At 64.8% G+C, this 57,671-nt stretch carries 49 protein-coding genes (1 of these 49 running past the window's edge); 17 read left to right on the top strand and 32 right to left on the bottom strand.

What is annotated here, in order from left to right; translation table 11 throughout:
- Positions 1-175: 175 nt before the first annotated feature.
- On the bottom strand, positions 176-1,051 hold the full coding sequence (locus SLW56_RS14805) for a DMT family transporter (RefSeq protein ID WP_295910112.1): 876 nt from the start codon (positions 1,049-1,051) through the stop codon (positions 176-178).
- A gap of 236 nt (positions 1,052-1,287) precedes the next feature.
- On the opposite strand from SLW56_RS14805, the gene SLW56_RS14800 reads away from it, so the two are divergent.
- A complete protein-coding gene (locus tag SLW56_RS14800) occupies positions 1,288-2,154 on the top strand; it encodes an SAM-dependent methyltransferase (protein ID WP_295910111.1) in 867 nt (288 codons plus the stop codon).
- A 19-nt stretch (positions 2,155-2,173) separates the two neighbouring features.
- Here the strand turns inward: SLW56_RS14800 and SLW56_RS14795 are convergent, their stop codons facing one another.
- Complete coding sequence (locus tag SLW56_RS14795; RefSeq protein ID WP_267083815.1) at positions 2,174-3,067, bottom strand: LysR family transcriptional regulator; 894 nt, start codon at positions 3,065-3,067, stop codon at positions 2,174-2,176.
- A gap of 84 nt (positions 3,068-3,151) precedes the next feature.
- Between SLW56_RS14795 and SLW56_RS14790 the strand changes: the two genes are divergently transcribed.
- The gene (locus SLW56_RS14790; RefSeq protein WP_320695051.1) at positions 3,152-3,985 is read left to right on the top strand and encodes an NAD(P)H-dependent oxidoreductase; all 834 of its coding nucleotides are present in this window, start codon (positions 3,152-3,154) and stop codon (positions 3,983-3,985) included.
- 65 nt (positions 3,986-4,050) lie between these two features.
- Positions 4,051-5,142 (top strand): DUF1615 domain-containing protein, encoded by a 1,092-nt coding sequence (locus tag SLW56_RS14785; RefSeq protein WP_320695050.1) that lies wholly within the window; start codon positions 4,051-4,053, stop codon positions 5,140-5,142.
- A 27-nt stretch (positions 5,143-5,169) separates the two neighbouring features.
- Here SLW56_RS14785 and SLW56_RS14780 read toward each other — a convergent pair whose 3' ends face one another.
- From SLW56_RS14780 to SLW56_RS14770, 3 genes are all read right to left on the bottom strand, one after another.
- Entirely contained in the window at positions 5,170-5,502 is a 333-nt protein-coding gene (locus tag SLW56_RS14780) for a hypothetical protein (RefSeq protein WP_244149935.1), read from the bottom strand.
- A 122-nt stretch (positions 5,503-5,624) separates the two neighbouring features.
- Positions 5,625-5,945 (bottom strand): DUF3817 domain-containing protein, encoded by a 321-nt coding sequence (locus SLW56_RS14775; protein ID WP_148827972.1) that lies wholly within the window; start codon positions 5,943-5,945, stop codon positions 5,625-5,627.
- A gap of 219 nt (positions 5,946-6,164) precedes the next feature.
- Positions 6,165-8,252 carry a beta-galactosidase gene (locus SLW56_RS14770; RefSeq protein ID WP_320695049.1) on the bottom strand — a complete coding sequence of 696 codons (2,088 nt, stop codon included), beginning with the start codon at positions 8,250-8,252 and terminating at the stop codon, positions 6,165-6,167.
- Between the two features lie 332 nt (positions 8,253-8,584).
- Between SLW56_RS14770 and SLW56_RS14765 the strand changes: the two genes are divergently transcribed.
- Positions 8,585-9,802 (top strand): glycoside hydrolase family 30 beta sandwich domain-containing protein, encoded by a 1,218-nt coding sequence (locus tag SLW56_RS14765; RefSeq protein WP_320695048.1) that lies wholly within the window; start codon positions 8,585-8,587, stop codon positions 9,800-9,802.
- Between the two features lie 135 nt (positions 9,803-9,937).
- On the opposite strand, the gene SLW56_RS14760 is transcribed toward SLW56_RS14765, so the two are convergent.
- From SLW56_RS14760 to SLW56_RS14735, 6 genes are all read right to left on the bottom strand, one after another.
- Positions 9,938-10,762 (bottom strand): alpha/beta hydrolase, encoded by an 825-nt coding sequence (locus SLW56_RS14760; protein ID WP_320695047.1) that lies wholly within the window; start codon positions 10,760-10,762, stop codon positions 9,938-9,940.
- 101 nt (positions 10,763-10,863) lie between these two features.
- Complete coding sequence (gene yjjJ / locus SLW56_RS14755; RefSeq protein ID WP_320695046.1) at positions 10,864-12,240, bottom strand: type II toxin-antitoxin system HipA family toxin YjjJ; 1,377 nt, start codon at positions 12,238-12,240, stop codon at positions 10,864-10,866.
- A 209-nt stretch (positions 12,241-12,449) separates the two neighbouring features.
- On the bottom strand, positions 12,450-13,085 hold the full coding sequence (locus SLW56_RS14750; protein ID WP_295910101.1) for a DUF2076 family protein: 636 nt from the start codon (positions 13,083-13,085) through the stop codon (positions 12,450-12,452).
- 340 nt (positions 13,086-13,425) lie between these two features.
- Positions 13,426-13,626, bottom strand: a complete 201-nt coding sequence (locus SLW56_RS14745; protein ID WP_082028787.1) for a hypothetical protein — start codon at positions 13,624-13,626, stop codon at positions 13,426-13,428.
- Positions 13,627-13,723: 97 nt separating this feature from the next.
- Positions 13,724-14,692, bottom strand: coding sequence for a polysaccharide deacetylase family protein (locus tag SLW56_RS14740; RefSeq protein WP_267123026.1), 969 nt, complete (start codon positions 14,690-14,692; stop codon positions 13,724-13,726).
- A 124-nt stretch (positions 14,693-14,816) separates the two neighbouring features.
- The gene (locus tag SLW56_RS14735) at positions 14,817-15,626 is read right to left on the bottom strand and encodes a hypothetical protein (protein ID WP_267121477.1); all 810 of its coding nucleotides are present in this window, start codon (positions 15,624-15,626) and stop codon (positions 14,817-14,819) included.
- 222 nt (positions 15,627-15,848) lie between these two features.
- Here SLW56_RS14735 and SLW56_RS14730 point away from each other — a divergent pair, with 222 nt between their 5' ends.
- Positions 15,849-16,817, top strand: coding sequence for an alpha/beta hydrolase-fold protein (locus tag SLW56_RS14730; protein WP_320695045.1), 969 nt, complete (start codon positions 15,849-15,851; stop codon positions 16,815-16,817).
- Between the two features lie 174 nt (positions 16,818-16,991).
- Here the strand turns inward: SLW56_RS14730 and SLW56_RS14725 are convergent, their stop codons facing one another.
- Complete coding sequence (locus tag SLW56_RS14725) at positions 16,992-17,912, bottom strand: hypothetical protein (RefSeq protein WP_320695044.1); 921 nt, start codon at positions 17,910-17,912, stop codon at positions 16,992-16,994.
- 224 nt (positions 17,913-18,136) lie between these two features.
- Here SLW56_RS14725 and SLW56_RS14720 point away from each other — a divergent pair, with 224 nt between their 5' ends.
- Positions 18,137-18,754, top strand: a complete 618-nt coding sequence (locus SLW56_RS14720) for a hypothetical protein (protein ID WP_043093488.1) — start codon at positions 18,137-18,139, stop codon at positions 18,752-18,754.
- 131 nt (positions 18,755-18,885) lie between these two features.
- Here SLW56_RS14720 and SLW56_RS14715 read toward each other — a convergent pair whose 3' ends face one another.
- From SLW56_RS14715 to SLW56_RS14685, 7 genes are all read right to left on the bottom strand, one after another.
- Positions 18,886-19,665: an SPFH domain-containing protein gene (locus SLW56_RS14715; protein ID WP_017907998.1), complete on the bottom strand. Its 780-nt coding sequence runs from the start codon at positions 19,663-19,665 to the stop codon at positions 18,886-18,888.
- Between the two features lie 219 nt (positions 19,666-19,884).
- Positions 19,885-20,757 carry a hypothetical protein gene (locus SLW56_RS14710; RefSeq protein WP_156117236.1) on the bottom strand — a complete coding sequence of 291 codons (873 nt, stop codon included), beginning with the start codon at positions 20,755-20,757 and terminating at the stop codon, positions 19,885-19,887.
- 50 nt (positions 20,758-20,807) lie between these two features.
- A complete protein-coding gene (locus SLW56_RS14705; protein ID WP_156117237.1) occupies positions 20,808-21,428 on the bottom strand; it encodes a hypothetical protein in 621 nt (206 codons plus the stop codon).
- A gap of 72 nt (positions 21,429-21,500) precedes the next feature.
- On the bottom strand, positions 21,501-22,088 hold the full coding sequence (locus tag SLW56_RS14700) for a hypothetical protein (protein ID WP_267121480.1): 588 nt from the start codon (positions 22,086-22,088) through the stop codon (positions 21,501-21,503).
- Positions 22,089-22,388: 300 nt separating this feature from the next.
- Complete coding sequence (locus tag SLW56_RS14695; RefSeq protein WP_052250799.1) at positions 22,389-22,958, bottom strand: hypothetical protein; 570 nt, start codon at positions 22,956-22,958, stop codon at positions 22,389-22,391.
- 159 nt (positions 22,959-23,117) lie between these two features.
- A complete protein-coding gene (locus tag SLW56_RS14690) occupies positions 23,118-23,993 on the bottom strand; it encodes a hypothetical protein (protein WP_043093490.1) in 876 nt (291 codons plus the stop codon).
- Positions 23,994-24,085: 92 nt separating this feature from the next.
- Positions 24,086-24,628, bottom strand: a complete 543-nt coding sequence (locus SLW56_RS14685) for a hypothetical protein (protein ID WP_267122579.1) — start codon at positions 24,626-24,628, stop codon at positions 24,086-24,088.
- 346 nt (positions 24,629-24,974) lie between these two features.
- Between SLW56_RS14685 and SLW56_RS14680 the strand changes: the two genes are divergently transcribed.
- Positions 24,975-25,790 (top strand): hypothetical protein, encoded by an 816-nt coding sequence (locus tag SLW56_RS14680; RefSeq protein WP_244149936.1) that lies wholly within the window; start codon positions 24,975-24,977, stop codon positions 25,788-25,790.
- A gap of 208 nt (positions 25,791-25,998) precedes the next feature.
- Here the strand turns inward: SLW56_RS14680 and SLW56_RS14675 are convergent, their stop codons facing one another.
- The 9 genes from SLW56_RS14675 to aceE form a co-directional block, all read right to left on the bottom strand.
- Entirely contained in the window at positions 25,999-27,735 is a 1,737-nt protein-coding gene (locus SLW56_RS14675) for a S41 family peptidase (RefSeq protein WP_167336251.1), read from the bottom strand.
- Between the two features lie 381 nt (positions 27,736-28,116).
- The gene (locus tag SLW56_RS14670; protein ID WP_320695043.1) at positions 28,117-29,112 is read right to left on the bottom strand and encodes an XVIPCD domain-containing protein; all 996 of its coding nucleotides are present in this window, start codon (positions 29,110-29,112) and stop codon (positions 28,117-28,119) included.
- Positions 29,113-29,124: 12 nt separating this feature from the next.
- On the bottom strand, positions 29,125-29,646 hold the full coding sequence (locus tag SLW56_RS14665) for a hypothetical protein (protein WP_320695042.1): 522 nt from the start codon (positions 29,644-29,646) through the stop codon (positions 29,125-29,127).
- A gap of 270 nt (positions 29,647-29,916) precedes the next feature.
- Positions 29,917-30,570, bottom strand: a complete 654-nt coding sequence (locus SLW56_RS14660; protein WP_320695041.1) for a hypothetical protein — start codon at positions 30,568-30,570, stop codon at positions 29,917-29,919.
- Positions 30,571-30,734: 164 nt separating this feature from the next.
- A complete protein-coding gene (locus tag SLW56_RS14655) occupies positions 30,735-31,334 on the bottom strand; it encodes a hypothetical protein (RefSeq protein ID WP_320695040.1) in 600 nt (199 codons plus the stop codon).
- A gap of 1,038 nt (positions 31,335-32,372) precedes the next feature.
- Positions 32,373-33,515 carry a hypothetical protein gene (locus SLW56_RS14650; protein ID WP_320695039.1) on the bottom strand — a complete coding sequence of 381 codons (1,143 nt, stop codon included), beginning with the start codon at positions 33,513-33,515 and terminating at the stop codon, positions 32,373-32,375.
- Entirely contained in the window at positions 33,502-35,799 is a 2,298-nt protein-coding gene (locus SLW56_RS14645; RefSeq protein WP_320695038.1) for a sensor histidine kinase, read from the bottom strand. Before SLW56_RS14645 ends, SLW56_RS14650 begins: the two co-directional genes overlap by 14 nt.
- A complete protein-coding gene (locus SLW56_RS14640) occupies positions 35,792-37,495 on the bottom strand; it encodes an N-6 DNA methylase (protein ID WP_320695037.1) in 1,704 nt (567 codons plus the stop codon). The genes SLW56_RS14645 and SLW56_RS14640 overlap by 8 nt, the downstream gene beginning before the upstream one ends.
- Before the next feature lie 429 nt (positions 37,496-37,924).
- On the bottom strand, positions 37,925-40,615 hold the full coding sequence (gene aceE, locus SLW56_RS14635) for a pyruvate dehydrogenase (acetyl-transferring), homodimeric type (protein ID WP_029561694.1): 2,691 nt from the start codon (positions 40,613-40,615) through the stop codon (positions 37,925-37,927).
- Positions 40,616-40,831: 216 nt separating this feature from the next.
- On the opposite strand from aceE, the gene SLW56_RS14630 reads away from it, so the two are divergent.
- The 5 genes from SLW56_RS14630 (at position 40,832) to SLW56_RS14610 (ending at position 45,483) form a co-directional block, all read left to right on the top strand.
- Entirely contained in the window at positions 40,832-42,808 is a 1,977-nt protein-coding gene (locus SLW56_RS14630; RefSeq protein WP_320695055.1) for a SpoIIE family protein phosphatase, read from the top strand.
- On the top strand, positions 42,805-43,245 hold the full coding sequence (locus SLW56_RS14625) for an ATP-binding protein (RefSeq protein ID WP_152244075.1): 441 nt from the start codon (positions 42,805-42,807) through the stop codon (positions 43,243-43,245). Before SLW56_RS14630 ends, SLW56_RS14625 begins: the two co-directional genes overlap by 4 nt.
- Positions 43,242-43,634, top strand: a complete 393-nt coding sequence (locus tag SLW56_RS14620) for an STAS domain-containing protein (RefSeq protein ID WP_152244073.1) — start codon at positions 43,242-43,244, stop codon at positions 43,632-43,634. Before SLW56_RS14625 ends, SLW56_RS14620 begins: the two co-directional genes overlap by 4 nt.
- 423 nt (positions 43,635-44,057) lie before the next feature.
- Positions 44,058-44,603, top strand: a complete 546-nt coding sequence (locus tag SLW56_RS14615) for a PadR family transcriptional regulator (protein WP_320695036.1) — start codon at positions 44,058-44,060, stop codon at positions 44,601-44,603.
- Positions 44,604-44,688: 85 nt separating this feature from the next.
- Complete coding sequence (locus SLW56_RS14610; protein WP_320695035.1) at positions 44,689-45,483, top strand: siderophore-interacting protein; 795 nt, start codon at positions 44,689-44,691, stop codon at positions 45,481-45,483.
- A gap of 342 nt (positions 45,484-45,825) precedes the next feature.
- Here SLW56_RS14610 and SLW56_RS14605 read toward each other — a convergent pair whose 3' ends face one another.
- The gene (locus SLW56_RS14605) at positions 45,826-46,464 is read right to left on the bottom strand and encodes a YceI family protein (protein WP_320695034.1); all 639 of its coding nucleotides are present in this window, start codon (positions 46,462-46,464) and stop codon (positions 45,826-45,828) included.
- Positions 46,465-46,547: 83 nt separating this feature from the next.
- Positions 46,548-47,138 carry a malonic semialdehyde reductase gene (locus SLW56_RS14600; RefSeq protein ID WP_017915369.1) on the bottom strand — a complete coding sequence of 197 codons (591 nt, stop codon included), beginning with the start codon at positions 47,136-47,138 and terminating at the stop codon, positions 46,548-46,550.
- A gap of 126 nt (positions 47,139-47,264) precedes the next feature.
- On the opposite strand from SLW56_RS14600, the gene SLW56_RS14595 reads away from it, so the two are divergent.
- Complete coding sequence (locus tag SLW56_RS14595; RefSeq protein WP_267083845.1) at positions 47,265-48,236, top strand: mitochondrial fission ELM1 family protein; 972 nt, start codon at positions 47,265-47,267, stop codon at positions 48,234-48,236.
- 73 nt (positions 48,237-48,309) lie between these two features.
- Here SLW56_RS14595 and SLW56_RS14590 read toward each other — a convergent pair whose 3' ends face one another.
- A complete protein-coding gene (locus SLW56_RS14590) occupies positions 48,310-50,184 on the bottom strand; it encodes a S53 family peptidase (RefSeq protein ID WP_267121492.1) in 1,875 nt (624 codons plus the stop codon).
- Between the two features lie 723 nt (positions 50,185-50,907).
- Here SLW56_RS14590 and SLW56_RS14585 point away from each other — a divergent pair.
- The 4 genes from SLW56_RS14585 (at position 50,908) to SLW56_RS14570 (ending at position 56,225) form a co-directional block, all read left to right on the top strand.
- Positions 50,908-53,205 carry a TonB-dependent receptor gene (locus tag SLW56_RS14585; RefSeq protein WP_320695033.1) on the top strand — a complete coding sequence of 766 codons (2,298 nt, stop codon included), beginning with the start codon at positions 50,908-50,910 and terminating at the stop codon, positions 53,203-53,205.
- Between the two features lie 80 nt (positions 53,206-53,285).
- Positions 53,286-54,356: a glycerophosphodiester phosphodiesterase gene (locus SLW56_RS14580; protein WP_295935250.1), complete on the top strand. Its 1,071-nt coding sequence runs from the start codon at positions 53,286-53,288 to the stop codon at positions 54,354-54,356.
- Between the two features lie 671 nt (positions 54,357-55,027).
- Entirely contained in the window at positions 55,028-55,585 is a 558-nt protein-coding gene (locus SLW56_RS14575; protein WP_017914641.1) for a queuosine precursor transporter, read from the top strand.
- A 112-nt stretch (positions 55,586-55,697) separates the two neighbouring features.
- The gene (locus tag SLW56_RS14570; protein WP_320695032.1) at positions 55,698-56,225 is read left to right on the top strand and encodes a hypothetical protein; all 528 of its coding nucleotides are present in this window, start codon (positions 55,698-55,700) and stop codon (positions 56,223-56,225) included.
- Positions 56,226-56,449: 224 nt separating this feature from the next.
- Here the strand turns inward: SLW56_RS14570 and glnE are convergent, their stop codons facing one another.
- On the bottom strand, positions 56,450-57,671 hold the final stretch of the coding sequence (gene glnE / locus SLW56_RS14565; RefSeq protein ID WP_320695031.1) for a bifunctional [glutamate--ammonia ligase]-adenylyl-L-tyrosine phosphorylase/[glutamate--ammonia-ligase] adenylyltransferase. The gene runs 1,619 nt beyond the window's last position; only the last 1,222 of its 2,841 coding nucleotides appear in the window; its start codon lies off the right edge, out of view — the gene reads right to left on this strand; the stop codon is at positions 56,450-56,452.

The raw sequence follows: 57,671 nt of genomic DNA, 5'->3' as shown, positions 1-57,671 counted from the left end.
TCCGATCTTGATAAGGAAAGTCCGATGGCGCGGCGACCGCAGCATCCTCGCGGCCACGGCGCCTGCATTGCCTCGTCCGTGAACGGGCAGCATCGCCGCGCTGCGTGCGCGGCCGTATCGGCGATTTCCTGATCGGCGCCGGTGCGGCGACCGAGATCGGCTCAGGCGGCCGCGCTCACACCAATTTGGTGCGCCGCCACCACCGCGTGACCTTCTCCTCGCGCACCAGGGTGAACAGCCCGGCGCCCAGGATCAGCGCGATGCCTACCGCCATCGGCCAGTCCAGGTGATCGTGGAACAGCCAGTAGCCGAAGCCGATCGCCCACAGCATCTGGCTGTACTGGGTCGGCGCCACCGCGCTGATCGGCGCCGACCGCGAGGCGTACATCATGAAGATCGCGGCCAGGCCGGCGAGCAGGCCGTAGCCGGCCAACAGGATCCATTGCTGCCAGGTGGGCCAGACGAAGGTCGGCAGCATCAGCAGGCCGCCCATCAGCAGCGGGCCGAGCACGCCGGCGCCGTACAGGGTCAGGCGCTTCTCGCCGGGCCCGGCCATGCGCAGGCTGATCACCGACACCGCGCCGACCAGGCCGCAGACGATCGCCGCGACATGGCCCTGGCCCAGGTGCCGGAACCCCGGCCGCAGCACCACCAGCACGCCGATGAAGCCGACGATCACCGCCAGCCAACGCCGCCAGCGCACCTCCTCCTTGAGCAGCAGCACCGACAGCACGGTGACGAAGATCGGCATCAGGAAGATCAGCGCAAACGCCTCGGCCATCGGCAACAGGGTGAAGGCGGTGACCGCGGACAGATTGCCGGCCGCGCCGGTGAACGCGCGCAGCAGCCAGATGCTGGGCCGCTGCGCCACCACCACCTCGCGCCAGCGATCACCCGGCTTCTTCAGGAACGGCAGCGCGGCGAGCATCAGCAGCGCCCCGAAGAACACCACCTCGTAGGACGGCAGCGACCCCTCCAGCCCCTTCACGAAGGCGTCGCTGATCGAGTAGGCGGCGTAACAGGCGAAACCGAGCAGCACACCCTTGAGCATGGACGATCCTGGCCGGCAGCGGCGCTGCGACGGCGTACGTGGGGGGGGATGGTCAGTATCCCTCTTTTGTCGTGGCGCTGCCGCCGCGCTGGCAATGAAAATGACGAACTTTCGATCGCTGCAGCTTGCCGCCACGCGGCACGTACTTTCCTTCGGGAACAGGCACGCGGCAATGCGCGCCGGCGATGCGGGTGCATGGAGCCATCGGTTACGATGCGCTCCCGCATCCGAGCCCCATGCCGCGCCCTGCCGCCGGCAGATCCCACGTGACCCGCTATTCCGGCCCCCTGCTCACCCGTCCGCTCGGCGCGGCACTGCTCGCCGCACGCGATGCCGGCGCCGCCACCTGGTCCGGGTCGCTCGACCTGGAGCGCAGCCAAGGCCAGGCGTTACTTGGCGCTGAAAGCTGGCAATGGCAGGGACACGACTATCCCTATCCGGGCAAGCTCAAGGACCGCACGCTGTACTACTGGGACGGCGAGGACTTCGCCGCGGTGTCTCGCTTCGGCGGTGCGCTGATCAAGCTGGTGCCGACCGAGTGGGGCGCGCCGACCTTCGAGATCGATGGCATCAAGATGTTGCCCAGCGCGCAGCTGTCGCCGTTCGAGGACGCGCGGCGCAAGGTGGCGCTGGTGGAACCGCGCGGCAAGCAGGTGCTGGATACCTGCGGCGGCCTGGGCTATTTCGCCGCGTGCGCACTGGAAGCCGGCGTGGCGCAGTTGCACTCGTTCGAGAAGAACGCCGACGTGCTGTGGCTGCGCACGCTCAATCCGTGGTCGCCGGATCCGGCCGCCAGCGACGGCCGCCTGCAGCTGACCCATGGCGATGTCGGCGCCGCCATCGGCGGCATCGCCGACGCATCGATGGACGCGATCCTGCACGACCCGCCGCGCTTCGGCATCGCCGGCGAACTCTACGCGCAAACCTTCTACGACCAACTCGCACGGGTGCTGCGCCGCGGCGGCCGGCTGTTCCACTACACCGGCAGTCCGAACAAGCTCACCAGCGGCCGCGACGTGCCGCGCGAGGTGGCCAAACGCCTGGAGAAGGCCGGCTTCACCACGCAGCTGGCCCTGGACGGGGTACTGGGCACGCGCCGCTGAGGCGATCGCCTCCGCAGCGTCAGATCGACGCGAGAATGTGCTCGCGCAACCAGCGATGCGCCGGATCGCGGTGAACGCGCTCGTGCCAGAGCATGGCCATTTCGTAGCCGGGCAGCTCCAGCGGTGGCGCGCACACCCGTAGACCGGGCTGGTCGCGCACCAGGCGCTCGGGCAGCATCGCCACCAGGTCGCTGCGCTGTAGCGCGGCAACGACGAACTGGAAGTGCGGCACCGACAGCACCACCCGGCGCTGCAGGCCGCGCGTCCGCAACGCCGCATCGGTAGCGCCGCTGAAGCCGCCGCCGTCGGGCGAGACGATGACATGCTCGAGCGCGCAGAACTGCGCCAGGCTCGGTCGACGTCGCAACCGCGGATGGCCGGCCCGACCGACCAGCACGTAGTGTTCGGCGAACAGCGTGCGCCGGCGCAGGCCCGGCGGCGCGTCGGCGACGGTGTGCAGGGCCATGTCGATCTGGCCCTGTTCGGCCTGCTGCGCGATCGTCGGCGGCGCCAACTGCAGCACCGCCAACGTTGTACCCGGCGCCACCCGGCGCAAGGCGTCGATCGCCGGCAGCAACACGGTGGAGGCGCCGTAGTCGCTGGCCGCCACTCGCCACAGCGTCTGCGCGCGCGCCGGATCGAACGGCGCGTCCGGCGCCACCGCCTGCTGCAGCGCCTGCAAAGCCTCGCGCAACGGGGCGCGCAGCGCTTCGGCGCGGGCGGTGGGGCGCATGCCGCGCGGCCCCGGCAGCAGCAACGGATCGCCCAGCGCTTCGCGCAACTTGGCCAGGTGCACGCTGACCGAGGGCTGCGACAGATGCAGGCGCGCCGCGGCGCGGGTCACGTTGTGCGTGTCGAGCAACGTGTCCAGGGTCAGCAGCAGATTGAGGTCCAGGCGCCGCAGATCAACCATGGCAATAGCGACTATCAAGGCAATTCATTTCCACTATAGCGAAGCGCGGCCTAGCGTGGAGACCTTCCCTCATCGAGCACCCGCATGAACGTGCTGCTGGTCTATGCCCATCCCGAACCCGCCTCGCTCAATGGCGCCCTCAAGCAGGTCGCGGTACACCGCCTGCAGGCCGCCGGCCATCGCGTGCAGGTGTCGGACCTGTATGCAATGGACTGGAAAACCACCGTCGACGCGCAGGGCAGCCTGGACGGCGCCGCGGACGCGCGCTTCGATCCTTCGCGCGACTCGCAGCGCGCCTTCGCCAGCGGCCGTCAGCGCGCGGACATCGCCGCCGAGCAGGACAAGCTGCGCTGGGCCGATGCGCTGCTGCTGCAGTTCCCGCTGTGGTGGTTCTCGATGCCGGCCATCCTCAAAGGTTGGGTGGACCGGGTGTATGCCTGCGGCTTCGCCTACGGCGTCGGCGAACACTCCGACACGCACTGGGGCGACCGCTACGGCGAAGGCACGCTGGCCGGCAAGCGCGCGATGCTGATCGTCACCGCCGGCGGCTGGGAATCGCACTACTCACCGCGCGGCATCAACGGGCCGATCGACGACCTGCTGTTCCCGATCCAGCACGGCATCCTGCATTACCCCGGGTTCGACGTGCTGCCGCCGTTCTTGGTGTACCGCAGCGGACGCATGGATGCGGCGCGTTTCGCGCAGACCAGCGCGGCGCTGGGCGAACGCCTGGACACGCTGTTCAGCACCACGCCGATCGCGTTCCGCAAGCAGAACGCAGGCGACTACGCGATCCCGGCACTGACGCTGCGGGAGGAATTCGCACCCGGCCGCAGCGGCTTCGGCATCCATGTGCTCGACACGGACACGCAAGCGGCGGCGACCTCCGACCGCACAGCGTCGACGCCGACGACGTAGGCGCGGCGCCGACAGCGCACCTGTAGGATGCAGGCGACCGCCACTCCGTTGGAGCCGCCGCGCCGATGTCCACCGCCGTCTTCGTCCGTCTGCTCGCCGTGTGCAGCGCCGCCTTGCTCGGCGCCTGCGCCACACAGGCGCCGCGTATGCCCGAGCGCACGCCCAGCGAGGTCAAGGCCGACATCGCCCGGCGCATCCCGGCGACGGTGCCCGATCGCCGCGGCTGGGCCGACGACGTCTACGTGGCCCTGGCCTCGCAGAGTCTGGGCACCAACGCCGAGAACATCTGTGCGGTCCTGGCGGTGATCGAACAGGAATCGACCTACCAGACCAATCCACCGGTGCCGGGGCTGGGCAAGATCGCCCGGGCGGAACTGCAGCGGCGCGCGGCGGCGGTGCATGTGCCGGCATTCGCGCTGGATGCGGCGCTGCAATTACGCGGGCCGGATGGACGCAGCTATGCCGAGCGCCTGGCCGCCGCGCGCACCGAGCAGGATCTCAGCAGCATCTTCGAGGACATCGCCGGCAGTGTGCCGCTGGGCCAGCGCCTGTTCGGCGACCTCAACCCGGTGCACACCGCCGGGCCGATGCAGGTGAGCATCGCCTTCGCGCAGGCGCACACCGACGGCTATCCGTATCCGCTGAGCGACGGCGTGCGCCACGCGGTGTTCACTCGCCGAGGCGGCATCTGGTTCGGCACCCGCCACCTGCTCGGCTACCCGAACGCGGCGGCGATGCTGTACCGCTTCGCCGACTTCAATGCCGGCTGGTACGCCAGCCGCAATGCCGCGTTCCAGGCTGCGCTGGCGCGTGCCAGCGGCCTCTCGCTCGCCCTCGATGGCGATCTGCTGACGCCCGGCGCCGACCTCGACGCCCCCGGCGCCACCGAGCGCGCCGCGCGCAGCCTGGGCACGCAACTGGGCATGGACACGCGCACCATCCGCCGCGAACTGCAGCGCGGCAACGAGGCGGACTTTGCCGACAGCGCGCTGTATCGCCAGATCTTCGCGCTGGCCGACCGCGATGCCGGCAAGCCGCTGCCGCGCGCGGTGCTGCCGGGCATCGCTCTGGAAAGCCCGAAGATCACCCGCAAGCTCACCACCGCCTGGTTCGCGCAGCGCGTGACCGAGCGCTGGCAGCGCTGCCTGGCCAAGTGATGGCCGCGGCGATCCGCCGACCCAACGCTACTTCGGCTTGCGCAACGCCATCAGCGCCCAGCCCGTGGCGATGGCCAGCGCCAGCAACACGAGGCAGACCACGCTGTCCCACGCGATCGAGAACCAGTAGTGGCCTGGATCGGTCGCCAGCTGATAGATCCGTTTCGGCCCGGCTCTCGGTACGCCGATGTACACGCCGCTCTGCAGCGCTTTCGCCAGCAGGTACAGCTTCATCGCGGCGACCGCCACCATGACCGCCGCCATCAACATCAACACCGGCCGTTCCAGACGCGCGACCAGCCGTTGCAGGCGCGTGGGTGTCGGCATTGGCGGGGGCGGTCGTCGTTTGCGTTTGCCCATGGCCTCCTCGCCTGCATTGGGGACGGCATTCTAGAGCGCTGCCGGAGAATGCAGTCACAACGCACTACCCATGCAGCGCAGTGCACAGGGCAAGATGTCTCGCCTGCGCCGCAGCGCCTGCACTATTCCACGGCACGCTGCCCTGGCGCGCCCAGCAGGCCGATCCGGCGGAACCACAGTTCCAGCGGCACCGTGACCAGCGGCGGCAGCGCCGCCAGCAGGCTCAACGCCCACGCCCACCAGGGCCAGCGCAACCGCAACGCCGCGAGCAGGCTGGCGACCACATACAGCAGGAACGCCACGCCATGCAGACGGCCGAACAGCCACACGCCCAGCTCGGTGGTCTGGGTGCCGTACTTGAGCAGCATGCCGAGCAAGAGGCCGGCCCAGGTCAGGCCTTCGAACACGGCGGCAGCGGCGAACAGCCGGCCCACCGGCGACAACGGACGGGAAGAAGACAAGGACACACGCAACTCCAGTGAGGAAACGAGGCCGCGACGCGATGGCGGCGGCGACGCCCGCTGGCACCTGCATTGTAGAGCGTGTCCTTGCGCGTGGCGCACGGACGCGACGCGGCCACGGCAAGCGCGGCACAGGTGAGCCCACCGCACCGATCCGTCATCGCAGGGCCAGTGGTGCGCGGCAGCGCACCGCCGCAGTCGTCAGCGACGCTGTTCCAGCACCGCCACGTCGTCGGGCGCCAGCTGCACTGTGTCGCCGCTCGGCGTCGGCCCCAGCAGCGCGCGCATCGACGCCGGCAGCCGCACGGTGTGTGCGGTGGCGCCGTGGTTGATCAGCACCACGATGCGGCGCGCGCCGTCGCTACGCACGCCCACTTCCACATCCTCCGGCACATCGGCCAGCGGCGCCTGCACCCCGGCGTCGCGCAACCAGTCGCCGGTGAGGCGATCCAGCGTGGCGTCGTCGAACCAGCCGCCGACATAGCTGATGCGGCCCTTGCCGACGCGCCGGGTCAGCAGCGCCGGCGCGCCGTCCAGCCATCCATTGGCTGCGCCGTACTGCAGCGGTGCGGTGGTGTCGGCGGCGGTGGCCTGCAACTGTTCGGCCCAGATTTTGGCGCTGCCGTCGGCGCCCGCGCCGACCAGCGGGATCGGCTTGTCCAGCGCATAGAACTGCTCCACGCGGCCGCCAAGCAAGGTCGCGAGCGGGCCGGGCTGGCGCTGCGGATGCAGGCCGTTGTCGACGTTCTTCATGCCGCTGCGCGGCCCCAGCACCAGGTGCCCGCCGTGTTCGACATAGGCCTTCAGCCGCTGCGCCTGCGCCTCGGTCAGCACGTTCAGCGCCGGCGCCACCACCAGCTTGTAGCGCTCCAACGGCGCCATCGCCGAGACCACGTCGACCACCTGCGCCTGCTGCCGCAGCGGCCGGTAGAAGCTCTTCATCTGCACGACCGGATCGAAGTCGGCCGCGTGCTTCTGGAAGCCGATCGCCCAGCGGCTGTCGAAGTCGTTGATCAGCGCCACCTGCGCCTGCGGCGTGGTGCCGGCCAACGCCGGACCGGCCTTGGCGAACTCGGCACCGACCTGCTGGATCTCCGCATACACCGGCACCGGCGTGCCGTCGGCGCCGACCAGGGTGCCGTGGTATTCCTCCTGCCCGTTGGGCGCAGCACGCCACTGCCAGTACGACACCGCATCGGCGCCATGCGCCACCGCCTGCCACGCCATCGCGCGTACCTGGCCCTTGCGCAGCGCCACGTTGGTCGCGCGCCAGTTGACGAAGCCCGGCTGGGTTTCCATCACCCAGTAGTTGCGCTGCTTGTAGCCGCGGGTCAGATCGTGGCGCGCGGCGTTGTCGACCCAGTCATAGCGCTCGCCGGCGACGTAGTCGTCCCAGGCGGCGATGTCGAGCACGTCGTGCACGGTGTAGGCGTCGAAACCAGCGAACCAGCCCATGGTGTTGGTGGTGATGAACTGGCGCGGATCGGCATGCGGGCGGATCGCGTCGATCTGGTTGCGCGAATAGTCGGCCCAGGTGTCGCTGACGAAGCGCTTCCACTCCAACAGCAGCGCCGGATTTTCCTCGTCCTCGCGCACCGGGATCTGCGCGAAGTCGTTGTAGGTCTGGCTCCAGTAGGCGGTGGCCCAACGCTGGTTGAGCGCCTCGATGCTGCCGTACTTGCGCTGCAGCCACGCGTGGAACTGCGCCTTGGCCTCGGGATCGAACGAGGACTGCGCGTACTCGTTGTCCAGTTGCCAGCCGACCACGTGCGGGTTGTGCCCGTAGCGCTGCGCCATCTGCTCGGCGATGGCATGCGCGAAGCGCCGGTAGCGTGTACTGGCGAAGGAGAACTGCTGGCGGTTGCCGTGCTCGTCGCGCACGCCGTCCTGGCTGACCCGCAAGGTGTCCGGATAGGTCTGGGTCAACCAGGCCGGTGGCGCCGCGGTCGGCGTGCCCAGCACCACCACCATGCCGTGCCGCGCGGCCGCGGCGATGGCGCGGTCCATCCAGTCGAAGTCGTACTGCCCCTCGCGCGGCTCCATCCGGCTCCAGGCGAACTCGCCGATCCGCACCACGCGCACGTGCGCCGCCTGCATCAGCGCCAGATCGCGCTCCCATTGCGCCTCCGGCCACTGCTCCGGATACCAGGCCACGCCCAGCAACAGCGGCGCGACGTCGCGATAACGGGTGGCCTGCGCCTGCGCCAGCATCGGCAGGCAGAGCAGGATCGACAGCATCGCAGCGAACAGGGCAACGCCGCAGCGTTGCGGAACACGGAACAATGGCATGCGCAACACCTTCGCAAGAGGAAACGCCAGCACGCCCCCTGCGCTGTGCCAGCGCCTGCATTGTGCGCAGTTTTGCCATGCGCGCACTTGTGCATCTTGCGGCGTTTGCGCGCGCAACTGCGCACAATCCGCATGCGTCTCCTCGCTGCACAGCAACGCAAGCACCCACGCTGCATCGCGCCATCCAGCGCGGCATCCGCGCCATGCGGACTGAGGACACGGTTGCGCTCGCCTTGCGCCTCCGGTCTCACTTGCCCGCTTTGGACGACCGCGACATTGAAATGGTCATCTGCGCTGGCTAGCGTCACGCCTCCCCCACTGCTGGACACGCCATGAAGACCCCTCGTTTGCTCGGCACCTTGCTCGCCGCAGCCGCCACGTTGTTCTCGGCCGGCACCGCCCTGGCGCAGACCGTCACCGTCAATCCGTCCGAAGTTCACCAGACCATCCAGGGCTTCGGCGGCATGAACGGCGCCGGCTGGGTCGCCGACCTCACCCCGGCCCAGGTCGACCTGGCGTTCGGCAGCGACACCGGGCAGATCGGCCTGTCGATCATGCGCATGCGCATCGATCCGTCCAGCTCCGGCTGGAGCCAGCAGGTGCCGTCGGCGGTGCGGGCCCGCGCGCACGGCGCAGTGCTGCTGGCCACGCCGTGGTCGGCGCCGGCCTACATGAAGTCCAACAACAGCCTTAACAACGGCGGCAAGCTGCTGCCGCAGTACTACGACGCGTACGCCAAGCACCTGCTGGATTTCACCGCCTACATGGACAGCAAAGGCGCGCCGATCTACGCCCTGTCGCTGCAGAACGAGCCAGACTGGCATCCGGACTACGAGTCGGGCGACTGGAACGGCACCGACTTCCTCAACTTCATCAGCGCGCAGGGCGCGAAGTTCGGCAAGTTCAAGCTGCTCGCCGCCGAGTCGCTGGGCTTCAACCCCGCGCTGACCGACCCGGTGCTCAACAGCAGCGCCGCCCAGTACCTGTCCATCGTCGGCGGGCACCTGTATGGCGTGCAGCCCAAGGACTACCCGCTGGCGCGCAGCAAGGGCAAGCAGCTGTGGATGACCGAGCACTACACCGACAACACCGACGGCAACGCCTGGCCGTCGGCGCTCGGCGTGGGCAGCGAACTGCACAACAGCATGCTGGCCAACTACAGCGGCTACATCTGGTGGTACATCCGCCGCAGCTACGGGCTGATCGCCGAGAACGGCACAGTGAGCAAGCGCGGCTACGTGATGTCGCAATACGCACGCTTCGTGCGTCCGGGGTCCGTGCGCATCGGCGCCACCGCCGCGCCGTATAACGACGTCGCCGTCAGCGCCTACAAGACCCCGAGCGGCAAGCTGGTTCTGGTGGCGGTCAACACCGGCACCCAGCATCGGCAGATCACCGTGCGCGTGCCCGCCGGCAGCGCCACCGCGTTCACCAAGTACAGCACCTCCTCCAGCCTCAACGTCGGCTACGGCGGCAAGTACAGCGTCGCTTCGGGCCAGACCGTGGTCTACGTCGACCCGCAGAGCGTGGCGACGCTGGTCGGCGAGTGATCTGCGCGATAGTTTGATTCGGTCGGATCGACCCGCCGCAGCCGAGCGCTGCCGCGGGTTGGTTTCTACCTACTGCCTAGTCGCGTTGTCGCGGTGCCACGCCGTGAGCGTCGGCACCGCGTTACGCTCCAGCGATCAGCCCAGCTTGGCCAGGAACCCCAGCAGCGCCTGATTGAACTCCTCGGCATGACTGGTGTTGCAGCCATGCGGCGCATCCTTCAGCAGCACCACGTCGCTGCCGGCGATGGCGCGATGGGTGCGCTGGCCGGAGCCTTCGTACGGCACCGTGGCGTCGGCATCGCCGTGCAGCACCAGGGTCGGCACGTCGACCTTCTTGAGGTCCTCGCGGAAATCGGTGGTGCCGAAGGCCTGCATGCAACCGAGCGCCGCGGTCTGGTCGCTCTGCAGGCACAGCGCGATCGCCTCCTGGCGCTGCGCCTCGCTGACCTTCAGCGTGCCGTGGGCGCTGAAGAAGCCGCGGGTGAAGTCATCGAAGAAAGTCTCGCGCGAGGCCTTCAGGCCCTGCTCCATCTCCTGCGCCTGCTCCTTGCTCAGCGGCCCTTCCGGGTTGTCGTCGGTCTTGAGCATGTACGGCGGCACCGCGGAAGCGAACACCACGCCGGCGAGCTTCCCGGTGCCATGCCGCGCCACGTAGCGCGCCACCTCGCCACCGCCCATCGAGAACCCGACCAGCACCGCGTCGCGCAACTTCTTGTCTTCGATGATGCCGGCCAGGTCGTCGGCCAGGGTGTCGTACTCGTAGCCGTCGGCCGGCTTCTCGGAACGGCCGAAGCCGCGACGATCGTAGGCGATGACCCGATAGCCGGCCTGCTGCAGCGGCCCGACCTGGTCCTTCCACGCCTCGGCCGACAGCGGCCAACCGTGGATCAGGATCACCGGACGACCGGCACCGCCGGTATCTTCGACATGCAGACGGACACGTGTGCTGGTTGCAGCCATGGGCAGGACCTCGTGGTGGGGAGTCGCGGCAGCTTCCACTGCCGCATGTCCGGCCCGCGTGAGGGCGATGTGTCGGGTGATTTAACGCTGTGCGAAAGCGCTCAACCGATCCGCGATACGGCGCGCGTCAACTGCGCCAGCGCGTCCCGCGCAATGCTGTGGAATGCCGCGGACACATGCACGTCCTCGATGACACGCTCCCAGAACGTCACCGCCATGCCGGCCGCTGCGCGCCAGTCGTCGCGCTGGTCCGGTGTCGGCAACGGCAACACATAGGCGCGCTCTACCACCTCGCCGCTGGCCGCAGGACGGAACGCCATCGGCAACATGTCGTAGATCGGTGCCAAGGCCAGCGGCAAGACATCGCCCAGCATCAGGCCCGCGTTGCCCAGATGTATGTCGTTGTTGCCGATCAGTGCGCCGAACCAGCCGCACACACGCAGGCGCTGCGCATCTGCGTCGCTCAGCCAGCCTTCGCGCTGCAGTTGCGGTGCGAACGACCACCAGTCGATGCGCCCATGGCCGAAGTAAGCCGCATCCACCGCGGCCAGCGAGACGAAGCCGCGCCGTCCCAGCACAGACGTGCGGTCGAACCGCGTCGACTGCAGGAACACGCGACCGTCGCTCTCAAGCAGTTCGCTCTCGGCGGCGGCGATGCCATGCGCACGCAGGATGTCGCTGGCCAGGTGCTCACACCGCAATAGCTCGCTCCAACGCTGCGCGGCCGGCGTGCCGGCCCGCTCGCTGAACTTGACGATGACTGCGGTGTAGCCGCCTTCCGTGTGCAGGATTGCGGTGAACTTCGGTTGTTCGCCTCCTGCCGACGAGCCCACCGCCTCGCCACGCAAGACGGCGTTGGCGCGCTGCGGATAATGCTGAGATCGCTGCGCCTTCTCCAGCGCATCAGCCGGCTGCAGGGCGGCCTGTTGCGCACGCTGCAAGGCGAACTCGCCCAGGACCAGGTCGCCGGGCTGATCGTCGCCATGCCGCAGCAACGACAGGACGACATCGTCAGGCTGCCAGCGCTGCAGATCCTGCGGCGCGCCGATGTCTTCGGCGACGCGCCGTGCGAAGGCACGGCCGAGGAAGCCTTGCGGGCGCTGATCGTCCAGGAACCACGGCAGCCCTGGGAACACGCCATCGGCGAATTCACCATGCACCAGAACCGGTCGCGCGTTCTGCGGAACGAACAGAAATCCATCGCCGTGCATGGCATGGAGATCGCCAAGCGTCTCGGCGCGCCCGTCAGGACGCAGACGGAACAGGGGCCAGTGTCGGCCTGCCCGGCCCAACGTGCGGCTGAGCGCGTAGCGCGTGGCGCGCGCCTTGCCGATCCGCAGCACCTGATCGCCGGCAGCGCTGAGCAGACGCGAGACCGTCGGCTGGCTGACGCCGAACGCCGCTGCGATACCAGGCGCCGTCGCTGCCCCCTCATGGCGCAGAAAAGCAATCAGATCGCGTAGCCGGGCCTCGTTCATTCCCGGATTGAATAGATTTATGAATAGATAGTCAAGAGAACTATACTTGTAAGCAGCTGGATTATTTGGCTATTACCTCGAAATCGGTCTACTGGTGACTGCTTTTTTGAATAGATACTTGAAGCGACGGATGGCCAGCCTGCCGAACCTAAGGCGAGCGCCCTGCAGGCGCTCGCCTGACCGATCCGGCAGAAGTGCAAGCGACGAGGTTACGTCCAGTTGTCGTTGCCGAAGTCGCCGTCGTCCTGGAAGTCCTGGCCCATGTCCTGCTGCGGCGTGTCGTCGTAGTAGTTGTTGGTGATGTTCTCGACCACGGTTTCCTGCGGCGCGCCGCCGCCGAACAGGCCGCCGCCGTGGTGACCGCCCAGCAGGCTTTCCACGCCCTCGAACAGGAACATGCCGCCGGCCACGCCTGCCGCCGTGGTGGCCGCCGTGCTGAGGAAGCTGGGGCCACGCGCGGCGGCCGGTGCCGGCGTCGGCTCCGCGGCCGCAGCGCCACCGCCGAACCAGCGCTCGCGCCAGCCGGGCGCACCGGCGCCCGCGACGCCTGCGGCGGCGGGTGCCGGGGGCAACGGCGGCGGCGCCGCATTGAAGCCCTGGCCCAGGAAGCTGGCCGGCGGCGGCGGGGGCGTGGCCGCCTGCTGCAACTGCGCGATCTGCGCCTTGGCCGCCTCCAGCGCGTGTTCCAGCAGCAAGGTGCGCTGCACCAACAGATACGCGGCATCGGGTTGATCGGCCAGGCGCGCATGGATCAGCGCGTCGGCCTGCGGATCTTTGGCCACCCCGCCGGCGCCGCGCAGGCGCGCCAGGAAGTCTTCGAGAAGCTGCTGTTCTTGCGGAGTCATACCCGTACCTGGATGCGATGACCGGCCCAGTGCCGGCACGGCACGGTATGGGCATGGCCCGCGCGGCGCCAAGGGCATGGCCTCCGCGCCAGTGCGCCGGCATTCATCCAGGCGCGACCTCTCGCAGCCACCGACGTGTGGGCGGCCCATGACTTGCGACGGGGCCGGCCTAAGCATGACGATCGTTGCAGTCAAACAGGGCGCAGAACCACGAGAGACGGCCACACCAAGCGGCGGGATCCTACAGGCGGCATCGGCACCACTGGCGGTTCTTTCCGAAGCGAGGCGGCTGCGCGATACGTCTGCCAGGGCGCGGCGCTCCGCACCTGCAGGTTCGGCGCTACTCCGACTTGGCCGTCCCGGAGGACGACGCATCCCGCGGCAGGCGCGCCGCCCACATGTTGTCGACCAGGTTCGGATACGGCCGGCCGTTCTCCTCGGCGCGCTGCTTCGCCGCCGCCTTCTGCGACGACGACAACGGCTGGCTGCGCTGACCGCGCGGATTCGGCTTCTTCCACGGAGGCGTTTTGGACGAGGGCATGGGCGTCGGGGCAAACGGAGACGGGCCATCGTGATCCCACCGCGCGTACGCAAGCAGTGAAGGCCTGCCGGTAGCGCCGATAAGCTGCATGCGCTACCTACTCCGAATCCACCCCCGCCAGCGCGAACACCCACCGCGGCACCACCGGTTCGCCGGCATAGAAGTCCTTCGGCTTGTCCTCAGCCATCGCCCAACGGTGCAGCCAACTAATCCCGCCGGGGCCAGTGTAGCCCTCGGCATGGGTGTAGGCAGGGTCGCGCAACGCTTCATCCAGGGAAATGAAGGCGTAGCCGCGACGGCGCGTGGCCGCGATCAGATCCTGGAAGGCGGCGGCGTTGAGCGCGTTGGCGTGCATCAACCACACCTGCGGGATACGACGGCCGAACAGCGCCTGCGATTCGCGCTCGAAGAAATCCAGCTTGTTGAGCATGTACGGCACGTAGCCCTTGCGCAGGCGCAGCAGCATGGCGTCGCGCGCCGGGCCTGGCGGCTCGTCCAGCACATGCGCGTAGGCGAACGCCCAGACCCACTCGCCGCTGTCCACGGTGACCGGCGCGATGCGGTAGCCGTGTGCGGCCAGGAAGGCATTGACGGCCTCACGGTCGGCGACGCTGCGGCCGGTCGCCAAATAGGGATGGCGAAACCACTGCAGCGGCTGGCCACGCTCGGCGAGCAACGGCCGCAAGGTGCGCTCGCCGCGCACGATCGCGTCCTCGTACGCCGGCACGCCCACCCGGTGCAGGTTCACATGGCCGTAAGTGTGGTTGCCAAGCGCATAGCCGGCATCCAGCCAGTCGCGCAGCATCGCCACGCGTTGCGGCTGCACCTGTCCGTCCTGCTCCAGCTTGTCTTCGTTGACGAAGCCAACGATGGGTACCTGCGCCTGCCGCAGCGAGGCCATCAACTGCGCATGCAGTGCCGGCAATTGCGCCGGCGGCGTCTGCTCGATGCGCTGCCACGGCAGGTCGTCGATGGTCACCGCGATGCGGCGCGTATCGTCCTGGGCCTGGGCGAATGCGGTGATGCACAGCAGGGCTGGCAGCAGCAGGCAGCGAAGTACTCTCATCGGACGTCCCCGGTATGGAGCTGCCAGTCTATACGCCCACCTACTGACGACACCAAGGAGCATCTTTCATCTAGTCGCGCGCCCTGCCTGGCCGACTCACCTGCAAGAGCCAGGCACCGAAGATTCAACTCCCTGCGTGCGCGTTGCCACGATCCTGCGAGCAGGATAAAGGAGAGCGACGCTCCAGGTTCCGAGCCAATACCCTCACCAGTTGCTCGCGCGCCAAGCGCTTTCGTGCAGGCGACAGGGCCGGCAGGATCTCCACAAGCGCATCGCTAAGCGGCATCGACCAGGTCGCCTCTGGGCCATCCATCGCCTCATCTCTTCGGATCCCAGGCACACCGTGGATCCACGCCAGCATGAACGGCTTCTGCGACTGCGAATGGAACACCAGCGGCGCACCACGTTCGGGCACGATGCGGATCGTCATGGACGGGCTATCGTCGGTCCATGGAATAGTTTCGCCATAGAGCCGCTCGAGCGCGTCTCTCACGCCATCTCCATTCACTTGCGCGGCACGCAGTTGGCGCTGTTGTAGGGGTGGACAATCCCGATCGACAAACAGCGCATTGCGGATTCTGGCGATGGTCGCTGGCTCCATCGCCCGCTGCTGCAACGCGCCCAGCCCGGTCGCGCGATCGATGCGAGGCGCGCGTGCCGCCGCGAACAGCGCCATCACCTTGTCCGTAGCGACCACCTGCTCGGCGTGCCTCGCCCCATCCTGATCCGTCCAGCGCATGACAAACCCCATGCCGTTGCGCGCCGGAACCAATTGGAAACGTTCATCGACGTACCCCCACCCCATGTATGTGTATTGGATCGAGACCGAGGCGATCCTGATCGGGGCTTGCCGCCCGGTCGGCGCCGCAGCACGTCCTGCAGCAAGCAGCCAGAGCGATGCCACGGCAACGACGATGACCAACGCGATACGCATGCGACTCCCCCCAAGTGCAGGCAACCTAATCTACCTTTCATGCAGAGGGAAGCCGCCAGCGCCGGAATCTCCTTTTCGCACGTCCAATCGACACGGACCGCGGGCGCCGCGGAACGGGTGCGCGCGCGATGCAGAACACGCGAGGCGCCGGCACTCGCGCCGCCATGGCACCATGCAGATGCGCCGACTCGCGCGCGGACCCGAACAAACGGAAATGACGGAATGAGGAAAGCGCTTTGGCTGGTCTGGACGTGCCTGCTGCTCGCCGGGTGCACGAACACGGCGCAGGCGCCCGCGGCAGCGTCTGCAACGAAGGAGGCCACCACGCAACCGGCACCACCTCCCGCACGCACGGTAGCGACGCAGCTCGGTGGTCAGCGCGGCAGCGGTGCGCCGTACGAACTGGCCGGGACCGAAGTGTGGGATGTCCCCGATCGCTTGTCCGGCCGCACCTACCAGGTGTTCGTGGCGTTGCCTGCCGGCTATGTGGATCACCCCGAGCGGCGCTACCCGGTGCTGTACGCCACCGATGCCGACTACGCGTTTCCGGTGGCGCGGCAGATCGCGCGGCGCTTGAACGGCGAAGGTCCGGCTATCGAGGACTTCATCCTGGTCGGCTTGTCGTATGCACTCGGCGATGAACCGATGCCAAGCCGTCGCCGCGACTACACGCCCACCACCGAGGCCGGCGATGTTGCGGCCGCCGGTGCCACTCACGGGGGTTCCAGCACCTACATTGCGTACTTGCGCGACCAAGTGCTCCCTTTCGTTGCGCGGCACTATCGCACCGATGAAGCGCGGCGCCTGTTCCTTGGCCATTCCTACGGCGGCCTGCTCGGTACGCAGATCCTGCTGAGCACACCGGAGTTGTTTTACGGCTACATCCTGGGCAGTCCGTCGTACTGGTTCGGCGAGCATGCCATGCGCGCAGAGGAGGCACGCTTCGCTTCCAGTCACCGCGATCTTCCGGCGCAGGTCTACGTGTATGTCGGCGAGTACGAACAGCGCCGCTACGGCAAGCGCTACGACATGGTGACCGACGCGCAGCAGATGGTGCAGACCTTGCGCGGACGGCACTATCCGTCGCTGCGCCTGCAGTTGGACGTGCTGGACGACGAGGATCACCTGAGCGTTGCGCCGCGCGGGCTTACCCATGGCTTGAAGTTTCTGCTGGGTGTTCCGCGGCAGTGAGGCGCGGCGCACACGCCGCCGGTCGGGCGGATGCTGCATCTCCACGGATGGCGTTGTCGCGGCTGAAACCGCTCCTACAGGTACCGGCCGGCCGCCATTAAAGGTCTTCTAAAGCAACGCCATTTACCGGCACGTATTCGCAGAGGTTTACTGAAGGCACAGCGCAAAAGCCGGTCAATACTTGAGCGCATCCGCCGTCGGCGCCAATGGCGCGAAGCGTGCGCCGCTGAAATCGTGCAGCAACCGGAATACCTGGGCACCCCGCTGCGCCACTTCGCGGAAGTCGCTCTTGCGCAGACGATAGAGCCTGCCCTCGCGCGCGAACACCAGGTCGCCGCCATCCCAGTCGGCCCAGTCGCTGCCCGGCAGGTCGACCAGCACGGCGCCGTCGCGGTCTAGCACCCGGTGATCCTGGCCATACCAAGCATGGTTTTCCTGGCCGACCGCATGCAGCAGCGACTGCAGGCGGCGGCCATTGGCGCCGAGCTTCTCGCGCACGCGCGGGCGGCTGAAGCGGAACAATGCGCCGCTGCGCAGCCCGCCACGTTCGCCCTCGCCGTCATCGCGCAACTGCCAGCCATCGCGTTCGCGCAACACGCCATCGATCGGCTCGTCCTCGCCGCCGCCCGAATGCGTGCCGAACGGCCGCACCTGCAGATGGTGCGGCAACTGGAAGCCGGTCGGCATCGGAAAAGGATCCCGCCCCTCGCGTGGCCGGTGGTTCAACAACAAGGTCCGCTCGTCCTCGAACATTCCGCCGCCGCCCCAGCAGTCGCCCTTCGGCCACAGCGCCAGTGCGGTGAAGAACGGCGGCCGCGACAGCGCGGTCCAGGTGCCGAAGTCGCCGCGCTGCTTGGAGGCGAAGTACACCAGCAGCCGCCCCGACGGCGACAGATCGCAGCGCCGCTCGTAGATGCGGCCCTTGAACCACTGGCCGTGCACGAAGCTGTCGTCACGCAGATCCCAGTGGATCAGCTGCACCTGCTTGCTCGGCCCGCGGCGGAAGATCACCCCGGTGCGCGCCTCGCGGGCCAGCAGGGCGAACAGGCGGGTCGCCGGCGGGCGCGACCCGGTAACGCTCTCGGCGCACTCCATCTCTCGATCTCCCAAACCGCTGCCCGCGTCACTCTGGCACAGCAGGCTACAACACTGCCAGCGCAGGTCGTCTACGTGGCCGATGCCGCAGGGATGCCCGGGCGCTCTGCATGCTCGGGGATTCAGGTGAGGGAATTCGTGTCGTCGCTCGTCTTCGATGAAACAACTCCGGTCGCGCCCTACGACCTGGATCAGTCCCGCCCCTCCTCTTGGAACCAACACACATGCAGGACAACGACGCCACCGTGATCCACAGGTTACACACCCTCGCTGGGCAAGGACGGGACACGATCGAGGTCTACGAAGGCGGCAGCACGATCCCGGTGATCGTCCTGCTGTGGGTGATGTCCTTCTTCATGACGGTGCCGGCCTTGATGATGCTGGCATTCGCCTTCAGGCAGACATGGTGGATGGGCGGCGCCGGACTGGCCATCGGCATCGGCTTGCTCCTGCTGGGGCGCATGTTCTGGAAGCGTCGCACCACCCCGTTCCTGTGCCTCAGCGAGGCCGGCTTGCAGTATCCGGATCTCACCCGTCCGATCCCGTGGACAAGCGTCCAGGGCTATCGCGTGGGCGCCGGCCAACTTGCTGGCGAGAACCTGATCCTGTTCGTGGACCTGCGCGACGGCTGCGAGGTGCCGCTCAAGGATTCAGGCCTGACCAGCGCAGCGCACAGCGTGCGACGCGTCTGGTACAACCCGAAGGAACACTGGATCGTGTTCAAGACCCTCGGGGTGCGCGGCATGTCCTGCGCACACCTGATCGAGCTGTTCGAGACCTACCTGGAGGCCGGGCGTGCCCGTGCGCAACTGGCGCCCCTGGAGCGTCCTGGCACGCACTGAAGTCGGTCGCCTGCGGCCAAGCGCTTCGGGGCAGCCCGCAAAATGTCAGGCCGATAGAAGACCAAGGCCCCGCATCCAACACCCCACAACGGCGCCGGATGCGATGACACGTGGAACGCGTTGCCCCGGCGCTACTTGGCGATCACCGACGTCCCCGACGGCACCATGTAGCAGGCCTGCGCCTTGGCACAGGCTTCGGCGTTGATCTCGGCGATCTGGCTGGCCAGGTACTGCTCCGGGGTCAGGCCCATGCGGTTGCGGTAGGCGTTGTCCGCATCGGCCTTGGCCACCTGCTCCTGCTCGCGCTGGCGCTCGGCGGTGGTGGCTTCCACCAGGGTCTTGACCCGCTGCTGCTGCGCCGCGGTCAGGTTCATCTGCTGCAGCACGTCCGGGTTGGGACGGGCGCGGCCGAGGGTGATGTTCTGGATCTGGATCGGCAGGCCCTGCTCCTTGACCAGGGCGCGCACGTTCTCGGTCACCGCCTCGTCGATCTTCCGTGCACTGTCCGGGTCGCTCATCATCCGCGTCATGTCGTAGCGCTTGACCTGGTCGCGCACGATCGCCGCGTACTGGCTGGCGACATTGTTCTTGAACCAGTCCTGCCCGAAGCCGGACAGCAACCGCGCCGGCGCGGTGATGCGGTATTGGATCTGCGTGGAGAAATCCAACAGGATGTTGTCGCTGGACGAGAAGTCGTCGAAGGCCACCTGCACCGTCTGCGGCGTGGTGTCCACGTACACCGCCGACGTCGTCATCCACGTATAGGTGCGGCCGGGATCGCGCACGTCGTCCAGGCGGATGCCGCCCTTGCCGAACAGCAGCGGTTTGTCCACCAGCACCGCCTGCTGCCCCGGATCGGGCGAGACCACGGTACAACCGCACAGCAAGGCCGCGACGGCGGCGGCCAGCAGGAAATGTTTCATCGATGTCCCCCTGAAGAGACGGCGCCGCGCACCGTCGTGTGCGGGGGATGCTAGCGCATCCGGGGGGAAGCAAGGCATCTGCAGAGTGTCCGGGTGAAGTGTAGTGCTGATCAGCATTCGTGCGGTTAGAAAAGGGCCGGCGCAACGACACTTCTAGAAGATTGGAGAAGCAACATCTATTAAGTGCCTTGGCAAGGCACGCAGAATTCAGTCTCTATGTCCGGCGGGCTTGAAAGCTCTGCACTGCGCGATTAGAGCCTCTCCAGCGTCGCTTTCCTTCGTCATCGGATGACCATCGAAAGCCTGGATGACCTCTGCGCGAACACGTTCAGCGCTTTCGGATGACTCAACTACGTGCGGGTCGTTCGAGGCTACGCCGAAGCCGGGCAATGCCGACGGTTCCAGACGCCCCAGCGCCACCAGTTGTCCACACAGCCCGTAGTGATAGGCAGCGTATTCGTTACCCGCTAACGCTGTATCGCCTGCGGCGAACATGCCGACATGAAAAGCTTCGTGCGCGACAAGGTCTGCAATGTTAGCCAATGTCGCCTCCTCGGTCTGGAGTACAGGCGCAATGAGTACAAGCTTCGGCCCCCTGCCAATTCTAAAAAATTTTTTGTGGTAATTAACCCGGCTTGGCACAATGAGCAAAGTTATAGAGATATTCTCGACCCACGACTGTGAACGCACGAAGTCCAACGCACTCGCCGCTATTTTACAGATGATCTTTGGCGAATCTTTAATCGCTTCGTCCATAGCCAACCTGATGCGGGCATCTTCACATGCGTACTTATTCCAAAGAATTAATTTACTCTCCGCACCTTGCGTAGCAACTTCCGAGCGCGTAATAAATAACCCGAGCCCGGACGTAGCTGTGTGCTTGTTTATTCCTTCCACAGAGAGTTGCGGCAGCTCTGACGCGCTTACATCTAGCAAAGAAAAGCCAATCAGCAGGCTTAGCAACAGCGACACGACTGACTTATTAATCGCAACGCCTTTACTTTCAACCCCCTGAGGTTTTTTAAATAAATTTTGCATGCAAACAAGGCGAAAAGAGAAGAAATCCATCAGCATACGCATGTATGCCGCTCCTTTTTCAAAAAAGGGGGGCCTAAGCCCCCCTTTCCACTTTACTGTGGAGGGCATTGCGTTGGAGAAGGGTATCTTGTACACGGCGGATTGCCGTAGACGGTCGCCGTAAAAGAAGCGACAGACTGTCCTTCATATTTAGTGGCAACCGCCATTTTTTTCTCGCCTTGGAACATCGACGTAAACGGCACCGTCTCGTAACGAACGCTGTCCGCGTCACCTGCATTCGAATATGCCCAAGAATTCACCGAATCAGGGTCCGCCAAGCGAATCACCGCACCAGACTTCACGTATGGAAAAGTGTGAGTAGCCACAACGGAGTTGTCGCTTGACCTCACAAGCAAGACATTGACCATCCCATTTGCCGGATAAGGTATGGTGGAACCGGTTGTGTCAATCTGGAATTGAGCAGCATCAGCAGTGGAATCAAGCGCAGCCGCTAGAGCGGCCAGCATGATGCTTTCTTTTCCTCCACCGCCTCCGCCCCCGCCTCCCTTCTTTTCCCACTTGATTTCAGCGCCAGCTTTGCATTCGCCGCCTCCGCCTGTCTTTGCGCTGCATTCTCCATAAGCGCGGACAGAGGTGTTGTAGCTGGCACACCCGGCTGTGCCGATTGAAATCAATGACAAACCGATACTAGGAACTAGAGCTGACTTCTTCACAGAGACCTCCGTTTCGCTGAAATTCAGCGATGTGAGGCTAGCGTGGAGTTGCGTACAAAATTCCGACATCCATCACATTTCTGATGGCAGCCTGAACTTTTTCAAGCTTGTCCACACTGCTACATGTGAAAGAAGAAGCAGCAGCCCGGTAACGCCAGGGATTAATGTTAAACTAGAAAATCCCCCAATTATTACCAAGAGTGCTGTTATCACAACTTCTAGCATTGGCAGGGAGGCAATTGTTCTTTTTCTCCCCAACATCCAATCGCAGCATCCGATCCGGTGACAACCAAGCTTCGCCGAGATATAAATCAAAAGCGTCGATAGCATGCACCAGTCTAAAACATAACCGATTAGCGACCAAGATAATAAAAGAGGAATCGCAACCAGAATCCAAATTGTGGAACTCAGTAGTGCTCCTGTCCAGCTGACAGATCCGTCACGCCGCAACAGGCCACGCAACTGTACTCCATAGAGCATCGACAACCCCCACCCGCCACCAAAAATAAAAGAGCGAATGAAGGGCTGATTTAAGGCAAGCCATATAGCGCAGCTTAGTGAGATCGCCATAAGCAATCCCACTATTGCACGCAGATTTATATTTACAAACTCAACTATGATTCCTATAAGACCAGTTGAAGCACGGCTGTCGAGAGACATAATGAGTCCGAAAGAGCCTTTAATATAAGAAATATCCACGCCCCGGGTAGGGAATAACCTCGATAGTCAAAAGCAAGCCAACATAAATTATAGAAGAACTATTAGTACGTGCAGCGCTTAGTGAGTTTGCGCAAACTGGAATCCGAACTCCTTCTTGGCCTCGCTGAGCTTTACCGCATCAGGCCGACTTCCACTCGCACCTCCGCGTAGCTAGTGGCGCGTCAGGACTCTCAGCAACTCAGAGCGTCCTCGCGTCGCGAAGTCGCTCCTCGTTCTCCCCCCCTCGCCGTAAGACTAGGATCAGTGCTTCCACCCACTTCCTGAAGGCAAAGTGCCCCACTGCACCCCATAGGCCGCCCGATCCTCTCGCACACCATTGGGCGTTGATGCAGGTAGCGGCTGGCGCTTGATTTGCTGCAACAATGCGAATACTTCGTTCACCGCATCGCTGAGCGTGATGCCGGTACCCATCGAAATCTCGCCGCAGCCCTTGGATCCACTGTCGAACGCCTTGACCGTAGCGTGAAACGCGACGGTCTCGACCAGCAGGTTGAACCGCTCGACTTGCTCTTGCGTCACCCGAAATGCACCACTCTCCTTGCTCGGCTTGACATCCATGGTCACATCGGACCAGGCGCCATGCGTCGTGTCAATCCGCTGAGCGGGATAGGACAGCGCGTCCAGCACCAGGTCCACCTGGTCGGCCAGCAGCTCCAGACAGAGCGCGAGTTCGCCCATGCGCACCTTGGGTTCGGCGGCACGCTCCTCGGCCTGTGTGCGTGGCTGTGCCAGCCGGACCAGGAAGCGCACCTGATCGCGTAGCTTCGCCAGGCGGAACTGGCTGTCCTCCGGCAGCAAATAGCCGGGCATGTCGTCGTCGTCCGATTTGTTGACCCTACGTTGGAGAAAACGGATTGCTCTAGCGCACTGTCAGTCGCGACGGAATACCGACGCGTGCACGCGACCGACCATTTCCCGGATCGCCTCAACGTGGCCCTGTAGTTCGGCTCAGTTCGGCGTCCCATGTCATCAGCGGAGCCAGGTTTCGGTGACCGGCTGCAGCCATTGATCGAATGTGGCACAGACCGCCGCGGAGGATTCGCAGCGCACCGCGTAGGTCCGCGTTTCGTTTCGATAGTCGTCCAGGATCAGGACCGCCGCGGTGGCGCGTCCATGATGCTCATCGAACAGCCACCAGATCCTAGCGGTCTGCATAGGCTCGTCCCAGGTGGCGTACATCGTGAACGACTGACTGGCCTCGTCCTTTTTGAATGCGTCATCGGCCTGCAAACGTGCCGCGATCTCGGCGACGCTGCCGCGTGGCATCAGACGGTCATCACGCTGCACCGCGTGCGGACCGGACTGCATGAGCCTCGCCTTCGCCCATAACGGGAAATGGCTGATGACAAAGCGCGGTAGCACCTGCTGGCCGGGATCCGGGCCTGCTTCCGGCGCCTCCATCGCGATCTCGACCCTCGCCCAACGCTGCGCCTCCGGCACGCTCGGCGGACAGACATAGCGCCATTTAAGCGCCGTCTGCTGCGCGATCCGATCGAGGCTGCGATTGCGTGTAGAGCGCTGCACCTGCGAGGTGGTCGCCTGCAGTCCGGCGAGCTCCGTCGGTTCGGATCCGGCCGACGGCGGGGGCACCGCCGTCGCGTCCGCCGCCTGGAGCTCAAGCGCGACATCGACCACCGCGGTGACCTTGACGCCCGAAGTTCCTACGGCGTCCGGGGACTGCGGAGGATTCGCCGTCTTGCTGGCCTCATCGACCCAACACGGAGCAACATCAGACAGCGACTTTCCTAGCCTCACGAACGGCTCGGCGCCGACGGCATTGGCCGAGATGGCGAATGCGGCCAGGAACAGGCCGAGACGGGGAAGCGTGAGGTGGCTCGCGCGCATGGGATTGGCCTCTCTTAATGTGTCTTTGCCGGCGCGCCCAGCTCCAGCTACCGCACGCGCCACCGATACTGCTAGAAGGTCGCTACCGAGTTCTACTCGCAATCCTTGGATGCCGGCGCCACCTCGACCGGGGTCACTTGTCCATCCGGGTTCACGCGATTGACCGCCAGTACACAGACCGAATTGCGGAAATCGAGGTTCAACGCAACCTCATAGTCGGCGCCCGCCTGCGGAACGAACGTCGATGTCAGCAAGGCGCCGCAGTTCCATCCCATGTGGACGCCTGTCGCCTGGCTCCAGTGCGCAGGCGAACCGGCGCCGGCTTCCACGACAACGGGCTTCCCTGCGTCCAGCGCAAGCTCTTTGTAGAACGGCTTGGAGCCGATCATCTTGCGGTCCTGCAGGTTCCTTGTGTTCTGCGTCTCCGGGATGCCAATCCCCTCGTTCTTCACCGAGCCAAACAGGGAACCGAACGCAGTGCCAAGCGATCCGGATACGCGGATCTTTTCGCCGTACTTGGCCGTGCACACGGCATCCTTGTACAACACGATGCCAACACCATTCTGACCAAACAGGCGAATCCGCGCGCCGGCAGAGGCCGCTTGCGGCGCAGGCTCCTGGCACAAGGCAGGCATCGCATATGCGCTGGCGAGCAGTGCCAGCAAAATCCCATTACGTACTTTCAAAGCATTCCCCTGTTGGGTCGATGGTTTCTCAGGCAGCCACGCATAGCGGCAGAAGCCGGCGTTTCTTGACGCAGTTTTCCTAAAAATTTCTTGTAATCCGACCTAGCGCACGCCAACTCAGTGAATCGCTCCTCCGGCTGCATTGCTGGCTGCACCGATCGTACCGCGCATGTCACTCGTCAACGGGATGATCTGCCATCGGTGGCGATGGACCAGCGCCGCCACGCTCCTGCTTGACGCAAGATCGCGTCGCCGGCTAAAGAGCGCTCATCGAAGTCATAGCTGACGAACCGACATGCCAACGACGTTTCCTGGGAAGAGGGGGTGGCTAGCTGGCGTTGCAATCGCGCTGCTGGCCACCGCCACCTGTTTGGCACAGCAACCGGCCGATGCGGCCTGGCTTGCAGCCCGCAATCAGCAGGCTATCGCCCCTACCACGCATACCGCAGCCGATAGCCCCTTGCCGCCGGGCGAATACATCACAGATAAGGGATGGGGTCGCCTGCTGATCGAGCAGCAAGACGGAACATTGACCTTCTCCCTGGAAAGCACCACGGGGGAAGACGTGTGCGAGTTGAATGGCGCGATAGAGGGACACACCGGCGTCGCCAAGGGGAACAAGGACCAACCCACCTGCCAGGTGAAGTTCGCCAGTACGCCGCAGGGCATTGACGTAGCGGCTGCCACGCCCGCCGAATGCAAGACGTTCTGCGGCTACAACGGGGATTTCGAGGCGCCCTACCTGCGGGTCAAGGATGGCTGTGGCCGGGACGCGCTGGACCGCACACGGACGACTTTCAAGCGTCTCTATGATGCGAAAGACTACGGGGCGGCGCTCGCCACCTTGTCGCCAGTCGTGCCGAGTTGCCTGCCGACGCTGGAATGGGAAGACGAAGGTGCCATTCGTAACGATCTGGCCGTCACCCAGTACAAAAATGGCTTGTATGCGCAGTGCCTTTCCACACTCGACAAGTATGCGGAGGACGCCGCCAAGGACGACGACGCGGCCGTGGAAGGATGGACGCCAGTGCTGGCGGACCGCTACCTGGCCATCGTGCGCGCAGCGAGAACCAACATCGGCTTGTGCCGCAAAGGCGCAACGAAGAAGTAGTCCCCAACGCGAGGGAGTGTCAGGACAGAAGGGAATGAGGGCACCACGCCGCCGCCAGCGACCACATTGACGGATTCGGACGCGCCCTCTTTGGCAATCAAGTTGGCAGGTGGCACCTCGATCGAGGTGCAGGCAGGCAACAGCAAAAGCGCCATCGCCAGTGCAATGGCGCAGACGTGCAACCGCACCGCACGCCGCGCATCCCGTATCAGCGCGACGTCGATGGCCACTGCTGGCCCAGCGCCGCCACCGCGCGTTCGAGCACGGGGTCCTTGCCGTCGCGTAGGTCGGTGCGGGTCGGTGCGGCCACGATGTCCGGCAGCACGCCGACGCCGACGAAATCGGTGCCGTCGGGGTAGCTGTCGCGTTTGACGCAGATCCGCGCCGAACCGCCGCCGGGCAGGGCCAGCAGTAGCGGTTGGCCGGTGCTCCCGCCGGTCGCCTGTCCTACCAATGGGCCGCGCCGCATCAGCCGGAACACCGCCGCCGTGTCCTCGCCGGCGGAGAACGTGCCCGCATCCACCAGCATCGCCACTGGGCCGGAATAGGCGTTCGGTTCGGGTGCCACCGGCTCTTGTTGCACCGGCCGCCACTCGATCAGCCTGGCCCCGCGTGCCTGCGCCAGCGAAGAGCCGTTGTCGCGCTCGACAGAGCGCAGCGATGGCAGCGGCGCCGCGGCGACGTGGCGCAGGATCTGCAAGCCGAACCACGTGTTGCCGCCACCATTGCCGCGCAGGTCCAGGACCAGTCCGCGCGCGGCGCGCACGCGTGGCAGTGCCTGCTTGAGCGCCTGCAGGCTGGCATCGTTCTCCAACTGCGGCACACGCAGCACCGCCACGCCATCGCGGCGAATGCGCAGCAGCGGCGCCTTCGGCACCATCATCGTGGTATAGCCGCTGCGCGCGGCACGCACCTCGCTGCTGTGCCCGTCGGCATGCTCCACCGACAGCCGCACCGGGGTGGCGGCATCGCCGGCCAGCAAGGCATAGGTATACATGCGCAATTGCAGGTCTTGCGGGGTGGAGCTGCTGAGCTGCGGACGCACCACCCGCTGCGCGTACTGCTCCACCGGCTCGCCGTCGATCGCGAGGATGCGGTCACCGCGTGCCACCCCTTGGCGGCGCAGCGCGGCATCACTGACCGAGGTCACCACCACCTCCCCGTCCAGCCAGGCCGTCCGCAGCCCGGGACGGGCATACCAATGGTCCTCCAGTTCCTTGGGCGGCAGGATCCCGGTGTGTCCGTCGCGCAACTGCGCCAGGAACCGCGCCAGCACGCGGTAGTAGGCGTCGGTGTCCGCCGCGCGCTGGACCAGTGGCAGCGTCTCCAGGTACAGGCGGTCCCAGTCCAAGTCGGGCACGTGGTCGAACCAGACGAAGCGCTCGCGCACGGCCATCCACACCTGCGACAACCCGGCCACGCGCTGGGCTTCGGTCAGCTGCACGGCGTAAGGCACCACGATCGAAGGCGCCGTGGCATCACGCACCGCCAGCGCTTCGTGACGCCGGACCTCGGCCAGGCGCGGATCGTCCAGCAACGCCGCCGTGGCCGGGTCCTTGTCCACCACGAAGTCGATCAGCCCCTCATGCCAGGACATCGCGTCCAGGGCGCGCCAGGCCGCCACCGCCGCGTCGCGGTCGCCGAGCCACACCTGCACCCGCACCAGATCGCCCAGCAGGTTCAGGCGGCGAAAGCGCAGCGTCTTGCTGCCCTCGGCGAGCGCTGCGACCGTCGGATCGTCCAGATACCGCAAACCCTGCTGCAGGGCATCACGTGCCTGCAGCAGGTCCTCACGCGTGCTCTTGGCGCCGTGCTCGCTGAACTGCCCGGCCCGGTCGCGGAAAGCGGTAGCGCGTGCATAGGCCTGATCGGCCGGCGTTTCCGCTACCCCCACCGACGGCAACAGCAGCAACCACAGCAACGCACCCCATCCGTAGCATCGCATCGCACCCTCGCGCTCGAGTGTTTGAATCGCAGGCCGCAGTATCGGGCATCTGCTGCGCGCGAGCATCTGGAAGGCGTCGCGCCACTGCGGCGACCAAGACAAGAGCCTGTCATGAGCCGCGCCCCCCTTTGCCCGGTTCGTCGCCAGGGAGGGTGAACTGCGATCCACTACCGGCATCGCGACCCTGGCGCATCCAGCGCCAGACGATTGAGCGCCTGATTCCTAGACGCCAATGCTGGCGGACCGCTACCTGGCCATCGTGCGGGCAGCGAGAACCAACATCGGCTTGTGCCGCAAAGGCGCAGTGAAATAGCAAGTGCGGCTCACAGCCGTACCTTTACAGGACCGCGGCACTAATCGGGTGCTGATAGCGCAGGCAGGCTATCCCATCTGATGTGGTCGGGCCTGTATCTGGTCCCGCTGCTCCACACCTTGTGCCGGGGTCTGGCGTTGCGCCTCGTTCAACGACTGCAGCTGCGCCAGCGTCTCTTCCACCGGCTTGCGCAGCGCATCCTCGGTCCGCATGTGCGCACGCAGGTGTGCGGGATCGTTCAGCGCTCCCTGGACAACGAACAGGTTCTCGCCTGCCCGCACATTGCGCGAGTCCTGGCTGAGTACCACGTGGTCGATACGGGAGAGACCGCTTTCTTTTGCAAGGTATGCGGCACTTGCCGCCAACTTGGCGCTGTTGCCGTCGTAATCCCGTCCCAAGCCTTGCTCCAACTTCAGCACCGCGGACTCCGCCTGCTGCAGCAACGGGTCGCGTGGTATCTCAGGCCTTGTACCGGCGAGCGCTTCGGACGTTCCTCGGGCACCTGGCGCCTCATTCTCGCTGATGGCTTTTTGCCAGAACTTCCGCTCTGGCATTGGATTGTGATGCTCCTTGTTCAAATCGCTTCCGGGCTTCGGCGCCGGAATGCTGCGGATGTCGTCCTCGTTGTTCAACGGCTTGAGATCGCCTTCGAACTTCTCATCGATAACGCCATGCCGATCCCGGCGATGCAGCCCCGCATGGTTGAGAGCACCCCACGTGAAGTCGATGCAACTGTTTGTCGCGCCGTTGTACTGCATATCGAAGCCGTACTTCTTTGGATCCCCACCAAAGTCTCTCAACTTGTCGTACTGCGCTTTATCGATCTCCATCGTGCGCGAGTAGTAAGGATCCTTGTAGTCCTTCACATCGTTGTAGACGACGTTGCCCGGTCCACTGTAGTCACCATGATGCTTGGGAGCGAAGCCATAGCTATTCTTCGTCGTGCCATCGTCGATCGCATAGTAGACATGCCCCGCAGCCGACGTACCGCCTGACAGAAGCGTAGGCGTTCCAGGCGCAGCCACATACACTGTCACGGTATAACGCTTATCCGGATTGTCCATGTCCGCTCCCTCTTACTTTCCCTTGGCTGTGTATGCGATCAAGAGCTGCGCATGCGCCTCGACAAGCGCCTCGCGATGCCGATCCACGCGCAATCTCAACCGATAGTGTCCTGCCTGTAGCGATGGACTGAAGGCGAATGCAAGCTCTCTTTCCGGCCTGTTCGGCGAGAACAGACCGGCTTCCTGCATCGTGGTCGCGTCGGCATCGAAATGAAACAGGCCATCCGCTCTGCCGTCGGCTGGGAGCGGCACGAGCGCGTCCCGCTCCCGGTCGATGCGCTCACTTCGCTGGAGCGCCACCTTCGTCGCGCCAGAAGATTCGATCCGTTCAAGCTGCAGAAGCGCCACGATGTCGGCACGCACAAGTCGATCGGCAAGATCGGCAACGGCAGTCGCATCCTCACCTGTAATCCTGACCCCAATGAAGACGGGTGGCGTCTCGTCATCGCCTTGGTTCGGCACGTCAAACGCCACCTGGACTTCCGCTGGGCCCGTTGAATCCAGGTTGCGGACCAAAGGCACTTCAGTTCGCATATCGCTTCGCTCCTTGACGACGTTCCGTTCCGCTAGTTGCGGGGCTCCACCACATCCCGCCAGTAGCCCCAATACCAGCGCCAGCGCAGGAATTCGCGCTTGGCTTAGTACACTTTTCACGCGCGCCTCCTCGTAGGGGTTCGATGCTAGACGCAATGCACACGCATGCTTGCACACTCACCTTCAACCGATGATAGACGAGGGAAATACTCCCTTCATCAGCCGAGTGGCTAGCACGTCCGCGAGACGCACTCACAGGCCGTACCCCCCCTATTGCGCCTTGGCGATGAAGGCAACCAGCAGTTCCGGGTGTGTCTCTTCCAAGGCACGAACATTCCCCCCGAAGCGGACGGACACCCGGTAGCGACCAAGCGGTGTATCGCGAACAAAGGCCAAATCCATTTCACGGTAAGCGGCACCTGGCGCGATCAATCCAGCGGTGCGCATCGTCGGCTCATCTGCATTCGCCTTGAGGAGACCCGGCACATACCCGTCGCGGTCCAATGCCACCGTCTGGTACTCGGTGCGCCCAACCAGTTCGCTCCGCTGCAATACCACGGGCTCCTCGCCTGCCGCCGTCAACCGAGAGAGATGGACCTGCGCGGTGACGCTGGCGTCGCGTAAGCGGTCCACTTTGGACAGCGCAACCTCAACATCCGGGGCCGTCACCCTCACCCCAATGAAGACGGGCGGCTTCGGATCATCGGCCTGGGCGGGAACATCGAAATCCAGCGTGATGGCATCAGCCAACACTTGAGAGCTCAGCGGCCTGACCAACGGCACGGTCGTTCGCATTGCAGACTCCTCCTTGGCATGCGGCGCATGGTCCGGCGCTTGGGGCTGAGCCGAATCAGCCTGGCATCCCGTCAATTGCAGCGTCGCGGCAATGAAGAGGATGCCGATCAGGTGCCTCGCTGTCGCCATGGCACGCTCGCCTCGATTCTCTTGCACTAGAGAGTAGTCCGGCCGGCCAGTCGGCGCGAGTATGCCGTCGCCCAGGCGGACGCTCGCTGCAGCCCTGTTCGGCCCGACAGCGTTGGGCCGGCCCTGTCTTACAAAGCGCCCGCGCCGCGCCAATGTAGCCAGGATCAATGTAGCCACCCGCCTCCCGCAGGCGGCGCCTCGGATTCCAACGCATAGACAGCCCGCTCTTCTCGTACGCGGTTCGACGGTGGTTCGCGCAGCGGCTGGTGTGCGATCTGCAACAGCAGTTCACGCACGTCGTTCGCTGCGGCATAGAGCGTGCTGCCCAATTCCGGCAGGGTCTGGCTGGTACGCTCGGCCGCATCGCCGGCCGCCATCATCCGGGCGTTGGCCGAGACGGTCTCGGCCAGCTGAGTAAGCCTGTCGATCTGCTGCTGCGTCACGCGGAACGTGCCGCTGCCGGCGTCCGTTGCTGCCTGGTCAGTGGCATCGGGCCGGGCGCCGCGCATCGTCTCCGTCCGCTCGGCGGGATAGGACAGCGCGTCCAGCACCAGCTCCACTTGCTCGGCCAGCAGTTCCAGACAGAGCGCCAGTTCGCCCATGCGCACCTTGGGTTCGGCGGCGCGCTCCTCGGCCTGTGTGCGCGGCTGCGCCAGCCGGACCAGGAAGCGCACGTGATCGCGCAGCTTCGCCAGGCGGAACTGGCTGTCCTCCGGCAGGAAATAGCCGGGCATGTCTTCATCGTCCAAACGGTCGTGCGCCATCGCTGCCTCCTCGTTCCATGAAGGGGTCCGGCCGCCACAGATGGCGGACGGGAAGTCGGGAGGTTCGAAACCGCACAGAGCCGGCGGGCGTATTTCCCCGAAGGGTGTTGTATTAGCCGCCCTCCCGACGTAGGCATCGCGTCGGCTTGCGCCCGAGCATCGGGCACAAAAAACCCACCGTTTTGTCGGAGGTGGGTACCGCTCTGTGAGGAGTTTCGACGCTCCTTGAAGTGGAGATTGCTACCGTTGTTGTACGATGTCAACAGCCGAAGCGAATGCCAATGCATTCACAAAACCAACGCCAACTATAAACCAAATATAACCACTTTCTAGGATGCAAGCTGAGGCCAAAGAGCTAATATTTTTTCCGTCGGCCTAGTACCCTGCACGCCCCACCATTCAGACAATCGATTTACGTAAGGTTTCCAATAAAGCATTTGTGCATCACGTATCAAACGACAATACTCCGGTTGACTTCGCAGTTGACTCCAGCATTGCCCCGAGAAATTTGACAAGATGAAATCGATCGCCAACGCAGCATCCATCGGCGGGAATGGCAGCCTTGGTGCAGGCAGCAATAGGGACAGACCAAGATTATCAGCATGAGGCTTCATTGCATGGCCCCCATGCTGAAAGTGAAATAGTGGATGCGCTTCAGTAGGATCGCCTCCCTCGATATGGCGATCAAAGTGCCACGCACAGACATGACCCTCTGTATCCGAGCGAATCTCAAGCTCCATTATCAACCATGTCAGTATGTCCGCGTCATCCTCGCAATCAAGAACACCCTTCAACTCTAGATTAATGCTTGCGGTTAACGTTCCTTTACAGCTAGAGGGGATTGTATTTTGTGGCACGTCAATCCTTAGATTTAGTCCATCCACCTCATAAGACCAGGAAGAGTTCTGCCCCCTAGCGACTCCATTTGCAGATGACTTCAACACATCAGCATTAATAACCACAGAAGCAGCCGACCTCTGAAGAACATTGGATAGAGTCAATAGATCGGCAGACATCCGCTGCCGAATAACGTCCGGTTTAGCTTTCCTTACCATTTCCTGACGTTTCCCTAATAGAGTCGAAGCGCGAACGATCTAGTGGGTCAAGCGTCCACTCTGATTTCGAAATTCGCTCAAGCGCAGCATATTCAGAAACATATTTGACATCATGCCAATCTCGGTCTCCAAAGCTCATTATTCTTAGACCGTCAATAGGGTCAAGCGGACGCTTTGTTCCTACACAAACGGTAAAAAATTTAGTTGAATAGTTATCAAGGATTGGCTGAGGTGGCACCATCTTCAATCCAGTTCGTTCGCTTACGCGATCGATCCGCTGCTGTGCCGAAAGTCTCCTAAGATCATTTCGGCCGTCAGAAATAGATGCCCACCAGTTTTCGACTTGAAACCACCACCAACGAGGCCAGGCTGATGAAAACGGTCCACGGTATGACGTCGGATTGAGCAAGTTTTTTAGCTCAGACCACGCATCGCCTGAGGCCTGCATGTCTACACCGAGACGCGCGGAGAGAGTTCGCTCATTGACAAGCAGTCCCTCTCGCCGCACAAGGGAATCGAGCAAGAACCGCGCTATTTCATTAATATTTTTGCGACCACAAGTAATTTCGTATTCAGCTATAAATCGTCCATAAACTGCTGATTCCGCGGAATCGATCCCGATAAGCGGCAGAGGCCCCTCAGATGGCAATTGATTTCTGATGCTGAGATACCCTTCGGCTAGGGACTCGAGTTCGAGCGATACAGCCTCTGGCTCGGATGCGACTCTTTCATCCTTATCGTAGACTGCATCGAATAGATCGTGAGCACTTCCATCCGGAGAAAATGAACGTTGGAACTTTGAATTTACTGACCAGAGCACGATTGGCGACGCATTAATATCGCCTTCTGCCATGCGAGTTCTAAGCTCTTGCGCTAAAGCGGGTCCGCGATAGTCGACCCGTGTTCCGTCCTGACCAGCCTCCATGTCAATCCGAAGGTCAAGCAAAATTCCTACTGCGCCTGAACTATTCGCATCAAGGAAATCTTTAATTAGCTGGACTTGGACTGACATTTCACGAGGTGTAGCGCGCGTTATATTTAGCCGCTCGGTAGTGAGGCGTTTAACCAAAGGGTCGATAACATCTGCACGCTGGTCATCGACACAAAGATATTTAATAGCGCGCATCGCCAATCTGCTCCTCGCGTGCTCGTGGGACTGCGACCCGGATCAATGTAGCTCGCCCCGCAGGTGGATCTTTGACTTCAACATACCCCCCCATGGCCTCCACGATATCCTTTACTATTTTTAATCCCAAGCCGCTACCAACTAAGTGATCAACATCCGTACTTAATACACTCGCTCGCGCACTAGTTGTAAAAAATGGCTCAAATACCCTTTCACGATTTCCTATCGCTATACCATCTCCATTATCACTAAAGTCCAAATGCAGCATTTCATCAGAAACTTCCACACTGATCGTTATTTGCCCTGAAGTTCCAGCCCTATGAATTGCTTTCATTGAGTTCGTGCAAAGATTGAGCAGAATTGACGCCCATTCGGACTTATGAGCCGGGATTGTGAATAAATCATACCCATGAAACTCGGCCTTCGCCACAATTCCCTGCCTTTCCAACGAAGGCCGTATGAATCCAAGGAACTCATTAACTATATCTCGGAGCTCATGGACAGAGAGAGAACGATCTGAATTGGCTGATACGGCGTCATCAAAATATCGCATGTAGCTTCGCAGAAGGGCGACATGGCCAACAATACTTTGTAGTGAAGCGGAATTGCCGTCGTTATTGGCAGTTTCGACTGACGCACTCAACGCGGCAAGGGCGTGTCGCACCTCGTGTGTAAACTCACCGATAGTTAGACCTAAACTAGCCAACACTCTCAGCATTGCCACTTCTTCGATCAGCGCACCGGAACTTGCTCCAAACTCTTCAACAGTATTTGCCAATAGCGCCAGCTCTTGCCTTTGCTCCTCGACGCTTATTGAGTTTTGAACACTAGAACTAGCAATTGAGCGAATAGAGTCTGCTATCTGCTGAGCTTGATCTCTAATTGAGGGCTTATCTTCGATGCCCGATGGCTTAGGACTTGGATCTGACGAGAAAATTTTTCTATTCTTTGTTCTCGCCACCTCAATTACACCGGACACTAAAACTCGATAAATAAAATCCTGAAGCTGTTTAAATGCCTCATTTTCAACCAATCCTTCACGGCTGGCAGTCTCTTCAAACTGAACGCCGTCATGGTCAATGATCTCAACAAATCCAATAAAGTTTGTGCTGTGGTGAGCAGGAAGCACTTGTCGAAGTGCACTGGACCTTTGTAATCCTAACCAATCATCATACGCATCGCCGTAGGGGAGTACACGGAACCCATTGCGGTAAACACGAATTCCTCCAAAATTTGTGAGAATGTCGCGGACCATACCACGTGCCCCCATTGGCAGGTCATCAGCGTTGAAGTAATGCGAAGTTACCCGAACTCCAGAAAGCAAGGAATAAGTAGAACCAGAAAGTTCGTTTCTCGATCGAATCCGGGGCTCTATCGGAACAAGCTCATCGATTATGTTTATTTTATGCTTATCAGAAGTTACGCTAAACTTTGCAACGCCATTCTGATCGACCAGTCCTGATATCTTCGCCACCGCAAGAGGCAAGATTGTGGCCTCATCGCTTGCAATCTCGAGCAGGTTACCACCCACGTCTTTGTAGAAAGCAACTTTGAAGCCTGGATCCGCTTCCTTTCCGGACTTATTTGCTACTAATTTCTCCAGTGGGAATGGCTGCAGTAGTTCTGATACATATCGGAATGCGCGCCGGATCTGCGCCTCACTCCAGGCATCACGCAGATCTGAAATTACAAGAGTTGTCCCGTGCGATGGAAGGGCGGGGATTACTCGAATTTCATTTGAAATAGAGTATAGCTCATTGCCCGCGTCAAACCTATTCCAATCAATTTCGAGCTCAAGGGCGAAATCTTCGCTTGGTTGCTGTGTTTGTAGACGCAATATCTTACCCAGTCGCTGAGCTGCAAAACGCCCAATCCCCTTTCTACCTGCCCGCTTTCTTTCATAAAGTGGCGAAAATGGATGCTTAATCTTTTCTGCTGTGGACAAGCGCATAAAACCATCTAGCAACTGTTGCCGCGACATTCCAGTTCCGCTATCAATTACTTCTAGAAACCCTCCCGGGGAGTCTGACTGCTTAAACACTACATCTACAGTACGGGCATCTGCGTCATAAGCATTTTTAATAAGCTCGGAAACCGCTGTTTCTTGCTTGGATACTAGCTCAATGCCCAAACGCGAGATGTGGCTGGCGTCTACAGTGAAACGAACCTCATCAGTGGCAGCGTGAGCAAGTTCATGAGCTAACGTAATCACTTTGCCAAAGTCCGGTGAATCAGAACCAAGTTGTTCAGCAAGTTTCGCTTTAAGTGCTTCCTGTTTATTCATCACTCTTCCGCTCCCCGATGGTTCTCACCCTACGGCGTCTAGCAATAATCAAGTCTTCCTGCATTGCCTCTAGACTCTTCCTAACATCCTTGAAGTCAGCAAAGATAAATGCATCTGCACATTTCCGAGCTTCGTCGATAGCCCCCTCGCGAGTGAGCTTGTCAACTCGGGCGAATACGCTATTGACATCATAATCATTCACTTTCGGCAAAAATATTGGCAAGCGACGAACATCACTGGGCTCGAGTTTAAGCGCACCTGACCCCCTGTAATGCCCAAGCAATTCAGCGGCAAGCTGTGTTAACGTAGTCTGGATAGCTATTGCTATGATTTTCTCGTATTTTTTTGCCCCATGCTTGAACTTGACGCGATAAAGCGCGTTGGTTGCATTCGCCTTGGCGTTATTAAGTACGAGACGCGGGCCCATATGCGTCATAAATACAAAGAACGCATCAGGAATCTTTTCATCTAAAAATCTGTGCCAAACCGCTCTCTTAATGAATGTGGCATTTTTAGAACGAGCCTCAGCGGAATACGAATTGAGATACTTCTTTAACGCCTCCGACCGAGCATTCACAGTCGCGTGTAGTGCTTGGCATCTGGCGCCATCCACCTCATGCTGCACCTTATCTTTAGCTGTAAGTACGATCCCTTCCAGTCGGCGACTCTGCGGCACTACATATCGCAAATGCGCGCCGTTAATTTTCAGCGCGCTCCACTCTGCTCTATTTTTTATTAAAAATTTTGTGTCGCCCGCAACAACTCCAATTTCAACATCTGCTAAATCCCCGAGTTTTTTTGCACAGGGATTATCACTCAGACTGGCTACCAGATTGGCCGATCTGCTGGGTACCAACCCTGCCGAACTCGAAACGATGGGCTGACCCCAGTCCATCTGCTCCCAAGAATCAACAAACTTTTGAAGTTCGCTCAACTCGTCTAAGCAGACGGAGATAGAAGAAGTCTTCGTCTGCGCTCCATATCCCTCCGCTAGCACGATCACTGTTCGCTCTTCTGTGCCTTCTTCAAGGAAAAGACGTTCGGCGAGTGTTACGAAAGCAACTTTGCTGAAGCTTGACAGCAATGAAGCTCTCGCAGCATATGAATATTTTGCCGTAAGGAATGACCCCGGCAGTACCCACGCGAGCCGCCCCCCCTGCTTTAGAAAATTCAGGGAATGTAATGTGAAGTGCACCCAAATGCTTGCGCGCCTCGCGATTATCTGACTGTAGTGAGCTTCCCAGTTAGCTACAGCAGCCCTAGCCTCAAGACTTATCTTCTGTAAGCTAACATAAGGAGGATTACCAACTACCGCATCCACCCCATCTAGGCCGAGGTCGTGGGGCCTAAGTAAGAGAAAATCCTTCAGCACGAACTGCGCAGATCGGCTTAAATCGGGCACTCGTTCTTCTAAGTAGCGGAACGCGATGGGATCAATATCACAGCCATATATATTGGAAGCCGGACTTAGGGCGCCAAGAGACGCCATGCGTTGTATTGATGCCTCAAGAAAAGTGCATCCTCCGAAGCAAGGCTCAAGAATTGACTCAGCTGGAGATCTGATCGCCCAATCACAGAGTGCTTGGCTAACCTGGAAAGGCGTGTAATAGGCTCCAAGCGCCCTTTTACGATTAGGGGCAGCGAGTTGTTGCTCATCACCGTCACTGTTAGAGCGAAAATTAACGGCGTAATTCATTCCGCATGCTCTTCTGGCAGAAACACCGGCTTTCGCAGACGTATCTCACCAGTCTCTACTAGTAAAGCCACTTCTAACAGGTCTCCTTCGGTAAGACCCAATGTGCGCAGCAAATTGGGATCGAGCGAGACCCTACGTAGTTTCTGTATTGTTGCAGTACCGAAAGATACTTCCTGAAGTATAGAATTAGACAACATTTGGCCTCCGCGCGTACGCGAAGGCACGTTAGCAGATTCCTGCAAGATAGCCAGCCCGCCCGCGTCAGCATGAGCCCCCGCCCCACACTCCCTGAGATCTCGCGCCTCACCGCGAGCTACAAGCTGGCTGAGCTAGCTACTCGATTCGGTCCCCCGCCCAATTTCAACTTACTGCCGACCAGAAAAAGGCGACTTTCGCCGCCTTCTTCACTCCTATGATCCACAGAAAAAATCAGACCCCCACAGGATTAGCCTTCTCCGGATCGATCTTGTACTGCTTGATCGCCCGAGCCACATCCTTCCCGGTCATCTTCCCATCCTTCGCCAACGCCGCAATGGCGGCATGCGCGATGTAGTAGCGATCGACCTCGAAGAACCGGCGCAGGTTCGCACGCGTATCCGAACGGCCGAAACCATCCGTACCCAGTACGGTGTAGTGCATCGGCACGAAGGCGCGGATCTGGTCGGCGAAGGCGCGCACGTAGTCGGTGGCGGCGATGGCCGGGCCCTGGCGGCCTTCCAGCAGCTGGGTGACGAACGGCTTGCGCTGTTCGCCTTCCGGATGCAGGCGGTTCCAGCGCTCGGCGTCGAAGCCGTCGCGGCGCAGTTCGTTGAAGCTGGGGCAGGACCAGATGTCGGCGGTGACGCCGAAATCCTTGTCCAGCAGCTCGGCGGCGGCGATGGCTTCGCGCAGGATGGTGCCCGAGCCCAGCAGCTGCACGCGCAGTTCGCCCTTCTTGGGCTTGCCGGCGTCCTTGAGCAGGTACATGCCCTTGATGATGCCGTCTTCCGCGCCCGCCGGCATTTCCGGGTGGGCGTAGTTCTCGTTCATCAGGGTGATGTAGTAGTACTCGTCCACCTGCTCCTGCATCATCCGCTGGATGCCGTACTGCATGACCACGGTGACTTCGTAGCCGAAGGTGGGGTCGTAGCTGCGCACGTTGGGGATGGAGCCGGCGATGACCTGGCTGAAGCCGTCTTCGTGCTGCAGGCCTTCACCGTTCAACGTGGTGCGGCCGGCGGTGCCGCCGAGCAGGAAGCCGCGGGTGCGCATGTCCGCCGCCTGCCAGGCGATGTCGCCCACGCGCTGGAAGCCGAACATGGAGTAGTAGATGTAGAACGGCAGCATCGGCACGTTGCTGACCGAGTAGCTGGTGCCGGCGGCCATCCACGAGGAGATGGCGCCCGGCTCGCTGATGCCCTGCTGCAGCACCTGGCCGGACTGGTCTTCGCGGTAGAACATCAGCTGGTCGGCGTCCACCGGCTTGTACTTCTGGCCGAACGGGGCGTAGATGCCGATCTGCCGGAACATGCCTTCCATGCCGAAGGTGCGCGCTTCGTCGGCCACGATCGGCACGATGCGCGGGCCCAGTTCCTTGTCGCGCAGGGCGATGTTGAGGCTCTGCACGAAGGCCATGGTGGTGGAGTAGGTGCGCTCGCCGCTGTCCTTGAGCAGGCGCTCGAACTTGTCCAGGCCCGGGGCCGGGATGGACAGGTCGGCCTTGCGGCGGCGCTGCGGCAGGTAGCCGCCCATCGCGGCACGGCGCTCCTGCAGGTACTGCACTTCCGGCGAGTCCGGGCCGGGGTGGTAGAACGGCACCTGCTCGGCGTCGGCCAGTTGCTTGTCGCTGAGCGGGATGTTGAAGCGGTCGCGGAACGCGCGCACGGCGTCGTCGTCCAGCTTCTTGGTCTGGTGCGTCGGGTTCAGCGCCTCACCAGCCGAGCCCATGCCGTAGCCCTTGACGGTCTTGGCCAGGATCACGGTGGGCATGCCCTTGGTGTTCACCGCCTGGTGGTAGGCGGCGTAGACCTTGTGCGGATCGTGGCCACCACGGTTCAGGCGCCAGATGTCGTCGTCGGACAGGCCGGCGACCATGGCCGCGGTCTCCGGGTACTTGCCGAAGAAGTTGGCGCGGGTGTACGCGCCGCCGAAGGCCTTGCAGTTCTGGTACTCGCCGTCGACGGTTTCCATCATCAGCTTCTTGAGGACGCCGTTGGTGTCCTTGGCCAGCAGGGCGTCCCAGTAGCCGCCCCACAGCAGCTTGATGACGTTCCAGCCACCGCCGCGGAACACGCCTTCCAGCTCCTGGATGATCTTGCCGTTGCCGCGCACCGGGCCGTCCAGGCGCTGCAGGTTGCAGTTGACCACGAAGATGAGGTTGTCCAGGCCTTCGCGGCCGGCCAGGGCGATGGCGCCCAGGGTCTCGGGCTCGTCGCTCTCGCCGTCGCCGATGAAGCACCACACCTTGCGGTCGGACTTCTCGATCAGGCCGCGGTGCTCGAGGTACTTCATGAACTGCGCCTGGTAGATAGCGCTGAGCGGGCCCAGGCCCATCGACACGGTGGGGGTCTGCCAGAAGTCCGGCATCAGCCACGGGTGCGGATAGGAGGAGATGCCCTGCCCGTCCACTTCCATGCGGAAGTTGTTGAGCTGGTCTTCGCTGATGCGGCCTTCCAGGAAGGCACGGGCGTAGATGCCGGGGGAGCTGTGGCCCTGGATGTACAGCAGGTCGCCGGGGTGCTTGTCCGAGGGCGCACGCCAGAAGTGGTTGAAGCCCACGTCGTACAGGGTGGCGCTGGAGGCGAAGGAGGCGATGTGGCCACCCAGGTCGCCCGGCTTGCGGTTGGCGCGGACCACGGTGGCCATGGCGTTCCAGCGGATGATCGAGCGGATCTTCCACTCGATGGCCGCGTCGCCCGGGCTCTTGGCCTCGTTGGCGGGGGCGATGGTGTTGACGTACTCGGTGGTCGGCGAGAACGGCAGGTAGGCGCCGGAACGACGGGTCAGTTCGACCATGTCCTCCAGCAGCTGATGCGCGCGCTCGGGGCCTGCGACATCGATGACGGCCTTGAGCGATTCGATCCACTCCTGGGTCTCAGTGGGGTTCGGATCGTTCTGCAGCACCTCGTTCAACCAGTTCATAACGCTCCCGTAGGTCGCACGCACGCGCGCGATGGCATGTGTTTTCTCGAAGCCTGCAAGTGTAGCGCAACCGCCTCTCAGGACCTCGTACGCCAGCGTATGGAACGGACTGTCACATTGGCCCGGGACACGCGGCGGGACAGTGCGGGCAGCCGCTGCGCCGGGCGGCCGCGGCTGCGCTTATGATCGGGTTCCAGGCCCCCGTGGAGCGCCGCCATCGCCGTCGCCTCGTCAGCGCAGGAGCCTTCCGCGGTTGCCTGGCGGCACAGCCTGCGCACCCGGCTGCTGTTGTGGGGCAGCCTGCTGCAGGTTGCGCTGCTGCTGGGCCTGGCCCTGCTGTTCTACCTGGGCGCGCGCGAGGTGATGGTGCGCAACGCCCGCGAGGAAGTGGCCGGGCTGACCCAGCAGACCGCGCGCAGCCTGGATGCCACGCTGGGCTCGGTGCAGGTGAGCGGGCGCACCCTGGCCGCCGCCGCGAGCGGGCTGGGCCGGCAGCCGTTCAACCTGCGCAACCTGCTGCAGGCCACGCTGCAGGGCGACCCGGACATCGCTGGCGCCTTGCTGGTGATCGAGCCGGGCGCACTGAAGGACGACGGCCGCGGTTTCGCCTGGCACCTGCGGCGCACCGCTACCGGGGTGCTGGAACAGCCGGTGGAGGCGCTGGGCTTCGACGCGCGCAGCATGCCCTGGTACCGGCGCACCCTGGCCGCGCCGGCGCCGTGGTGGTCCGAGCCGTACAGCGATGCCAGCACCGGCGGCGCGTTCCTGACCACCTACAACCTGCCGCTGCGCCTGCCCGGCGATGGGCCGCAGGCGCCGGCGATCGGCATGGTGAGCGTGGACGTGCCGCTGCAGCGACTGCAGGCCATCGTCGCCGAACTTCCGGCCAACAGCGGGCTGCAGCCGATGCTGCTGTCGCCGGACGGGCTGTTCGTGCTGCATCCGGACCCGGCGCTGCGCTTCCGCCGCACGCTGGAGGCGCACGTGGCGCGGGCGCGGCCGGACCTGTCGCCGCTGGCGCAGGCGGCCGACACCCACACCGCGGTGCGCTTCGAGCACACCGCGCCGGACGGCACCCGCTACCTCACCCAGAGCGCGGCGGTGGGCGACACCGGCTGGACCTTCGCGCTGAGCGTGTCGGAGGACTACATCCTGGCCGGGCTGGACCGCATCGTGCTGTGGGGCGCGCTGGCCGGCGCCGCCGCGCTGGCGCTGTGGCTGTGGCTATTGCACCGCTACACGGTGCGGCTGGTGCGGCCGATCGAGGACCTGACCGACTCGGCCCTGCACTTCAGCCAGGGCACGTTCGACTATCCGCTGCGTCATGTGCAGCGCGCGGACGAAGTGGGGGTGATGGCGCGCGCCTTCGACAGCGCGCGCGGCTCGATCAAGCGCCAACTGGACGAGATCGCCACGCTGGCGCAGGCGCGGCAGCGCATGCAGAGCGAGCTGTCGATCGCGCGCGACATCCAGTTGGCGATGCTGCCGGTCGGGCGCACCTTCGACAGCGCCCACAAGCATCTGGAAACCCATGCGCTGCTGGAACCGGCGGAGATGGTCGGCGGCGATTTCTACCAGTTCTTCGAGACCGAGCCGGGGCTGCTGTGGTTCGTGGTCGGCGACGTGTCGGACAAGGGCGTGCCGGCGGCGCTGTTCATGGCGCGGGCGATGACCGTGCTGGAGATCGCCGCGCGCCGGCACACGCGCCCGGACGCGATCCTGATCGCCGCCTCGCAGCGGCTGGTGGAGGGCAACGAGCCGTGCATGTTCGCCACCGTGCTGTGCGGGCTGATCGACGTGCACAGCGGCGACTACTGGCTGTCCAGCGCCGGCCACGAGCCGCCGCTGCTGCTCGACGCCGACGGCCGCGCGGAATTGCTGCCACTGGAATCCGGCCCGCCGCTGGGGTTGGAGCCGCAATCGCGTTATCCGGTGGTGCACGGGCGCCTGGCCGCCGGCGCCACCCTGCTCAGCTACACCGACGGCATCACCGAGGCGATGGATGCGCAGGACCGGCCCTACGGCGAGGAGCGGCTGCTGGCGGCACTGCAGCCTGGCGCCGACGCGCAGGCGCAGTGCGCCGCGGTGCTGGCCGACGTGCAGGCGTTCACCGCACCGGCACCGCAGTCCGACGACATTACGCTCCTGGCGATCCGGCTGCGCCAGGATCCGGCACGGGAGGCGACGCGATGATGCTGCGATGGCAGATGGAACCGGCAATCGACGCACTGGCGCAGTTGAGCGACAGCGTGGAGGCGGCGCTGCGGCGCCACGGCGTGAGCGGCGAGCAGGTCAGCCGCACCCGGCTGATCGTCGAGGAACTGGCCTGCAACACCCTCGAACACGGCCACCTGCGCCGTGCCCCGCTGCCGGTGGACGTGATCGTGCATCTGCTGCACGACGCGCTGGTGCTGGAATTCCACGACAGCGGCCCGGCCTTCGACCCGCGCGACGCGCCGGTGCCGAACCTGGACGCGGACATCGCCGAGCGCCCGATCGGCGGCCTCGGCCTGCACCTGGTGCAGCAACTCGCCGATCGCCTCGAGTATCGCCACGACGGCGGCCGTAATGTGGTGCGCATCGTGTTGCTGCAACCTGCCGATCCCCCTCTTCAGGAGTCGCCCGCATGACCACGTTGAGCCTGCAGATCGACCCGGCGCAGGACAAGCGCCAACGCCTCACCCTGAGCGGGCGCCTGGACACGCACACCTACCAGGCGCTGGACGAGGCGCTGGCGCCGCTGCTGGCCACGCCGATCACCACGTTGGTGCTGGACCTGTCGCACCTGGACTACATCAGCAGCGCCGGCATCCGCTCGATCTTCAAGGCGCGCAAGGTGCTGGCCGCGCGCGACGGGCGGGTGCTGGTGGTCAACCCGCAGCCGCAGATCCGCAAAGTGTTCGACGTGGTGAAGGCGGTGCCGTTGAACGAGATCTTCACCTCGGTGCAGGAGCTGGACGAATACCTGGACGAGATGCAGCGGCAGGTGCTTGCCGATGGCGCAATGCGTCGGGACTGAAGTCCCTCCCACAGTGCACCCGGCGAGCGCGCCGCAAGACCCTCTGTCGACACAAGCGGCCCAGGCCGCGACCGGAGTTGCCGTACAGCGCGTCATGGCTAAGCCACTTCCACAGGGATGGACTGGGCATCTCTTGTGGGAGGGACTTCAGTCCCGACGAGGGAGGGTGTCAGTCGGCTTCCGGCTTCCCTTTTCGCGACTGCATGACCAGCTGACTCTCACAAGGGCCACCGCTGGCCGATGCAACTTGGACAGCTCATCCCCGCAGAACTCCCAAGCACACCGCACGCACGCGCAGGACGCAAACGCGCGCTGCCGTCCTGACTGAACCAATCCCACCGCGCTCCAGCGCCCGCTCTGCCAGGCGCTTGCCGACCACACTACTTCGATATATCGTTTCCGCATCCGATTCGACATATCGAAATGCCACGACCCCACGCCTCCGGCCCGCACCCCGCGCACCGCCTGTTCGAGGAAGACCGGGCCGGCCGCGGCCGTGGCGCACGCGGGCCGCGCCCGCTGGGCCACGGCGACCTGCGGCTGTTGCTGCTGGCGATGATCGAGACCCAGCCGCGCCACGGTTACGAGTTGATCCGCGCGGTCGCCGAGCTGTTCCATGGCCTGTACACGCCCAGCGCCGGCACGGTCTACCCGACTCTGTCGCAGTTGGAAGCGCAGGGCCTGGTGCAGGCCGATGCCGACGCCACCCGCAAGCGCTATGCAATCACCGAAGCCGGCCAGGCCTTCGTGCGCACCGAGCGCGCGCAGGTGGACGCGGCGCTGCAGCGCACCCAGCACAGCGCGCGTGCGCTGGTGCGCGCCAACGTGCCGGCGCCGGTGCGCGAGGCGATGCGCCGCATCAAGCACGGCCTGCTGGCGCGGCACGGGCGCTGGGACCCGGACGAGATCGAGCGCGTCGCCGCGCTATTGCATGCCGCCGCCGACGGCATGGATGGCAACGCACCCTGATTCCCCTTCCAGCCAGCACGCGGACATCAGCGCTTTCGGCGTCCGCGTCGCCCGCCAACCCTCTCCCCCACTTCCGAGGATTCCCATGGCGACCCACGAACACCGCCTGCTGCGCCACCCGCTGCGCCTGCGCCATCTGCAGGTGCTGCGCACGCAACCGCTGACCCCGCACATGCGCCGCATCGTCGTCGGCGGCCCCGAACTGGACGGCTTCGTCAGCGCCGGGCCGGACGACCACGTCAAGCTGTTCTTCCCTAACTCCGAAGGCGCGTTCGTGCTACCGACGATGACCGAGCACGGCCCGGTGTATCCGGCCGACGCGCTGCCCTCGCCCGCCCGCGACTACACCCCGCGCCACTACGATGCCGACGCCCAGGAGCTGACCCTGGACTTCGTGCTGCATGGCGATGGCCCCGCCTGCCGCTGGGCGGCGCAGGCCGACCCGGGCGATGCGCTGGTCGTCGGCGGGCCGCGCGGCTCGTTCGTGGCCGCCGACGATTTCGATGCGTACGTGCTGATCGGCGACGAGACCGCGCTGCCGGCGATCGGCCGCTGGCTGGAAACCCTGCCGGCCAACGCGGAAGTCGACGCGCTGATCGAGATCCCCGGCTACGCCGACCGGCAAGCGCTGGAGTGCGAAGCCGAGCTGCGCATCACCTGGCTGGAACGCAACGGCGTGGACGCACGCAGCAGCCAGCTGCTGGAAGGCGCGCTGCGCGATTTCGATCCGCCGGACGGCGACGCGTTCTACTGGATCGCCTGCGAGTCGGCCCGCGCGCGGATGATGCGCAAGTTCGTCGAAGGCCACCTGGGCGTGCCCAAGGAGTGGATCCGCGCGACGGGGTATTGGAAGGCGGGCGGCGACGCGGCCGAAGACTGAAAGCCGCGTCGAAAAAGCAAAAAGCACGCGCAGGACGACCGGCACCGAACACACGGCAATCCGGCGCAACAGCCCCTCTCCCACCGGGAGAGGGGTTGGGGTGAGGGTAAGGGTGCGCCTGGCACTTCGGGCGCATGTAGCTTCGCCCAGGGCATCGCGGTAAGGCCATCGCGGCTGAAGCAGCACCTACGGCGCGTCTTTCGCTCGCAGTAGGGTCGCCGTGCGCAGTTTCATTGCACTGCACACAGCGAGATCCCGAAAATACAAACGCCCGCCGAATGGCGGGCGTTTGCGTTACGGCAGGCGGCAGCGCGAGAAGCGCCGCCGCGACCACAGGCGGCCTTACTTGGCCGCTGCCTGCAGCGCTTCGGTGGTGATGCGGATCTTCACCTCGTCGCTGACGTTCGGCACGTAGGCGCCCAGGCCGAAGTCGCTGCGCTTGACCGTGGTGGTGGCGTCGAAGCCCAGCGCCGGCACCTTCTTCATCGGGTGCGGACCGGCACCGTTGAGGGTCACCGCCAGCACCACCGGCTTGGTCGTGCCCTTGATGGTCAGGTCGCCGGCGACGGTCAGCTTGTTGCCGCCGGCCGAGGTCACCTTGGTGCTCTTGAAGGTGGCGGTCGGGAACTTGGCGGCGTCGAAGAAGTCGGCGCTCTTCAGGTGCTCGTCGAACTTGGCGGTGAAGCTGTTGAGGCCGGACAGCGGCAGGGTCACGTTGACGCTGGACTTGCTCACGTCCTGGGCGTTGTAGACCAGGGTGCCGTCGACGTCGCCGAAGTGCGCGGACGGGTTGGAGAAGCCGAAGTGGCTCCACTGCACCAGCACGTCGGTGTGGGCCGGATCGAGCGTGTAGGTCCCGGAGACGCCCTTGGCGGCGGCAGCGGCGGCGGCCGGGGCGGCGAAGGCGCTGGTGGCCGGCTGGGCGACGACGGCGGCCAGGGCCATGGCGAGCGGGAGCAGCAGTTTGCGGGTCTTGGTCATGGTGGAACTCCTTGGAGGGGTGATGGGACGAAACTGCGGCAGGCGCGGGCCTGCGGTGGGACACGAAAGCGGAACCCGCGCGCTCACTCGATGCGCGCGGCCTCGTCGAAACTCAGCCGCGGCAGGCGCGGGAACAGGCCGCTGGGGTCGCCGTAGCCGAGGTTGACCAGGAAGTTGGATTTGATCGCAGTGCCTGCGAAGAACGCGGCATCGACCTTGGCGTTGTCGAAGCCGGACATGGGACCGGCATCCAGGCCCAGCGCACGCGCGGCCAGGATCAGGTAGGCGCCCTGCAGCGAGCCGTTGCGGAACGCGCCTTCGCTGCGGCCTTCGCGCGGGCCGTCGAACCAGCTCTTGGCATCGGTGTGCGGGAACAGATACGGCAGCTTCTCGTGGAAGTCCTCGTCGTGGGCCACGATCACCGTGACCGGCGCGGCCAGGGTCTTGGCCAGGTTGCCCTCGGACAGCGCCGGCTTGAGCTTTTCCTTGGCCTGCGGCGAGGTGACGAAGACGAAGCGTGCCGGGCTGCCGTTGGCCGCGGTCGGGCCCCACTTCACCAGGTCGTAGAGGGCACGCAGGGTGTCTTCGGCGACCGGCTTGTCCAGGAACGCGTTCTGGGTGCGCGCGGTGCGGAACAACTGGTCGAGGGCGGCGTCGTGCAAGGCGTCGGACATGGAGGAAGTTCCTTGATCGAGGGAAGCGCCAGGAGGCCGGTGGGGCCGTCCCGATGCGAGGCGGCCAGTGTAGAGTGGCACGATTGTCGCAACACCCGGCCGCGATGCAACGGATTACTACCAAACGTGAAACGATCGGACGCGACCTGGGCGATTAGCGATGGCCGCGCCGGCAACGCCCGCCAGGCCGAGGCACTGGCCGCCGCGTTGGCGCTTCCGGCCGCGGTACCGATCCAGGCGCAGGTGTTGCATCCGCACATGCCGTGGCGCTGGTTGGCGCCGCGCTGGCTGCCCGGCGCGCGGCATGCGTACGGCACGACGTTCGCCGCAGCATTGCGGCAGCCGCCTCCGCTGGCAGTGGGCTGCGGCCGTCAGGCGGCGCTGGCGACGCGGTTGCTGCGCGCACGCGGCAGCCGGGTGGTGCAAATCCTGGATCCGCGGCTGGATCCGCAGCACTGGGACATCGTGGTGGTGCCGGAACACGATCGCCTGCGCGGCCCCAATGTGCTGACCCTGCTCGGCAGCCTGCATCCGATCGACGATGCCTGGCTGGCGGCAGGACGCGCCGCGTTTCCTGCGCTGGGCGCGCTGCCCTCGCCGCGTGTCGGACTGTTGGTGGGCGGCCCCTCCGGGCTGGCGCCGTGGAGCGCAGCACAGGCACAGGCCGCCTTCGCCGACATCGCCGCACAGTTGCGCGCGCACGGCGGCAGCCTCCTCGCCAGCGCATCGCGGCGCACGCCGCCTGCGGTGGCCGCGGCCTTGCGCCGCACGTTTGCCGACGTGCCGGGCATGGTGTGGTGCGGCGCGGACGACGGCGCCAATCCCTATGCCGGCCTGCTCGGCTGGGCCGAGCGTCTCGTGTGCACGCCGGACTCGGTGAACCTGCTATCCGAAGCCTGCGCCACGCGCGTGCCGGTGCAGGTACTGATGCCGGAGACGGCGCGTGGCCGCGCCCTGGATTTCCATCGTGCTTTGCAGGCGCGTGGACGCCTACTTCCGGCGCAAGATCCCGGCGACGCGTACGCCGCCGGCATCGCACCGCTGCGCGAAACCGCGCGGGTGGCCGCGCTGATCCGCGACCGCCTGGCGCTGGCCTGATCGGCCGCCGTGCCGGCGTCGCTGCCACGACACCGACACGGCAACCGGGCCCAACGCGTCACATCACGCTATGTCAGGGGTTGCTCGGCGAACGCGGCACGCCGGCCGGCGCCGCATCCAGCGCGCCGATCAGCAGCCGCACCACCGGCGTGCCCACGCCGACCGTGTAGTTGTACTTGCCCTTGATCGGCTGGTTGTTGTCGACCACGCCGTTGTAGCCGGGGATGCCGCGATGCAGCGCCTCCGGCCCATTGGCGGCCAGGCGGTACAGGTAATCGTTGAGATTGCCCTGGCGGCCCTGCTTCTCCACCAGCAGCGCGACCGCGCTGGCGAATTCCGGCGCGGCGACGCTGGTGCCGATCACCGCCGAGATGCCGCCCTTGAAGTAGGTGGCCACCGAGCTGTCGCCCTCACGGCACGGCTGCGTCGCAATCCCCGGGCAGCCGCCGACCAGCATGCCGATGTCCGGCAGCGCGCGCATGGACGTGCGCGTCCCGCCGAGTGCACGCAACTGATAGGCCGGACGCTGGAACAGGGTGCTGACGCCGCCGCCGGCGCCCCAGTAGCCGCCGGCCAGGTTCGCGCCGACGCCGTAGTAGTCCGCGGTCTCCAGCGGATCGCCGTAGGCGCTTTCGCTCTTGTAGCCGGATTCCAGGCTGCCCTTCTTGTACGCAGTGAGCAGGTTGCCGCCGCCGACCGCGGTCACGTGCGGGCTGGCTGCGGGGTGTTCGACGCCGGCGACGAAGTGGCCGTCCTTGTGGTCGACCGCGTACTGCGTATCCGCGCAGTCCAGGCCGGCGTTGTCGCCGCTGGAGGCGACGAAGGTGATGCCCTGCGCGTTGCCCTGCTTGAACACCGCATCGTAGGGGCGCAGCAGCGAGGTGAAATCCTTGCCGCCGTTGTAGGCCGCGGTGTAGTACAGCTCGCAGACGCCGAACGAGGAACTGACCACGTCGGCCTGGTTGTCCTGCACGATCTGCCGGTAGCCGGCCAGCACCGAGGCGTCGCTCAGGTCCGGGATCACGTACAGCAGCACGTGCGCACCCGGCGCGCCGCCGAGCGCCATCTGCACGTCGAGCGCGGCCTCGCCGCCTGCGGCGTCGTTGCCGTCCTGCAGGCCGGGCTTGGCGCCGGCCACGTAGTGGCGCGCGTACAGGGTGGGATCGGCGTGGTTGGCGGCGTAGCGGCTGAAGTTTTCGTGGTCGAACATCGCCTTGATGTCCGAATCCAGCACGTCGCTGCTGATCAGGATGGCGATGGTGCTGCCGGTGCCGTCGAGCCGGCGCTGCTGCCCGGCCGCGCCGGTGGTGGCCTGGTAGGACGGGTAGCCGTAGGCCTGCTTGAGATCGTTGTACCAGTAGGTGGTACCGCCGGCGCCGTAGCGGTTGGCGGGATTCTTGGTGGCCGCGCGCTGCCAGTTGACGTGCATCGGCGGCGCACCACGGGTCAGGCCGGTCACGGTCGCACCGCTGTCGCGCAGTACGGCGGGCAACTGCAAGGGCGCGGCGGCGGCGAGGTGGGCCTGGCTGCCCTGCTGGACCTCGGCGGTCAGCGGCACCGCGAACAAGCGCTCGACGTTGTTCGCGCTCGCACTGACATGCAGGGTGTTGCCCTGCTCGGTGACGTTCATGTGCGCGGCCTGCAGCGCGGCACGCACCTGCGCGACCTGTGCCGGCGCCGGTGCGAAGCGGCGCTGGAATTCGGCCGGCGTCAGCCAATGGTGATACTGCGGGGAGACCGGATCCTGGATATCGGCCAGCAACGCGTCCAGGCCGGCCTGATCGCGCAACGGCAAGTGCACGTCGAAGTTGACCGGCGCGGCGCGCAGCGTTGCGGTCATCGCCGCGATGGAGGCGTCGGGCACGGCATTGGCGGTGCCGAGCGCGCACAGCAGGGAAGCGGACAACACGGCAGCCAGCAAGGGCCGACGGCGGATGCGATCAAGCATGGGCGTCTCTCCGGGGGTAGAGCGAGTGGACGAGGCCGTGGCGGCCTCGCTGTGGGAAATCGATTGCCCCTCTTCCCTCGGGAGAGAGGTTGGAGTGAGGGTGCGGCGCGCGCAGCGCGTGCGTGGTGCGTTGCTGCGAGGCTGCGCCCCTACTCTCATCCGCCCCTGCGGGGCACCTTCTCCCGATGGGAGAAGGGAGACACTGAGCCCCTCTCCCATCGGGAGAGGGGTTGGGGTGAGGGTACGGCGCGCGCAGACCTGTCGAGGCGAGGACCCAACAGCGCACGCGAACGACGCTCCGAGCGACGCGAGGGCACTGTGCTTCCTGCTCATGTCTGCACGCATCGGCACGTCGTCGGGCTTGGGCGAGGCGTGATCATTGAGGAGGAGCGCACTACAAAACTTTGACGGACGACGCCGTTTTCGACTTTGGAAACAGCATGTTTCGCTGGGTTTCCGACACACACGCCTACATGTGTTCACCACTCGTCATGCATGGCAATCGGCGACACTCTGTATCGCATTGATGTCGACACGCGCTTGCCACGCCGCTTCTTCCGCGGTGTCGCACGATGGCGCGCCTGCAGTCATCGCGCGCCCGGCGGCGGCGACACGAAGGCCATGCCGCAGGACCGCTGCATGACAACCGCAACGCCGATGACGCCAACCTGCAACGTCGCTGTCGCATCGTGTGCGCACTTCCTTTACGAATTCCCCTCGCGCATGCCTCTCCATTCCCTGCTGAGCACGGCGATCCTCGCCACCCTGTTGTCGCCTTTCGCCGCCACTGCCGCAGAACCCACCGCCGATGGCGCCGCGGCCGACGTGCAGCAACTCGATGCGGTGTCGGTGATCGGCCAGGGCGAAACCCGCCAGGTGCAGCGCATCACCACCCAGGACGTGGCGGTGCTACCGCCGGGCACCAGCATCCAGAAGCTGCTCAACCGCATTCCCGGCGTCAACGTGCAGTCCAACGACGCCTTCGGCGCCAACGAGGAATCGCAGACCATCAGTCTGCGCGGCTTCAACGGCGTGCGCCTGGGCTACACCCTCGACGGCCTGCCGCTGGGCGACAACGCCTACGGCAACTACAACGGCCTGAACATCAGCCGCGCGCTGATCGCCGAGAACTTCGGCGGCGTGGAACTGGCCTCGGGCATCGGCAGCCTGGGCACGGCCTCCACCAGCAATCTCGGCGGTACGGTGCAGTACTACTCCGACGATCCGTCCACCGAGGTGGGCGTGCGCCTGGCGCAGACCGTGGGCTCGGACAGCAACCGCCGCACCTACCTGCGCCTGGATACCGGCGAGCACAACGGCTTCTCCGCCTACCTGTCCGGCATCTATGCCGACGCCGACATGTGGGCCCCCCCGGGTTCGCCGACCCACACCGCGCAGTTCAACGGCAAGGGCGTGTACCAGTTCGAGGGCGGCAAGATCACCGCGTTCGTCGACACCTCGCGCACCTCGCAGGCCGACTACGCCTACCTGTCCAAGAGCGGTCTGCACCGTGGCCTCGGCTGGGACTGGAACCTGTATGCGCCGGACTGGCAGCGCGCACTGGCCGCGGCCTATTGCGCGCCGGCCACGCGCAACCCCAGCCGCTGCGGCTACAGCGGCGGCGTGGACAACATCGACGACGCCTATTACCAGAGCCGCGCGCTGCGCAACGACGACCTGTACTACCTGGCCGGCGACTTCCAGCCGTCCGATGCGGTGAGCGTGCACACCCAGGTCTACCATCACGAGAACGAAGGCCAGGGCCACTGGTGGTCGCCGGGCCAGCCGTCCTACCCGGGCACCCCGCAGGCGCTGCCGATCTCGATCCGCAGCACCAACTACACCATCAACCGCACCGGCGGCATCGCTTCGCTGGGCTGGGACATCGGCCCGCACCACCTGGAAGCGGGCGTGTGGTACGAGCGCAACAAGCACCACGTGGAGCGCAACTTCTACTGGATCGACGGCCCGATCGACGACGACATCTTCCTCAGCAACCCGAACCGCCGGCTGTTCTCGCAGGACTACGTCATCACCACCAAGCAGGCCTATGTGCAGGGCACCTTCAAGCTGCTCGACGAGCGCCTGACCCTGGACATCGGCGCCAAGAGCCCGCACACCACCATGACCGCGCGCGAGACGCCGGGGATCGCGGTGGAGTCGCCGGTGGCCAACGGCGAGCTGAAGGCCAGCAAGGCGCTGCTGCCGCAGGCCGGCCTGAGCTACCGCCTGGCCGAGGGCCAGGAAGTGTTCGCCTCCTACGCCGAGAACATCGCCGCGTTCCAGGGCGGCGGCGCCGGCGGCCCGCTGCTGGTGACGCAGGCTTCGTTCGACGCCAGCGTCGGCGCGCTGCAGCCGGAGAAGTCCAAGACCTTCGAAGCCGGCTACCGCCTGGTGCGCGACCAGTTCGAGGCCTCGCTGGTCGGCTACGACGTCACCTTCGACAACCGCCTGCTGTCGCTCAACCCGTGCCCGAGCATCCAGCAGGGCACCAGCCCGGCGTGCACCACGCGCTTCTTCAACGTGGGCTCGGTGAGCAGCCGCGGCGGCGAGCTGACCTTCATCTGGAAGCCGACCGCGCACCTGCAGTGGTACAACTCGGCCTCGATCAACCGCTCCACCTACGACGACAACTACGTGCAGAACGGCGCGGTCATCCCCACCGCCGGCAAGTCCACCGTGGACACGCCCAAGCGCATGTTCGCCAGCGAACTCAGCTGGACCTGGAACGGTTGGAACGCCAACCTGCGCGGCAAGTACACCGGCCAGCGCTACTACACCTACACCAACGACCAGGGCTTCGGCGGCTACACCTCCTTCGATGCCGGCGCCGGCTACGATTTCGGGGCGGTGTCGTTCCTGCGGGACCTGAAGCTGTCGTTGAACGTCACCAACCTCACCGACAAGCGCTACGCCTCCAACCTCACCGCCTTCAGCAACAGCGACCCGAACGGCCGCTCGCTGGCCTTCCACGCCAGCGCGCCGCGGCAGGCGTTCCTGACCCTGGACGCGCGCTTCTGAGCGCGTCCATCCTGTCCGCCCGCCCCCGAACCGGAACGCATGCGATGATCCGATCCACCTCCTGGTTGTTGGGATGCGCGATGGCCGTGTTGGCGACCACCGCGGCGGCCGTACCGGCCGCCGCCCCGGGCGAGCACAAGCCGCTGGTGATCGGCCACCGCGGCGCCAGCGCGCTGCGTCCCGAGCACACCCTGGCGTCCTACGCCAAGGCCATCGCCGACGGCGCCGACTTCATCGAGCCGGACCTGGTCTCGACCAAGGACGGCGTGCTGGTGGCGCGCCACGAGAACGAGATCGGCGGCACCACCGACGTGGCCGCGCACCCGGAGTTCGCCGCGCGCAAGACCGTCAAGCAGATCGACGGACAGCGCGTGGAAGGCTGGTTCACCGAAGACTTCACCCTGGCCGAGCTGAAGACCCTGCGCGCGCGCGAGCGCCTGCCGCAACTGCGCGGCACCGCCTTCGACGGGCAGTTCCAGGTGCCGACCATGGACGAGATCATCGACTTCACCGCGGCCGAGTCGGCCACGCGCGGGCGGCCGATCGGGCTGATTCCCGAGATCAAGCACGGCACCTACTTCCGCGGGCTCGGCCTGGCGATGGAGGACAAGCTGGTGGCCACGCTCGATGCGCATGCCTACACGCGCAAGGCGCCGGTGGTGATCCAGTCGTTCGAGATCGGCAACCTGGAATACCTGCACGGCAAGTTGGGCAGCACCCATCCGAACGTACGCCTGGTGCAGTTGCTGGGCGATCCCAAGGAGCGCCCAGGCGACCAGTTGCGCGACGGCCCGACCTACGCGCAGATGGGCAGCGCGCAGGGCCTGCGCGCGATCGCCAAGTATGCGCAGCTGGTCAGCCCCAACCTGCGCGCGATCGTGCCGGTGAGTGCCGACGGCGCCCTGGCTCCGCCCACCTCGTTCGTGGCCGATGCGCATGCGGCGGGCCTGCAGGTGATTCCGTACACCTTCCGGCCGGAAAACTATTTCCTGCCCAAGCAGTTGCAGGACGCGCGCGGCCCGGCTGCGGTGAATGCCGCCGGCAGCATGAAGGAAATGCGCGCGCTGATCGACGCCGGCATCGATGGCTTCTTCACCGACGACCCGGCGGTGGGCCGCGCGGCGGTGGATGGGACGGCGCTGCCGCGGTGAAGCCGAGAATGGGGAATGGGGAATGGGGAATCGCAAAAGCGGTTCCCGGCGCGCAGTTCCATTTGTAGGAGCGGCTTCAGCCGCGGTAGAGCCGGGAATAGGGAATAGGGAATGGGGAATCGCAACAGCGTTCCCCAGCGCGGAGTTCCATTTGTAGGAGCGGGTTCAGCCGCAACGCGTGGAGATCGGGGCGCACTTTGCGAAGCGGATGCGCCATCGGGTCGGGACTGAAGTCCCTCCCACAGTGCAGCCTCCCGGCAGTGCCGGTGCGGTGAAGCTGGGATTGGGGATTGGGGAATTACAAAAGCGTTCCCCAGCGCGGAGTTCCATTTGCAGGAGCGGCTTCAGCCGCGACGCGTGGAGATCGGGGCGCACTGTGCGCAGCGGATGCGCCATCGGGTCGGGACTGAAGTCCCTCCCACAGTGCAGCCTCCCGGCAGTGCCGGTGCGGCGAAGTTGGAATTGGAGAATCGCAATAGCGGTTCCCATCGTGGGGTTTGCCACGATAGGAGCGGCTTCAGCCGCGACCACGCGAGATCGGGATACGCCCTGTCGCGGCTGAAGCCACTCCTACGCCGCACGGGGGCGTTGAGATCGTCCACATGCCCGGCATTGGTGATCGCACGTCCGGGCCGCGATAATGCGCGCCCGCCGCCCCTGCCCCGATCGCCGTGCCATCTGTTGCCGCTCCCTCGCCCACTTTCGCCGCGCTGACGCCGCGCGCGCTGCTGCTGTCCGTGCTGGCGATGGGCGCGGTGGTGCTGCTGTCGAACGTGCTGGTGCAGTTCCCGATCAACGACTGGTTGACCTGGGGCGCCTTCAGCTATCCGCTGGCGTTCCTGGTCAGCAACCTGATCAACCGCCGCTTCGGCCCGCGCGCGGCGCGGCGGGTGGCCTGGTGCGGGTTCGCACTGGCGGTGCTTCTGTCGATCTGGATCGCCACCCCGCGCATCGCCGCGGCCTCGTGCCTGGCCTTCATCGCCGCGCAACTGCTGGACATCACCGTGTTCGACCGACTGCGCCGCGGGCGCTGGTGGCGCGCGCCGATCGTCGCTACCACCTGCAGCGCGACGCTGGACACCACGATCTTCTGGTCGATCGCCTTCGCCGGCTCGGCGCTGCCGTGGCTGAGCTGGGCCGCCGGCGACCTGGCGGTGAAGCTGGGCATCGGCGTGTGCCTGCTGGCGCCGTTCCGCGCGCTGCTGTGGCGGATGGCGCCGACACGCTGACGGCTGCGCCGCGCTTCGCGCAAGCGCGGCTTCACAAGCGGCCGCGGCAGACGTTGAACAGGCCATCGGCGGCGCACGTCCCGTGCGCCGCGCCTGCGACGAGACCACACCCATGCCGCACGACGTCACCCCCGCCCTCGCGCTGAGCGCGCTCAACGCCACCCTGGCGCAACTGCAGCCTGCCGGTACGGCGCTGCCCACGCTGACCACGCCCGCGGTGTCCTGCCCGGAATGGTCCTGCAATACCTTCGCCCCGCTGATGCTGGAAATGGTGCTGCTGCGCCGCGACCGGCCCTTGCGCACCACGCCGTACCTGGCGGACGCGGCGTTGCCGACCTTCGCCGATGGCGACTTCGTCAACATCGTGCTGCTGGGCGATCCGTCGCAGTTGATCCACAACGTCAACATCCTGGTGGCCGGCGAGCGGGTTTACCTGTTCCAGGCCTACCTCGAGCAGGTCGTGGACGTGGTGCGGGTGTTCGAGTCAGTGACCTTCCATGCGCTGTGGCACGACCTGTGCGCCGGCCGCGCCGGCCTGTGGAAGCGCGCCTACCAGGCGCTGTTCGGCGTGGATCCCGACCAGGTGGTGGACACTGATCCCGACGCGGTCTGGTTCCAGTCTCAATACGTCAGCGTGTAGCAATCGCGCCACCGCGGCGCGGAACGGCATGCCGGCGCCGATCGCCACGACCAAGGCGGCGTGTTTGCGGTGGCATCACGGCGGCGAGCCCAGGCCCTCCGGCCGATTGCAGCCAGCGCCGACGGCGCGCTTTCCGCCGCGACTCGGCGAGACGCGGCGTTGCCGGAGAAGCATGTCGCCACCGACACCATGCGTGCGCGCATGCGCTGCCAACAAGGATCGCGCTAGCGCGCCGCGTCGCCGTCCGCACGGCCATCGACGAACACCAGCTCCAGCGCGACCGCGGCAGCGCGAATCGCCGCACGCGCCGCGGCGATCTCGACCGTGGGCGCGGTCAGGCGCGGTCGCCGGTCCAGCGTGCAGGCCAGGCCGGCCTCCACCAGTGCGGCGTGGGCGGCATGCAGGCTGGCAGCGATGGAAGGCGACAGCCAGCCGCTGTGCGCCAGCGCATCGAGCAGCGCCGGGGTGTCGCGCGGCAACAACAGTGCCGGCTGCTGCGCGGCGCCGAGCAGCACGCCGGCCTGCACCAGGAATTCCAGGTCGACCAGGCCGCCGGCACCCTGCTTGAGGTCGAAGCGCGCGGCATCGCTGCGGTCGAGTTCGGCGCGCATGCGCGCACGCATCTTGCGCACTTCCTCGCGCAGGGACGCGGCCTCGCGCGGGCGCGCCAGGGTCTGCGCGCGCACCTGCTCGAACTGCTGCAGCAGCGGCGCATCGCCCGCCACGCCGCGCGCGCGCACCAGCGCCTGGTGTTCCCAGGTCCAGGCGCGCTCGCGCTGATACTCGCGGTAGCTGGCCAGCGACGACACCAGCGCGCCCTTGCCGCCGTCCGGGCGCAGGCGCACGTCGATGTCGTACAGGCGGCCGCCACCGGTGACCGCGCCGAGCAGGGCGATCACCTTCTGCGCCAGCCGCGCGAACCAGCGCCCGCTCTCCAGCGGCCGCGGCCCGGCCGACGCTTCGACGCCCGGCGGATGGTCGTACAGGAACACCAGGTCCAGGTCCGAGCCGATGCCCAGTTCCACACCACCGAGGCTGCCGTAACCGACGATGGCGAAACTGCCGCCAGGCACCTCGCCGTGCGCGGCGACCAGATCGGCACGCGCCAGGCGCAGCACCGTTACGACCACCGCCTCGGCCAGCTGCGCCAGTTGGCGAGCGCTGTCGAGCGCGGGCTGGCGCCGGTCCAGCGTGGCCAGGGCGATGCGGAAACTCAGCGCCTGGCGCGCTTCGTTGAGGCCGCGCAAGGCCGCTTCCGGATCGTCGCCAGCGGTGGCGACCGCGGCATCGCACAGCCGCTGCATCGCCGCCTGGTCCGGCATCGCGCCGTCCACGCGGCTGTCGAGCAGTTCGTCCAGCAGCAGCGGATGCGCGGCCAGCCGTTCGGACAGGAAGGCGCTGCGCGCCAGCACGTCGACCAGCCGCGCCAGCGCGCTGGGTTGTTCG

The organism is Xanthomonas sp. LF07-6 (assembly GCF_034105445.1).
GTDB classification, from domain to species: domain Bacteria; phylum Pseudomonadota; class Gammaproteobacteria; order Xanthomonadales; family Xanthomonadaceae; genus Xanthomonas_A; species Xanthomonas_A sontii.
Note: the sequence above shows the minus strand (reverse complement) of the source record. Positions and strands in the feature narration are given on the sequence as shown.

What these genes read in the sequence shown, in the direction of transcription:
- SLW56_RS14710 (WP_156117236.1), bottom strand. Translation starts at nt 20,757, where the DNA reads ATGCGTATGCTGATGGATTTCTTCTCTTTTCGCCTTGTTTGCATGCAA.
- SLW56_RS14600 (WP_017915369.1), bottom strand. Translation starts at nt 47,138, where the DNA reads ATGTCCGACGCCTTGCACGACGCCGCCCTCGACCAGTTGTTCCGCACC.
- SLW56_RS14665 (WP_320695042.1), bottom strand. Translation starts at nt 29,646, where the DNA reads ATGCGAACTGAAGTGCCTTTGGTCCGCAACCTGGATTCAACGGGCCCA.
- SLW56_RS14785 (WP_320695050.1), top strand. Translation starts at nt 4,051, where the DNA reads ATGTCCACCGCCGTCTTCGTCCGTCTGCTCGCCGTGTGCAGCGCCGCC.
- SLW56_RS14690 (WP_043093490.1), bottom strand. Translation starts at nt 23,993, where the DNA reads ATGCGCGCGAGCCACCTCACGCTTCCCCGTCTCGGCCTGTTCCTGGCC.
- SLW56_RS14580 (WP_295935250.1), top strand. Translation starts at nt 53,286, where the DNA reads ATGGCCGTGTTGGCGACCACCGCGGCGGCCGTACCGGCCGCCGCCCCG.
- SLW56_RS14740 (WP_267123026.1), bottom strand. Translation starts at nt 14,692, where the DNA reads ATGAGAGTACTTCGCTGCCTGCTGCTGCCAGCCCTGCTGTGCATCACC.
- SLW56_RS14795 (WP_267083815.1), bottom strand. Translation starts at nt 3,067, where the DNA reads ATGGTTGATCTGCGGCGCCTGGACCTCAATCTGCTGCTGACCCTGGAC.
- SLW56_RS14735 (WP_267121477.1), bottom strand. Translation starts at nt 15,626, where the DNA reads ATGCGTATCGCGTTGGTCATCGTCGTTGCCGTGGCATCGCTCTGGCTG.
- SLW56_RS14625 (WP_152244075.1), top strand. Translation starts at nt 42,805, where the DNA reads ATGATGCTGCGATGGCAGATGGAACCGGCAATCGACGCACTGGCGCAG.
- SLW56_RS14655 (WP_320695040.1), bottom strand. Translation starts at nt 31,334, where the DNA reads ATGGCGCACGACCGTTTGGACGATGAAGACATGCCCGGCTATTTCCTG.
- SLW56_RS14720 (WP_043093488.1), top strand. Translation starts at nt 18,137, where the DNA reads ATGCAGGACAACGACGCCACCGTGATCCACAGGTTACACACCCTCGCT.
- SLW56_RS14800 (WP_295910111.1), top strand. Translation starts at nt 1,288, where the DNA reads ATGCCGCGCCCTGCCGCCGGCAGATCCCACGTGACCCGCTATTCCGGC.
- SLW56_RS14750 (WP_295910101.1), bottom strand. Translation starts at nt 13,085, where the DNA reads ATGACTCCGCAAGAACAGCAGCTTCTCGAAGACTTCCTGGCGCGCCTG.
- SLW56_RS14770 (WP_320695049.1), bottom strand. Translation starts at nt 8,252, where the DNA reads ATGCCATTGTTCCGTGTTCCGCAACGCTGCGGCGTTGCCCTGTTCGCT.
- yjjJ (WP_320695046.1), bottom strand. Translation starts at nt 12,240, where the DNA reads ATGAACGAGGCCCGGCTACGCGATCTGATTGCTTTTCTGCGCCATGAG.
- SLW56_RS14645 (WP_320695038.1), bottom strand. Translation starts at nt 35,799, where the DNA reads ATGAATAAACAGGAAGCACTTAAAGCGAAACTTGCTGAACAACTTGGT.
- SLW56_RS14660 (WP_320695041.1), bottom strand. Translation starts at nt 30,570, where the DNA reads ATGGCGACAGCGAGGCACCTGATCGGCATCCTCTTCATTGCCGCGACG.
- SLW56_RS14590 (WP_267121492.1), bottom strand. Translation starts at nt 50,184, where the DNA reads ATGCTTGATCGCATCCGCCGTCGGCCCTTGCTGGCTGCCGTGTTGTCC.
- SLW56_RS14700 (WP_267121480.1), bottom strand. Translation starts at nt 22,088, where the DNA reads ATGTCTCTCGACAGCCGTGCTTCAACTGGTCTTATAGGAATCATAGTT.
- SLW56_RS14650 (WP_320695039.1), bottom strand. Translation starts at nt 33,515, where the DNA reads ATGCGCGCTATTAAATATCTTTGTGTCGATGACCAGCGTGCAGATGTT.
- SLW56_RS14790 (WP_320695051.1), top strand. Translation starts at nt 3,152, where the DNA reads ATGAACGTGCTGCTGGTCTATGCCCATCCCGAACCCGCCTCGCTCAAT.
- SLW56_RS14610 (WP_320695035.1), top strand. Translation starts at nt 44,689, where the DNA reads ATGGCGACCCACGAACACCGCCTGCTGCGCCACCCGCTGCGCCTGCGC.
- SLW56_RS14620 (WP_152244073.1), top strand. Translation starts at nt 43,242, where the DNA reads ATGACCACGTTGAGCCTGCAGATCGACCCGGCGCAGGACAAGCGCCAA.
- SLW56_RS14695 (WP_052250799.1), bottom strand. Translation starts at nt 22,958, where the DNA reads ATGCCCGGCTATTTGCTGCCGGAGGACAGCCAGTTCCGCCTGGCGAAG.
- aceE (WP_029561694.1), bottom strand. Translation starts at nt 40,615, where the DNA reads ATGAACTGGTTGAACGAGGTGCTGCAGAACGATCCGAACCCCACTGAG.
- SLW56_RS14760 (WP_320695047.1), bottom strand. Translation starts at nt 10,762, where the DNA reads ATGGCTGCAACCAGCACACGTGTCCGTCTGCATGTCGAAGATACCGGC.
- SLW56_RS14640 (WP_320695037.1), bottom strand. Translation starts at nt 37,495, where the DNA reads ATGAATTACGCCGTTAATTTTCGCTCTAACAGTGACGGTGATGAGCAA.
- SLW56_RS14670 (WP_320695043.1), bottom strand. Translation starts at nt 29,112, where the DNA reads ATGGACAATCCGGATAAGCGTTATACCGTGACAGTGTATGTGGCTGCG.
- SLW56_RS14585 (WP_320695033.1), top strand. Translation starts at nt 50,908, where the DNA reads ATGCCTCTCCATTCCCTGCTGAGCACGGCGATCCTCGCCACCCTGTTG.
- SLW56_RS14675 (WP_167336251.1), bottom strand. Translation starts at nt 27,735, where the DNA reads ATGCGATGCTACGGATGGGGTGCGTTGCTGTGGTTGCTGCTGTTGCCG.
- SLW56_RS14615 (WP_320695036.1), top strand. Translation starts at nt 44,058, where the DNA reads ATGCCACGACCCCACGCCTCCGGCCCGCACCCCGCGCACCGCCTGTTC.
- SLW56_RS14725 (WP_320695044.1), bottom strand. Translation starts at nt 17,912, where the DNA reads ATGGAGTGCGCCGAGAGCGTTACCGGGTCGCGCCCGCCGGCGACCCGC.
- SLW56_RS14605 (WP_320695034.1), bottom strand. Translation starts at nt 46,464, where the DNA reads ATGACCAAGACCCGCAAACTGCTGCTCCCGCTCGCCATGGCCCTGGCC.
- SLW56_RS14745 (WP_082028787.1), bottom strand. Translation starts at nt 13,626, where the DNA reads ATGCCCTCGTCCAAAACGCCTCCGTGGAAGAAGCCGAATCCGCGCGGT.
- SLW56_RS14680 (WP_244149936.1), top strand. Translation starts at nt 24,975, where the DNA reads ATGCCAACGACGTTTCCTGGGAAGAGGGGGTGGCTAGCTGGCGTTGCA.
- SLW56_RS14765 (WP_320695048.1), top strand. Translation starts at nt 8,585, where the DNA reads ATGAAGACCCCTCGTTTGCTCGGCACCTTGCTCGCCGCAGCCGCCACG.
- SLW56_RS14805 (WP_295910112.1), bottom strand. Translation starts at nt 1,051, where the DNA reads ATGCTCAAGGGTGTGCTGCTCGGTTTCGCCTGTTACGCCGCCTACTCG.
- SLW56_RS14730 (WP_320695045.1), top strand. Translation starts at nt 15,849, where the DNA reads ATGAGGAAAGCGCTTTGGCTGGTCTGGACGTGCCTGCTGCTCGCCGGG.
- SLW56_RS14685 (WP_267122579.1), bottom strand. Translation starts at nt 24,628, where the DNA reads ATGCCTGCCTTGTGCCAGGAGCCTGCGCCGCAAGCGGCCTCTGCCGGC.
- SLW56_RS14780 (WP_244149935.1), bottom strand. Translation starts at nt 5,502, where the DNA reads ATGGGCAAACGCAAACGACGACCGCCCCCGCCAATGCCGACACCCACG.
- SLW56_RS14570 (WP_320695032.1), top strand. Translation starts at nt 55,698, where the DNA reads ATGCCGCACGACGTCACCCCCGCCCTCGCGCTGAGCGCGCTCAACGCC.